This is a genomic window from Arthrobacter rhamnosi, from assembly GCF_054510855.1.
In genome coordinates this window covers 57,672-113,799 of the sequence record NZ_JBTNDT010000009.1, presented here as the reverse complement: position 1 = coordinate 113,799, position 56,128 = coordinate 57,672, and the positions used below count along the sequence as shown (strand labels likewise).

The window sequence follows — 56,128 nt, the reverse complement described above, 5'->3', positions numbered from 1 at the left end:
GGACGAGCGTGAAGGCACACTTCTCACCCGTGCCCTAGCCGTCGTCGGACTGGTGTCCCTTCCACTGACCGGCACCGCCACTCTTGCCATCGGATTCGGCGCGGAAGCACCAATGGTCATGACCCTCCTGATGGGGACCCTGTTCGTTATCGGGGTTTCCTCATTCGCGGTGTTCAACCACCGAAGCTGAAACTAAACCTCATCACACATCCCCGGGGAGCACCGAAAGAACACGGGTCCCCGTCCGGTACCTGTCGGCCGGGGTCGACCCCGCGGCGTCGACAGGGCCACTCATGCTCACGATGCTCGCCAGTCTTGCCGGATACGAGCGGGAACTGATCTCACTCCGCATCAACGCCGACATCGTGGCTTTAAACCGGAACGGAGCCCGCTTCGACCGGCCCGCAATAAGGTCTCAGGTCCTCGCCGACAAGCTCGTCGTCGCTTCCGATGCCCAGGCGAAGGAGCGCGCCGCTGAAGAGGCAGCCCAACTTATTGGGTGAAGCCGTGCAACGCTCTACCGCCGCCAGCAAACCCTGACAACCAATGCGCAGGCCATTACGCCCATCATGCGTCCCTTTGAAGAGGCTGTCCTTGTCGGACCGAACCTCAGGTAATCCACAGGGTTCCCGCAAGATCGGTTTGTGCCTTGCTCCTTCCGTCGACTGGTTTCTATCGTGCCCGTGGGGGTTCTATTTTGTCTCGGTCTCACTTTCGCTGGTTTTCAACGCCTTCTCCCGCGTGCCCAGAATCGTTGTCGTGCTGGCCGGCATGTCCCGCCACGTCACCGGAAGGCGCGCTGCCCAGTTGAATCGTTTGAACGGCCCCAGGCCCGTCGTTGCCCAATCGCGGGCGCGGCGCGGTGTCCGCGTTGTTGCGGCTGCGGTCGCCCTCGTGGTCGGGTTGTGCGGGTTTGGGCCTGCTGTCGCCGCGCTACCTGCTGAGGCGAGTTCGATTCCTATTCCGGCGGAATCTTCGTCGCCCCCCGAGGCCACCGAGGGTGTGGACGAGCCCTCCACGCCCTCCACATCCGTTCCGATGCCGACACCGGCTGCCGAGCAGCCGTCGGCCCAGCCAACTGTTGCCCAAGAGCCGGTTCCGGACGAACCGGAGCCCCTCATCTCCGCGCCCTCCCCCGTAGTGGAACCTATTTCGCCTTCTGAGCCGGCCACCGCCACGGATCACGACGTGCAGGGCGATGAACCTCCGACTGAATCCGATCGCGCACCACCGGCGGAGGCCGGTACGGCGGACGAATTCCGAACCTTCGCGGAGGTCGGTATCGCGGCCGCAGGGATCCCTGAGGGGCCCCGCCAGGTATGGGCCGAGTCCTTCGAGCAGGGACTGACGAACACTGCCAGCGGGCTTCCCTCCTACTCCGGCGGCAGGTACACGGCGTCCACGGGGTGGGTGAGCGGAACAAGCTGCACGGGAGTGCTGCTCAACTATGTAGCGCCCTACCCCAATACCGCGTTTTGTCCGACCCAGCAGAACGGTTTGGGCCAATCGTCCCTGGCGGCGCGTGATGTTCGACGCATGGCGGATGTGCTCGGCCAGGTACAGGCAGGTGTGTCCGGTTCCGCCTCCGCCACGTCCCCCGCCAATGGCTCGACCACCGGGACACAGGTCAACCACGCTCTCGTCTCACTGCCCTATGCGACGGTCCTGGGTGGTACGACGGTGCTGCAGTCCGCCGCCGGAATCGCCGTAACGGCTCCTGATGCCCGGTACTACGCCCTCGGGTTCAATGCCGTGGGCGCCCGTTGTGGCACGAACAACGCGTCCCTTTCCTTGAACCTCGTCTCGGATACCACGACCCTCCTGACAGGATTCCCAGCCGCCGTGGTGCCGTGCGCCAGCACGGGCAACGTCTACTACACCTCCCCGCCGCTTCGGACCCTTGGCACCATTTCCGGCATCGTCGACCCCGCCTGGTCGACATCTGTCCGTGCAGCAACCTACAACGGGTTGAACACCGCGCTCCTCACCCCCGCGCAGATCTCCGCTGCCAAGGTGCAGCTCACGAACACCGTGACAGGTACGGGCAGTGGGTTCGGCGTCGACGACATCCGCGTCCTCGACGTCACGCCCGCCCTCGACGTCGCCGTACCGGCCCAAGCCACAGCGACGGTTCCGACCACCCTGACCTACACGATCACCAACACCGCGGATCAGCTGCTGAAAGCCGACTGGCGGTTTTCCACGACGCTGCCGCAGGGCCTGAGGGTCGCCTCGAACTCGCCGGTCGCCGGGACGTGCACGAACGTCACGGGTGTTCCCTTCAGCGTCACTGCCGCAGCAGGTTCGGGCTCCATTACCGCTGTCGGCGGGGACCTCGCCGCGGGTGCGACCTCGTGCACCATCCTCGTCGACGTGATCGCCGCCGATCCCGGAACCTACTCCAGCGGCACCGTGACCCCTACGGGACTCATCGCCTCGCCCGCCATCGACCTGACCATCGAGCCCGCGACGACGATCACGGTGCGCAAGAACCTGCCGTCCCGCGCGACGCCGGCCGATCAGTTCACCCTGTCACTGCGAACGGGGGCCACCATCCTGGCATCGGCCACGACCACCGGTACAGCCACCGGCATCCAGACCGCGCAGATCTCCCGCTCGGTGGTCCAGCCCGGCTCCACCTACACGATCTCCGAAGCATCGACCAACAATGCCGGTATCGGCTACTCGAACAGCTACGAGTGCACTCGGTCCGGTACCGTCATCGCGTCCGGATCCGGCGGGTCGGCTGCAATCACCATGCCCAGTGACGTGGGAGCCGAGGTCACCTGCACCTTCACGAACACCGCGCAGCCTGTGCGCCTGTTCTGCGACACCAACCACTTCTACTCGATCCAGGCCACCGGTGCACTGGAGCAAGCGGACATCACCGCAGGAGGTTCTCCTGCCGCCGTCGGAACCTGGACGAGCGTTTCATCAGCGAACGCCCTGGGCGTCGGCGCAGGTGGGAGCGTCGCCTACGCGCTCGACCGGTCAACTGACGGAAGCGACGTGCTGTCCGTCCTCAAGTGGACGTCCAGCGGCGGTTTCGAGAAACTGACCGGCACGGCCTACGCGACAAGGACCACCAACGGCACGGAGGTACCGGGCACCATCGTTGCCGGCGCCGTCGACCTCACCAGTGGGCGCTATCTCTTCGGTAAGTTCAACAATGGGCAGTTCCACATCTGGAGCTTCACCGAGATGAACCCCACCGCCTCCCGCTTCGCCTACGTGGGCTCGTTCACCGCCGCCACTGCATCGGCGAACGGAGACATGGCTTTCGACGCCGTCGGTAACCTGTACGTGGTAGGCGCGCCCCCGACCGACACGACGTCCACCACGACCACCGCGACGATCTACACGATCGCGAAGGCCACGCTCGCTGCCGCGAACGGTGGCACGCTGGCGGTGGGCACGACGACGCCGAAGACGTTGACCGGCACGGACGCACCCTTCGCCGCCGCCAACGGCGTGGCGTTCTCGCCACGCGGTACCCTCTACCTCGGCAACGCCGGAAGCGCCTACGAGTTCGACGCCAACACGGGACGCCGTGTACCGGGCACGCCCCGCGTCGCCGTCAACTCCACCGACCTCGCAGGCTGCACGACGCCCTCGACCATCACCGTGCAGAAGAACGTGGTGGCACGCCAGGCCCCCAGCGACCAGTTCACCCTGACGGCCGCCACAGGATCGCCACTGACGACAATCGCCACGGCAACCACCTCCGGTGCTACGACCGGGCGCCAGACCGAGCAGCTGGGCCCCTTCCCCGCTTCGGCCGGGAGCACGATCACCATCTCCGAGACCATGGCTGCCAACTCCGGCTCCGCGCTCAGCAGCTACAGAAGCTCCTACGACTGCTGGGCGAACGGAGTGCGATTGAGCGCAGGTAACACCTCGACAGGCACCGTCACCATGCCAAGTGGTCTAGGCGTGAATGTGAACTGCACGTTCGTCAACTCCCCAGGTCCTGTTGCGGCCTCGAGTGTGCGGATCACGAAGACCATCCGAGAAGCCTCGGGCCTCACTCGTCCCGGCGTCGACTGGACCGTGGGCACGACGGCGACGGCGACGGCGGGCTCCGCGACGGCCCTCCCGAGTGAGGTGCCCAGACAGCAGACAGATGCTGCCGGCCAAGCTAGCTGGCAGGTGCTCTACGGGTCGACGGCGTCACGGGCAACGGTCGTGGTCTCGGAGGTCCAGCAGGAAGGTTTCGCCTTCGTCAGCGGATCCTGCACCGTGAACGGTGCTGCCGTCCCGACCACCTTCGCTCCAACCAACGCCCCGGCCGGGCAGGCCATCAGCGCCAGCCTCACCGGCATAGCTCCCGGTGCGACGATCGAATGCGCACTTGTGAATCGGCCCACCGCATTCCTGACGCTCGTGAAGGATGTGGCGTTCGGCTCCGCACTGCCGACGGACTGGACCCTCAGCGCCACAGGCCCCAGCAGCGCGCTGCCCGGCCCTTCCGGACGCTCCGGATCGGGTCCGGCCTCGAACGTGCCCGTGACCCCCGGCGTCGCCTACCGCCTGGCCGAGAGCGGTGGTCCCCTCACCTACGTGCAGACCGGCGCGTGGCAATGCCGCACCGCAACGGGTGCCACCATCACCGTCACCGCGGCGGGAGACATCACTCCGACATCCGGCGTCTCGATCACCTGCACCGTGACGAATGCAACGGCGGCCCTCACCCTGCTCAAGCAGGTCATCGACCCGCGACCGGGTTTCCAGGCCGCGGACTGGAAGGTCACAGCAACACCGGCCGTACAGGCCGGCGCTGTCCTGCCGACGGAGACCCGACCCGGCGCCGAATACGTTGCGTCGGGAAACCCCGCAAACACCTTCGACGTGCGCCCGAGCCATGGGTACACGCTCTCGGAAGCGGCCACTGACCCCACCCGGAAGCTCGCATACCAGGAACTTCGTCTCGAGCGCCTGTCCGGCTCGACGTGGGTCCCGGTGGCCTCGCGAACCATCACCGCTCCACCAGCGGGTCAGACGGCGGTCTACCGCTTCGTCAATGCCCCGGTGGAGCCGACCACCCTGCCGCTCACCGGCGGCACCAGCGCCGACGCGTTCTACATCGGAGGTGGAGTGCTGCTCATCGCGGCCCTCGTCCTCATGGTGTGGAACAGGCGTCGACGAATGCGAGGCGCCTTCCGCTGATGCGCCTACTCCCCCTCGATCGCCCCGTTCCTGCTCTTTCATGTTCGTCAACCGGTCTCACTTTCGTACCACTTCCATAGGAGATAACACGTGTCCATTCCCATCCTCCGGCGGCTGTCTGCCGCTGTCGGCGTGCTGGCGCTGAGCGCAGCGGCAGCATTCGTCGCCGTCTCACCAGCAACTGCCGTCACCCAACCGGGCAACATCGATCCGAATCAGGCCCGCACCCTGACCATCCACAAGTTCGCCCTCGGCCCGGAGAACGGCCAGAACATCGGCACCGGCCAGGAGGTCACCGTCCCGGGCACGCCCTTGGCCGGCGCCACCTTCACCGCTGCGCTGGTCCAGGGTGTCGACCTCACCACGCCGGATGGCTGGAACCAGGTGTCCGCGCTGACCCCGGCGACAGCAGCGTCCCGCGTGACCGTCGCTGACACCTTCACGGGGACGACGGGCTCCGACGGCGTCGCGGTCTTCAACACCCTGCCCATCGGGCTGTACCTCGTGACCGAGACGGTACTGCCTGCCGGAGCCACCAACCCGGCGGCGCCGTTCCTCGTCACGCTGCCCTTCCCGACCGGCCCCGGTGGAGCGCCGTCGAACCAGTGGATCTACGACGTCCACGCCTACCCGAAGAACGCGGTGACCGACCTGACGAAGACCCGCGTGCCGGCTCCGGCCAATTCGGTCGAGGCCCGGAACCCGGACCTCATCCGCTGGGCGATCAGCTCCGATGTGCCGACCCTCGCCGCGGGCGACGCCCTCGACACGTTCGTTCTGTCCGACACCCTGCCCGAGCAGCTCGAATACCTTGCGACCGGTCCCACAGGCGTCGCCCCGACCAGTGTGCGGGTCGCCAACGCTGCTGGCATCACCCAGAACTTCGTCGAGGGGACGGAGTACACGCTCGTGTACGACGGAGCGTCACGCACCCTCACGGCCACCTTCACCCCGGCAGGCCTCACCCGCCTCAGGTCGCTGCCCGCGGGGGATGTCACGCTCACCGTCCTGAGCCGCGCGGAGGCGATCCCCTCCAACGGCATTATCACGAACACCGCCTCGAGCATCGTGAACGGTGCCACCGAGACCGTGACCGGCAGCACCCCCATCGGCCAGCTCACGGTCTTCGCCTTCCAGGGCGAGAACGGGGTGCGGACACCCCTCGCGGGTGCCGTGTACCAGGTGTTCCTCAACCAAAACGACGCCAACCTGGGCCAGAATGCCGTATTCATCGACGGCCTCCAGAACTGGACGACCGGGGCGAACGGTTTCGTGGCGATTCCCATCATCACGCCGGGTAACTACTACGTCCGCGAAATCACGCCTCCGGGTGGCTTCCAGATCCCCGCGCCCAACCAGATCCAGACGCAGGTCGTCGCCGGTCCGAGCTCGATCACCGCTCCGGTTCAGAACTACGTCGAGTTCGAGCACGACCAGGTTCCGGCCTTCGCGCTCCCTCTCACGGGTGGCGACGGTGCCCTGTGGTTCACCGTGGGCGGAACCGGTCTGATCGCCATCGCCGTCGGCACGGCAATCGTCGCCGCGCGGCGTCGTGCTTCCATGGCACCAGTCACCGCGTAATCCGGCATCATGAACTCGAAGGCGGGGCGTCAGGACGGCGCCCCGCCTTCGCGTATCCCCGAGAAAGCACTCATGCACTCCTCCACCGAGCGGACGTCGACCCCCCTGCGCCACCACCGGGCAGGACGGTCGGGTTGGCGGTTATCTACGCTCCCTCTGCTGGTCGCGATGGCGATCATCACCGGTGCAGCCCTCCTCCTATATCCCGCTGCGGCCGCCTGGTTCAGCTCCGTGGAGCAGTCGCGCGAGATCGACAAGCTCACCCAGGACATCAACGATCTGGGTGCGGACACGCTGCGCGAAAGACTCGCCGAAGCGCGTGCCTACAACCAGGACCTGGGTGGGGGCGGCGCCGACGTCGCTGCGAATGAGCGACTTCCCTTGGCGAAGGATCCCGGCGCCCACGGCACCCCGACGTACGACACCATGCTCCGGGGCGATTCGGAAGGCCTGATGGCGCGCATCAGGATCCCCGCGATCACCCTCGACCTGCCCGTCTACCACGGCACCAGCAATACCGTGCTCGAGCGCGGGATCGGCCACCTCGAGGGTACGGCGCTTCCCGTCGGGGGACCGTCGACCCACTCGGTCCTCACCGGACATCGCGGCCTCGCGACGTCCGAGCTTTTTTCCAAACTGAACGAGGTCGAGGTCGACGACACGTTCACCATCGAGGTCTTCGGTGAGACCCTCGCGTACCGCGTCGTCGAGACCCTCGTCGTCGAGCCCGAGGACACCGAGAGCCTGCTCATCCAGCCGGGCAGGGATCTGATGACCCTCGTCACCTGCACCCCGCTCGGTATCAACAGCCACCGCATCCTGGTCACCGGTGAGCGGATCACCCCCACACCCCAGGCCGACATCGACGTAGCGGGCGACGCCCCCGATGTTCCCGGATTCCCCTGGTGGATGTACATCGCCGGCGGCGTCGTCGTCGCCACCGGCACCTACGTCTGGGCATCAGGACGACCACCAAGGCCAATCCGATCGAACCTCCCACAGGAGCACCAACCGCAACCGATTGAGAAGAAGGGTTCATGCACGCGATGAAAGGCCGCAGAAGACTGCTTGGCCGCCTACATGACTCAGACACCTGACCGCCGCGGCCGCCCTGTCTTCACTCCAGCAAGCACTTGGACCCGAAGGAAGATGCACAATCGGCGACAATGCAATTTGGCGCACACTCGCTGGCTTTCGAAACGATTCCATCGTGGCAAAAGCGGGCAACCAATAGGAACGCTGCCGTCATGATGCAGTCGAGGCTGTCGCCATCCCTGACCGAGTCAGGGATTCCATCGGTTCAGGCCCGCTCTGCCAGCTGTTTGATGGCGACGATCGCTTCCGACCACATCGTGCGCATGTCATCGGCCCACTCGTCGGGTACCTCGAGCTCGACGATGAGAGTCGTCACCCCACCGGCCTGGCTGAACGAGTAGCTCTCATGCAGCCCGACCGCGGGCCCTTCACGGTTCTCGACGTCATTCTCGATAGTGCCGAGGTAGCGGATCGATACGAACTCGTGGGGCCGATTTTCGGTGATGGTGCCGAAGAGGCCGCTGGCCGTGCCGTCGTCGTTTGGGCCGAGGAAGCGGATTTCGTCGCCCTCGTTCCAGCCGCCTTCGTAGGTGGATCCCTCCTGGAAGGCGCCTGTCCATTCGCGGTAGGTGTCGAGGTCAAGCATGACGTTCCAGACGTGCTGCGCGGGAGCGTCGATATCGACGCTGAATCGGAGGTCCTCCATGCGCGATTGTAGAGCCGAGGTCCTCTGGCGGCGCAAGACCACCGACAGGGCCGATTCGTGAATGGCCTTCGCAACCAGGTGATGTGAAGTACTGGAACCGCAGGACGTCCAGCGGTGAACCGCAATCAGCCCAGGTAGGCTTCGCGATCGAGGCATCCTGATGAGGTTCCTCTCCGACGGGATCGACCATGCGGCGTCGACAGGCCGGCTGATGGTGCACATGCTTGCGACTTTCGCCGAGTACGAAACCACATCACGGCTTACACAGTGGGTGAGATCTTTGCGGTCATCCCAGTTACATCCGTCGAGTCTTCGGGTAGCCGCTTGAGCAACCACCACCCGTAGGCGATAAAGCCCAGCAGGTACGCGACGCGGACGCCGAACGGCAGGTTACCCGGGCTGAGGATCTGAAGGAAGTCGCCCAGGGCGTGCACACCGACCAGAGGCCAGATCGTCTTCAAATGCCAGCGCAACGCGGCGCAGGCGAAGCCGAAGGCCGCTGCATTGATGGTGAGAAATACTATGTCGACCACAGGCCGAGAGAACCAGATACCGCTGAGCGTATGGCCTGCCCCGAACAGCAGGGCCACCCCGACTGCCGCCCGAACGGGGCCGAGCACAGCCAGGACCCGTTGCACCAGACCGCGGCTGAGCGTTTCCTCCGAGATCCCGAGCACGATGTAGAGGACGGCTGCGCTGAGCAATTCGCGGGCAGTGCCCACCACTCCGTCGAGCGAGTAACTCACCGCTACCAGCACCAGCGGCGTCAGAAGCCACCAGGACCGATCAGGACGCCGCCAAACCAGCCCTGCCGAACGGGTCCAGCCGAGCCAGATAATGAGCCCAACCGGAACCACCGCAGCACCAAGGTTGACCAGCGTGGTCCCGAGGTCGGGAAACCAGTGCGGGCGCAAAGAAGCCGTCGCTTCGGCCAGTGCGAACAGCACCACATGCCAGGCCAGGGTTAGCAGGACCGCGCTGAGGATCGGCCGCCGGGCGAGCACGACGCGCCCACGATCGGCTGCTACCGCCACATCACACCAAGTGTCTGCTCTGCCTTCATCTCAGTGGCCTCCACCAACCCGTTCATCACCAGCTGCGACCCACTATGGCACGGTGCTCCCGGATGTAGTCATGAACCGTCGAATACGACAGGCCACCGCCGGAGGCCGGCTTCAGTTGGACTACAGCAATCGGGTTGCGACGGCGACCTGAACGGCACTGAAGACCGTCAGGAGTGGAAGGAGGTATCGGCCTGACCGGCAACGACCCGAACGGCGTCCGCCTCGGTCATAGCGTCTGATTCGTCGTGCTTGGACTGTGTCATTGTTCGACGATCAGGAGGTCTCCGACTTCGCAGTCCAGCGCGCGGCAGATCGCGGTGAGCGTGGAGAAGCGGATCGCTTTCGCTCGGTCGTTCTTCAGGACAGAAAGGTTCACCAGGCTCACTCCGACCCGCTTACTGAGCTCGGTCAGGGTCATATTCCGTGCTTCCAGGAGCTCGTCGAGCCGACAGTGGATGCCTGTCACATCGTCAGCCGGCATCAGATAAGGCCCTCGGTGTCTTTCTGCAGGCGGCGGCCGAACTGGAAGACCCCGGCGACCAGGATGAGGACGATCCCGGCCACTGCGGGTGCGAAGGGAAGATCGCCCGCGAAAATGATTGTTTCTCCCGGTATGCGCTTGTTCGCCCCGATCGCTTCAGCCAGACGGCTTCGGGCGATCTGATCGAGGATCTGCCCGGTAGTGCCGGCCACGGCCAGGACAGCCCCGCAGACCCCGATGATCCACACCGATTCCGTGGTGAAGAGGTTCTCCCTGCGTAGCCGGAACGCGAGCAGAAAGAGCAGAGCAAGCACCGCCAGGACACCGATCTGGTTCAGCGCCCCTGCCCATGCCAGAAGGGCAGCTTCTGTGGAAGGAAGGCTAGGTATGGTCGCTTCAATCGATGTGAAGTGCGCCTCCACACCGTCAGGAAGACCCGTTGGAGTCTGGTTCGCGGTCGCCAGCGAAAGAGTGAGGGTGGCAGGACCCGTGGACACGGTGACGATGTGAGAGACAGTTGCCATCGTCGTGATGACAGCTGTAATGGCTGTCAGGATCATCAGGGCCCGAGCATCCCCTGTGGAAAGGATTTTCTTGCCCTCTGGTGCTGTGCGAGCCGTTCTCGTGGTGCGACGCATGATTCCTCCACTGGGTTATCGACTACCGATATTACCGATAGTCGATAAGCTAGTGGTGAAGCAATCGAAAATCAAGAGGTGATCCACGTTGGGATCCCTCCGACGTCGCGGTGTTCCTGCACGTCGTTCGACAGGGCGGCGGGCCGCCGGAACTCCAGGTCAGCTGACTCACGACGTCTCGTCCCGTTATCTACATGCGGACGTCTCCGGCGCTATGTGGCATCTGATCGCAAGCGATGCCGCGTCTACATCCCGAGCGTCGGCCATTCCCACAGCAGCGGGATTGGCTTTGCCGGCGGCAATCCATTCCTCAGCCGTGGTGCACGCGTCAACGGCGGTACTTCCAGAGCGTTTTGTTCCTCACTCGTGTAATTGCCTCGTGCGTACAGTCTGTCGTACTCCACGCGCATCACCTCGAACGCTTCAGCGCAATCCGGGGAGACGGTCGTCGTCGTGGTCCTGGTCGTATTCTTCCCCACGGCGAACCCGATGATCACAAGTGCGATCACCACCAGGACCGCAGGACCACCATATCTCCGACCCCAGGTCCTGCCTGGGAGCCTTGAACGGGCTGAGGTAAGTGCCCCCGGCTTGGTCGAGCGTGTCCCCATAATGGTCCTACTTTCAGTGATTTTGAAGTTCGCGCGTGTAAAGCCTTACACGGGCGCCCGCTCCCACTGGGATGGCACCCCTAGGACAGGACCGCATCTTGGTAATGACGCGAAGACCGGTGTTCAAATTTCCCGGACCCTACCGCATGGCGCAGCGCTCACCACTCCTCCCGACCAATGTGTAGATGCCCTTGAGCCCTCACACCGGAGTCACCACGCCTCGGATATGGATCCGCATACGGCACAGTGGGCTGAAGCTATTCAACGGATACTCAAAGGGCTTTGGTTAACTGGTCCTGACTGCCTGTCGAGTCAGAAGAGGGTTGGCGCCTCAGAGTCGATGCCGGTGAGGAGCGGCCGGATGATTGGCTCGTTCCATCCGTGCTTGAGGAGGGCTGCGCGCAGCTCGACGGAATGGGCGCGGAATTGGGTTCGGCCGACTCTGCGCCACCGGAAGGTCGAGGCGTTGGCGTGCCGGCCCTTCCGGGACCGGTCGAGCATATTCAAGGCCTGGGTGCCTGGAAGCAGGTGGGTATCTGTCCCGGTGCTGGCGTGGACGCACAGTGGAACGTCGCAGACATGCATTAGCGTGATGCCGCGGTGGAGGATTTCGCCGGTGAGTTGTTCGTAGGCGTAGCGTTGTGGCCGCAGGGCGCGTTGCCCGCCGTCGCGGGTGACCCAGAATCGTCCATAACCGTCGTCGGCTACGGCGCCGGTCCAGATCCAGCAGTCATGCGGTCGCTGGCCCTTGACGACTTTCTCCCAGAACCGGTCGGCCTCTCCCCTGCGTTGCCTCATCACCAGCTACCTCCGCCGGTACGTCATCGGACCCGGACGGGCTGGCGGACGGCCGGCCGGCGGCCCTCCATCCGCACAACACCCGCGATGATGAGCGCGGCTGCGGCGACGACCATCAGCTGACCCCACCACGGTGCTGCGGTCTCGACGACCAGAACATACAGGCCGAGAAACCAGAGTGCGATTGCCAGCCCGCCGGCCGCCTGGTGACGAATGCGTGGTGGGATGGGCAGCAGGAGCAGCGGCAGCCGGAGGATCGCGCGGACGAACAGGTAGCTGTAGCGGATGCTCGAGGTGAGCAACCAGCGGATGAGTCTGATCATCAGGTTCTCCTGATCATCGAGAATCCTCTGGTGCGAGTCTGGTCGCGATTGCTTCGCCCGTGCCGGCCTGGCTCGCCGGTGGCTTCACTCTCGGCTTTCGTCCCTTTGTGGGAGTCGCCTGATCCCGTTTGAGTGTGCGGTAGATGGTGGTCCTGCTGACACCGAGGACCTGGCCAATCTGTTCGACGGTCATGTCCTGCTGCTCATACATTCGCCTTGCGGCAGTGACTTGGTGAGCACTGAGCCGTGGTGGTCGGCCTCCTGTGCGGCCTCGAGCTCGGGCGGCCGCGAGGCCAGCGTTCGTGCGTTCCCTGATGAGGTCCCGTTCGAACTCGGCAAGAGCAGCGAAGACATGAAAGACCAAGCGCCCACCGGGCGAGGTTGTGTCGATCGTTTCCTGGAGGGACTTGAACCCAATGCCCTTGTCCTGGAACGCGGTGAGCTGGTCGATGAGGTGCCGGATGGAGCGGCCAAGCCGGTCAAGCCGCCAGACCACGAGCGTGTCCCCGGGCCGCAACTGATCCAGAAGCTTGGTGAGCTCCGGCCTTTGGTCGAGCGATCCTGAGATGGTGTCCACGAACACCCGGTAACACCCAGCAGCCTTCAAAGCGTCGACCTGCAGCGAAGCGTCCTGATCGGTCGTAGACACCCGTGCGTACCCGAGGAGGTGTCCCATGCCCTCCAATGTAGCGGAACTCATCCGTGGGCAGTAGAAGTGGCACATAGATTGTGGCACTGAGTATTGCTACGAAAACAGAACCCTCCAGGGTCCGCATCGAGGGTTGGCAGCACGTGTAGCGAAAACGTTCGTTACTGGCGCTCGTGCTCATCGAGCACTGTTCTGCCTTCGGGCCACAATGCTCCGCATGTCGGACACTCGATGCTCCACTCGTCAGAGCCCCAGATCACCCTCATCTTGCCGACGTTCTTCCTGCTGGAGCAGCACCGCTGCTCAGCGTCCTGGCTTGGCTCTGCTTTCAGGTGGACAGCCCTTCAATCGTTGGTCACGACGCTCGACGCTGTCCACCTCAAGGCCTGACGCCACTCCGCATTGCCCCGACACACCTCCATTTGCTTCTTATACCCCCTTGGGGTATACAAGAAGACGGATACCCCCCTAGGGTATTTAGATCGATGTCATCTCACAAGGAGTCCCCATGTACGCCACTTCAGCTGACCCTTCGGGCGCGCCCGTATCTACGGCAAGTAGGCGTCTTGGTCTGGCTCTGCTGGTGGTGGCCAGCGCTCAGCTGATGCTGGTATTGGACGACTCGATCGCGAACATCGCCCTGCCTTCGATTCAGAACGAGCTCGGTATCTCCTCAGCGAGCCTGCCATGGGTGATCAACGCCTACATCCTGGCGTTCGGCGGTCTGCTTTTGTTCGGGGGAAGGCTCGGTGACCTCTTCGGTCGGCGGCGGATCCTGCAGATCGGTATCGGCCTGTTCACTCTGTCCTCGCTTGTGGCCGGGCTCGCACCAGCCGGCCCGGTGCTCGTCGCAGCCCGTGCTGTCCAGGGACTGGGGGCGGCGCTGACCGCGCCGAACGCACTTGCTCTGATCGCAACGACCTTCCCCGCCGGGCAGGCTCGGAACAAGGCACTGGCCCTGTACGGGGCAATGTCCGGTCTGGGTGTGACCGTGGGACTGCTGCTAGGAGGCGTACTGACAGGGACGCTCGGCTGGCGGTGGGTGTTCTTCATCAACATCCCCATCGGACTCGCCCTGCTCGCCGGAACCCGGATCCTCATCGACGCACCCCGGCACCCCGGCCGACTCGATCTTCCCGGAGCAGTCACCGGCACCGGCGGGATCGCCGCTATCGTCTTCGCCATCATCCACGGAGGTGAACAGGGTTGGGCTGATCCGGTAACACTGATCGCGTTCGCCCTGGCCGCCATCCTGCTACCGGTCTTCGTCATCATCGAATTCCGCAGCACGGCCCCGATGCTCCCCTTGCGCCTGTTCGCCGACCGCAACCGGACCGGTTCCTACCTCGGCATGCTGTTCGTCAGTTTTGGGCCCATGGGCACCTTCTACCTGCTGACCCTCTACATGCAGCACATCCTCCAGTACGATCCCGTCCGCACCGGGCTGGCCTGGCTGCCCTTCGGCGCCGGCATCATCCTCTCCGCCGGCATCGCCTCGAAACTCGTCGCCAGGTTCGCTCCCCGCGTCGTCGCCGTCGCCGGGATCATCATCTCCACCGCCGCGATCCTGTGGCTGTCCACCATCACCCCGGATTCCGGGTACGTTCAGCACCTCATGGCCGGGATTTTCGCCGTCGCCGTAGGTTTCGGGTTGAGTTTCGTGCCCCTGACCCTCACCGCTATCACCGGCGTTCGACCGGAGGACTCCGGCATAGCCTCGGCGCTGCTCAATGCCGCCCAGCAAATCGGTGTCGCCCTTGGCATCGCCGCTCTGTCCACGATCAGCGTCACCACCACAGAAGGCCGGGTACCCAACGCCCTCACAGCCCTTCACGACGCCCGCACAGTAGGCGATACCGACGCTGTGGCGACCGCGAGCCAGGCCGTCGTCGACGGGTACACAACCGCCCTGAGCGGCGGAGCGCTCATCCTCGCTGCCGCCGCAATCATCGTCATCTTCATGGTGACTGCTCGCCCACACCAGGACCAGCACGCAACGAAAGGGACAACCCATGCATGATCACCAGGCAGATGCCCAGTACATGAAGGACCTGAAGAGAACGCGCCAGATATGGTTTCCGCGTTCTTCGCCTTCGACAAGGCGGTCTTCAGCAAGAAGACAGGCGGACTTGACCTGCTCGTTCGGGAGCTCATCGCGGTCGGTGTCGCAGTCACCACCCAGTGCCCCTTCTGCATCGAGGATCACTCTAAGCGTGCCGTTGCCGCGGGCGCTTCCACGGCCGACGTTGCGGAAGCTGTCATGGTTGCTGCCGCATTGCGTGCCGGAGGTGGAGTGACTCACGGATGGAAAGCCATGAGAAGCATCGCTGATGAAGTCTGAGTGACGCCGAATCAGGGTGCGTGAATCATCCTGAGTACGGGATTAGTTGATGAACGCGCCGAGGAAGCGGAACAGGACGCTTGCGGCGGCGGCGATGAGGACGAGAGCAGTAAGTGGCCCCGTCCATTCAGCGAGAAAACGTCGCACAGGAGCAGGCGCGGGAAATCAAAACAGCCCAACAGACAGCCCCGATAGCAGCTCGATCAAGCAGCAGTCAGGTATCCGCATCTACCCCTAAGCGTCACCGCTACCTGGAGAACGCTCAGGCGGTGGCGCGATATGAAGCGTCAGTGTTCTAGGCGTCTAAGGAGCCCGGCGGTCGATTCTCTGGGTACGAGGTGTACTGGCATCTTGTGCACGCCTGGTTTGCTGTTGCCGGCGATGGCTGATTGCAGTTCTGCTGCTACTGCTCGTCCCATCTCCTCGAGATCCATGTCGATGGTCGTCAGAGGTGGTTGTGAGGTTGTGCTGAACAGTTCCCAGTTATCGAAGCCTACGACTCCCACGTCGTGAGGAACAGAGATCTGCTCTGCCCTGAGTGCGTCCACGACCCCTCGGGCGATCTGGTCGCTTCCGCAGAAAATGCCGTCGAAGGGGACCTTGGAGTTCAGGAGCGCCCGGACGCCTTGGCGCCCCCATTGTTCGCTCCAGTCGCCGTAGAGCACCTCACCGGTGACCAATTCCAAGCCCAACGTCGCCAACGTGCCGATAGCAGCGTTTCCGCGTTCGATAGCCGCGTCGTAGCGTGGCTCTCCGTTGAGCATGGCGATGCGTGTGCGTCCCCGTGCTGCGAGATGCTCGATGGCGAGCCGGGCGCCCATCGCATTGTCGGGGGTGTAGGAGCGGTCGGTGTCGAGAACAGAGGGTGTGTAGGCGTACACCACGGGAACAGGGACATCAGCGGAAATCGATTGACGCGGGTTGGCGTCCGCGCCGAGGACGATGATGCCGTCAACTCTCTTGGCGATGAGAGTTTGAAGAATGAACTGCTCCCGCACGCGATCGTTCCGGGCGTCGCTGATGATGACCGAGGTAGAACCGGCACCGAAAGCTTCTTCCACGCCCATGAGGATCGGCAGCACGAAACGGCTGGACAGATCAGCGGTCAGTACTCCGATAGTGCCAGTGACAGAAAAGTTCAGAGCCTGCGCGAAGGGATTTGGCGTGAATTGGAGGCGCCGTGCTGCTTCCTGGACCCGTTGCCTGGTCTCAGCATTGACGTGCTGGCGACCGTTCAAAGCTTTCGATGCTGTCGCTACTGACACGCCGGCCTCGGCGGCGACGTCGGTCAGTACCGGCCGTTTACCCGCTGTGGTCATGGACTCCCCCGTTCTCGCTATGGCTCTGCCCACACCCTACACGCTGTTTTCCGAAACGTTTCTGCTCATGCGAAAACTTTCTATGAACCTGTGAAATGCCAGTCTCAAACCGTTGACCCTGAGGGGAACCGCTGATAGCTTTGCCGCCAGAAACCAGTTTCATATGTTTTCGTCTCCAGCTTATTCGTCTGCCGCTTACGGCTTAGACGTCCGTCCTGCAGTACAAGCAGTCGTGTTTCAACGAAGAAAAGGACCGTACTTCATGTCTACGAACCTGCCCAAGGTCACCCTCGCCGCGTTCGGCGCCCTCACTCTCACCTTTACTCTCGCGGCATGCTCCGCAGGGTCGGACCAGCCCGCGACGAGTGCCTCCGGTGGGAGCGGGAACGGTGGGACCTACACCGTTTGGGATCCCTACCCCCAGCACGAAGCGGACTCCGCCTGGGCCCAGCGCATCGACGCCTGCGGCGAGGAAGCGGGTGTCACCATCGAACGCACGGCCTACGACACGCAGGCCCTCACCAATCAGGCCCTGCTCGCAGCCCAGGAGGGTAGCTCCGCGGACGTCATCCTCCTCGACAACCCCGCGGTGTCCACCCTCGCCGAAACGGGTGCCCTCGTCGACATGGAAACCGTCGGACTCGACACCTCCGCCATCGAGGAGAACCTCCTGGCCGCAGGTGAACTCGACGGCGCGACCTACGGCATCCCGGTCGGAGCGAACACTTTGGCCCTCTACTACAACGCGGACATACTCACCGAAGCGGGTATCGACCCCGCGTCCATCACCGACTGGGACTCGCTCACCTCCGCACTGCAGGGCATCACCGACGCCGGGCACAAGGGCATCACCTTCGCCGGCATCGGCACCGAGGAAGGATCCTTCCAGTTCCTGCCGTTCTTCTGGGGGTCCGGCGCGGAACTTACCGCGCTGGACTCCGAGGACGCCGTCAGCGCGCTGGACCTCTGGACCGGATGGGTGAACGACGGTCTCGCCCCGAACTCGGTCATCAACAACTCGCAGAACACGGTGTGGGAGGAATTCCTCACCGGGGACTTCGGGTTCGCCGTCAACGGCACCTGGCAGGTCAACAGCGCCGCCGAAGCCGGCTTCGAGACCGGCTACATCCCCATTCCCGCGAAGGACGGCGGGGTCGCACCCGCGCCGACAGGCGGCGAGTTCATGCTCATGCCAGTCCAGGAGGACGAGGGGCGCTATGACACCTCGAAGAAGATCATCGAGTGCATGAGCACCACCGAAGGCCAGGTCGAAACTGCGACCACGTTCGCCTACTACATTCCCGCCACCACCGATGGGCAGGAGCTCCTGCTCGAGGAAACCCCTGACCTGCAGGTCTGGGTCGACGCCGTGAATGAAGCCAAGGGCCGCACCAGCGACAACCTCGGAACCGACTACCCGGTCATCTCCGAGCAGCTCTGGACCGCGGTGCAGAACGCACTCAGCGGATCGGCCTCCCCCGAAGAGGCTCTGAAGACAGCCCAGCAGGACGCTACCGCCGGACTAGGCCAGTAGACGGTCAACGGACGAGGGAAGGCGTGATGACGATGATCGACACCGAGGTGCACCGTCACCCTGGAATCGGCGACCGCCCCGAGGGCCAGGCCGATCGGCCTGTCCGACGACGCGGAAGGGAGAACTCGCGGCTGGCGGCATTCCTGTTCGCCGCGCCACTCGTGGCCTACCTGCTCGTCTTCTACGCCTTCCCTCTCATCCGCAACATCGACCTGAGCCTGCACGACTACACCCTCAGGGCGTTCGTCCGGGGCGACGCCGAGTTCGTCGGACTGGACAACTACCTCGCCGTCATCCGCAGCAGTACCTTCGGCACGGCCCTGGCGAACACAGCCACCTTCACCGCAGTATCACTGGTCTTCCAGTACGCGCTGGGACTGGCCCTCGCAGTGTTCTTCCGCTCCTCGTTCCGACTCTCTACTGTTCTCCGCGGACTGTTCCTGATCCCGTGGCTGCTCCCACTGATCGTCTCGGCGTCGGCCTGGTCATGGATGCTCAACAGCGACAACGGCATCGTCAACGCAGCCCTCGTCTCCCTCGGGCTGGAACCGCTGAACTGGCTCACCAGTCCGGGGCTCGCCCTGACGTCGGTGATCATCGCGAACATCTGGCTCGGCATTCCGTTCAACCTGGTCATCCTGTACTCGGGGCTGCAGAACATCCCGAAGGACTACTACGAGGCAGCGTCCCTCGACGGCGCTTCCGCCTGGCAGCAGTTCTGGCGCATCACCTTCCCGCTCCTCCGCCCGGTGACCGCCATCACCCTGCTGCTGGGACTGGTGTACACGCTGAAGGTCGTGGACATCATCTGGATCATGACCTCCGGCGGACCGGGCGACACCTCCACCACCTTCGCCACGTGGTCCTACCGCGAGGCCTTCGGCACAGGCACACCGGACTTCAGTCCCGCCGCGACCGTGGGGAACCTGCTGATCCTCATCGCCCTGGCCTTCGGCCTGCTGTACCTGCGACTCCAGAAGAACCAGGAGGAATCATGACCACCACACGCACCTGGTGGAAGACCGCACTGGGGCTCGTCTTCACCGCCCTGATGCTCTTCCCTGTCTACTGGATCGTCAACGTGTCCCTCACCAGGACCTCGGACCTGCGGAAGTCGCCGCCGAACCTGATACCCCTGAACCCGACACTCGACGGGTACACGGCTGCACTATCCCAGCAACTACCGAACCTCGCCACGAGCCTGGTCCTCGGGCTTGCCACCGTGGCACTGACCCTGCTCATCGCCGCTCCCGCCGGGTACGCCCTGTCACTCCTTCGGATGCCGGGACGCAATGCCCTCGGTTTCATCCTCCTCGTCGCCCAGATGATTCCCGCGGTCGTGATGGCCATGGGCTTCTACGCCATCTACCTCCGCCTGGATCTGCTCAACACCCTGTCCGGACTGATCCTCGCCAACTCCACCATCGCCATCCCCTTCGCCGTCCTGCTCTTCCGGGCCTTCATGTCCGGCATCCCCCGGGAACTGATCCAGGCCGCGCGTCTGGACGGGGCCGGTGTGTGGCGGACCTTCACTCTGATCGTCCTACCGCTGAGCCGGAACTCCATCCTCACCGTCTCCCTCTTCGCCTTCCTCTGGGCATGGTCGGACTTCATCTTCGCCTCGACCCTGAACCGCAGCGGTGACCTGATCCCCATCACCCTCGGCATCTACCAATACATCGGCAACAACACCACCCAATGGAACGCCATCATGGCAACCGCGGTCATCGCCTCGATACCCGCCGCCGTGCTCCTGGTCATCGCCCAGCGGTACGTCGCAGCCGGCGTCACCGCCGGCGCCGTCAAAGACTAGACAGTCCGCCCAGCACCAACCCACCAGCGCCTTCACCCCGGCACCGCGGGCCTGAACCTGCAACCCCACTCTTTGATCCGGAGAACCCTGTGACTATCACCAACCTGTCCTTCCTCGGCGGCCCCGTCCAGCCCACGTCCTCGGCCCTACGCCCACTGGGCTTCCACGAGGTGTCCATCACCGGGGGTTTCTGGGGCCACTACAAAACCCTGAACGCCCAGGTCATCCTCGCCCACTGCGAGGACTGGATGGAACGGATCGGGTGGACCGCGAACTTCGACAGAGCAGCCGACGAGACGGTCGCCGACAAGCACGCAGGCATCGAATTCGTCGACTCGGAGGTCTACAAGCTCCTGGAAGCAATGGCCTGGGAACTCGGCCGGAACTTCGACGGCGCACTGGCGGAGCGATACGACGCACTCGTAGCACGAGTAGCCTCGGCACAGGAAGCGGACGGCTACCTCCACACCAGCTTCGGCCGGGCCGGCCAGCGCGCCCGGTACTCGGACCTCGAATGGGGCCACGAGCTCTACTGCTTCGGGCATCTGCTGCAGGCCGCCGTCGCCCGCCTGCGCACGGGACATGTAGACCAGCTGCCTGCTGTGGCCCGGCGGCTGGTCGACCACCTCTACCGGGAGTTCGGTCCGAACGGCAGAAATGCTGTTTGCGGCCACCCCGAGGTCGAAGTCGCCCTCCTGGAATACGGGCGCGCGGTCGGTAACGCCGAAGCGATAGAGCTCGCCCGCCTCTTCATCAAGCGGCGCGGCACGGGAACCCTCAAAGACATCGAATGGGGCCAGGAGTACTTCCAGGACGACCTCCCGGTACGCGAAGCGACCGTGCTCCGCGGGCACGCAGTTCGGGCACTCTACCTTGCGGCCGGGGCCCTGGACGTAGCCACGGAGACGCACGACGAGGAACTCGCGCGCGCCGTGGAGCAGCAGTGGGCCAACACAGTTGCGCGCCGCACCTACATCACCGGCGGTATGGGATCCCACCACCAGGACGAAGCTTTCGGTTCCGACTACGAGCTGCCCCCGGACCGCGCCTACTCCGAAACCTGCGCCGGCATCGCCTCCGTGATGCTCAGCTGGCGCCTACTCCTGCGTTCCGGCGACACGAAGTACGCCGACCTGATGGAACGCACCCTTTTCAACAACATCCTCGCCTCGCCGCGGGAGGACGGCCACGGGTTCTTCTACACCAACACCCTCCACCAGCGCACCAAGGGTGAGAATCCTGACGAGACCGAAGTCAACGCACGCGCCCTCTCCACCCTTCGGGCTCCCTGGTTCGAGGTGTCCTGCTGCCCCACCAATGTCGCCCGCACGCTGGCGAGCCTGGAGCTGTACTTCGCAACGACGACCCAGGACGCGTTGCAGATCCATCAGTTCGGGGACGTCGATATCCGCACCACTCTTCCCGCTGCGGGGGACCTCGTAGTCAGCATGCGATCGGGCTACCCGTTCGATGGCCGCGTCATTGTCGAGATCGTCCAGGCACCCACGCAGGAAATCGGCATCGAGCTTCGCCTGCCCGCTTGGTCCCGGAACGCGTCCCTGACCCTGAATGGAGAGTCCCGCCTGGTAGGAGAAGAACTCAGGGCTGCGTTTGTGGCTGGAGACCGCATCGTCCTGGACCTGGACCTGGAGCCCCGCGTCACGTTCCCCCACCCTCACATCGACGCGGTCCGTGGCACCGCCGCAATCGAACAGGGCCCCCTGGTGCTCTGCGCGGAAGACGTCTGTCTGCCGGACGGGTACACGGTCAACGATTTGAGCCTTGACCTCGCCGTTCCTCCCTCCACAACCAGCGAGGGAACTGTTGCCAGCGTCATCCTCCGCCGCCTCACATCGCCGCTGTGGCCCTACTCTGACCAACGGCTCGCCCCGGATGAGGAACGGCTCGCACTGACTCTGACCCCCTACTTTGCCTGGGGTAACAACGGACCAACCACCATGCGTGTCTGGCTGCCGCTGGCGACCTGACCGCCCCACCCACCCCCTTGAACCAGCACGGGCCGGAGCCCACCGCCTCAGGTTGCGGCCCGTGCTTTCTATCCATGCCCGACGCCTGCTGGGGACGTCCGCGCAGGAAGGAGTCACCCCCAGTCCTTCCTTGGCCACCCCACCGGCCGATAACGATTCACACGCAAAGGAGCACCTGTGAAAAAGCATCCCTTCATCAAGGCGGCGTCAGCAGCCCTGCTAATCGCCGCGATGACCGCACCAGCCACCCCCGCAACGGCCGCGGGCGACACGCTCGTCGTCGACGCGGCGCAAAGCATCCGCCCCGTCACCCACGTTGGCGCCGGCGGACTCTACGCCCTCGCCACAGCCACCGACCCGGCACCGGGCCTGCTCACACCCTTGCGGATGAAGCAGCACACCCAACCGGCGCCCGGCGTCCAGCAATTAGGCAACGGCGCCACCACCCCCACCGGTGACATCCTCAAGACCGCCCCGCAGTTCACCAGGGACGGAGCCCAGTCCTACGCCCGCATGCCGGACGTATACCCCAACTTCCCCTACCGCTGGATCAGCTGGGAGGACTGGGAATCCAAAATCGACACCATGGTCAAGGCGCGCCTGGACGCCACGACCACGACCAACATCAACGGCTGGGAGCTCTGGAACGAACCCGACGGAACCTGGGATACCGCCAAAGCCGGCCCCTTCCTCGACGGCTGGACCCGCACCTTTAACCGGGTCAAACTCCAGGACACCGCCACACCGATCGTCGGCCCCAGCTACAGCCGCTACTACCCCGATCTGATGCGTGACTTCATGGCACGAGCTAAGGCCGACGGCACCCTGCCCGACGTCGTCGTCTGGCACGAACTCGAGGACGAAACCTACAACTCGGTCGATGAGCACGTCGCGGACTACCGCGCCATCGAACGCGAGCTCGGAATTTCCCCCCGACCCATCTCCATCAACGAATACGGCTCCCCCAGCCAAGTCGATACCCCGAGCGTTGCAGCCCACTACATCGCCCAGTTCGAACGCACCGGCATCAAGGACGCCGAGCGCGCCTACTGGTACGAATCCGGCACCGTCGGCGGCCTCGTCTGGAACAACAAGCCCACCGGGTCCTACTGGCTCTACAAGTGGTACGGCGAGATGGCCGGCAACATGCTCAACGTCACCCCGTCCGGAGACCTCGACGGCTTTGCCTCCTACGACTCCACCCGAAAAATCGTCAACGTCGCCTTCGGCGGGACCTTCGGCAACAACTCCGTCCAGGTCAAGGGACTGTCCCAGTTCGGCACCTCCGCGAAAGTCACCCTGAACTACACCCCGCGCTCGGGCCGCCAGACCAACGTCGACGCCCCCACCACCCTGTCCACCACCACCGTACCGATCGTCAACGGCAGCATCACCGTGCCCGTCAACAACCAGGACTACCTCGGCGCCTACCAGCTCGTCGTCACCCCAGCTGCAGGACCCACGACCTCCTACCAGCAAACCTACGAGGCCGAGAACGCCACCATCGTCAACGCCCGGACCCTGCCCTCAGGTACCGCGTCCAACGGCAGCTACGTAGGCCGCATCGACGGAAACGCCGACGCACGCCGACACAGCTTCGTCGACTTCATCGTCGAAGTACCCACTGCCGGCGCCTACTCACTCTCCGTGCGCTACGCCAACGGAGGCACCACTCCCTCCACCCAGGGACTTGCCTACAACGGCGGACCGTTCAGCACCATCAGCTATCCCTCCACCGGAGCCTGGGGCAACTTCGCCCAGAGCGCCGTCCATAGTGTGAACCTGAAGGCCGGGTTCAACACCATTCGCCTGGCCAAGGGATCGCCGAACTTTGCAGGAGGAAGTGGTTTCGCGGAAATCGATTCAGTGACACTGACCCGCTAACAGGCTCTCCAAATTTGCGGCCACCCACGCATGGCCGCAACGGCGGGCAACCGCTGACCAACGCGAAATGGTCAGCATCCGCCCGTCAGTGTAGCCCGGTCCTCTGAGTGGAGGGGACCGGGCTACACGCTTTACAGACCTGAAGGACAGCTGCACAGCCTTCCCCTACTACGAAGCAGGAACGTGCTTGCAGCTAACCCGCGCCGGGCTACTTGTCCGCACCAAGGACAGCACTCAGTAACCCGTCACTACGCTGTGATCTCACCGTGGTCTTGGTGGTCGCCTCCACTGGCTAACTGGGCGCGGTAACCTCGGCGGCAGCACCGGCGAGCATCGTATCTACCGTTCATGGACCAGACCGGAGTTGACCGGTTTTTGATCGTCTCTAAGAACTCGCAGGCGCATCCCCTGACCGTCCACCAGGCCCGCCCAGGGATCGGCTTGCGGGCTATCGACTCGAGGCTGGTACTGGGTTTAGTTCTACCCGTTTTCACGTCCAGGAAGCGGCGCTCCGTTCAGGAACGCTTCGTATGCTTCACGGGCATCCTCGACCACTGTGGGTTGTTGTGAGCTGTAACGACCGTCAGTTCGATCACGCTTCGGTCCTGAGAGCCAGTACTCATCACCCGAGTCGACATCGTAGAAGTTCGAGTCGAAGTTTGCACGAGAGGTGCCCGTCACCCGATGTAGTGTGCGTCCCTGAAAGTACGCTGTGCGCCAGGTCTTACTGAACCGCACGCGCGAGATCCAGGAAGGCCCTTTGTCCGTTCCATGACCTGTTTTCAGCTGGACGTACATGACGCGTTCATTCATCTCGCCAGAGTAGTAACACAGAGCATCGAGAGTGAAGATGGAACGCTCTCCGTACCTTCTATGAACTCTTCCAACGGTCAACGCGGCCGGGTCGGCGAAGGGACGTTTACCCGGGACGATGAAAACGGGCGCATAGGCACCACAACTGCAACAGCTGATCCGGGCGACCGGACACCGAAACGCGTCTCGTAAACCTAATGCTTTTGGGACACCCGAATAAGTCGGGTACCGCGCGATCGCTGCAAATCAGGGTCTGCGACGCGGTGTCGCGGCTGCGTGTAGCGGATACGTTCCAGTAGGAGACGCTGATAACCCCTGCTGCCAGCTGTGCCTTTTCGCGAGAGTAGTGGTCCTTTTGTGCAGTGATGGGCGGGGTCGCAGGGTGCCGCGACGTTCTACTAGAGGATTGAGGTGAGTACCCCTCCATCGGCTCGCACCGCGGCCCCATTCGTTGCCGACGACAGGGGGCTTGCAAGGTACACGGCCAGGGTGGCGATTTCGTCGGGCTCGATGAACCGCTGGAGAAGCGAGGTCTGGTTCCCACTAATGATTATTGCCTTGAGATCGTCTGTCGCGAGCTGTTGTACCTCGGCTATCTGCTCCACCGTCTGAGCTACCCCGTCGGAGTAGGTAGGTCCGCCGAGGATCGTGTTGACCGTGACCCCGGTACCACGGGTGAGTTTGGCGAGTCCGTTCCCCAGGGCGAGCATTCCGGCTTTGGTGACGCCGTAATGGATCATGTCTGAGGGGATGTTCACGCCCGATTCGCTGCTGATGAAGATGATCCGGCCCCATCCTGCGCGGATCATCTGTGGAAGTAGGGCACGTGAGAGCCGCACACCACTCATGAGGTTCACGTCGAAGTAACGTGCCCAGTCATTATCAGAGGTGTCCTCGAAGGACTTCACGTCGAAGAGCCCAACATTGTTGACGAGAATGTCGATGCCATCGAGCGACGCCACGAGGCGCTGTACCTCGGCGGGGTCACGGAAGTCGGCGGCGATGCCTGAGACGGTGCCGCCGGGTACTTCTGATTCCAGTTTCCGTACCGCATTCTCGACCCGATCCTCGGTGCGCCCGTTGATAACGACCGAGACTCCCTCATCGAGAAGGGCCTTCGCGGTTGAGTAGCCAATGCCCTGGGTGGAGCCGCTGATAAACGCTCGCTTCGTCGCCAACTGCATGTCCATGCTTCGTCGTACCTCATCTATTACTTGACTGGGAAACTAAACTCTAGGGTTCGATAGTTGCTTGGTCAAGTAAACAAGCGGCGGGTCCGGGCTGGTTCTCGTACTGTGGTCATATGACTGATACCCGCCGGCCGGAAGATCTTGCGGGGGATGACCTCGAAACGTGGGTGGGACTGGCAACAGTTCTGGAGTGGTTGCCGCCAGCGCTCGATGCGCCGTTGATGCACGACTTCGGTCTGACGCACTTCGAGCACGGCATCCTCTTCGCTCTGTCCAACGCACCCGAGCAGACCCTTCGTATGAGTGAGCTGGCCGGCTTCGCCAACAGTTCACTGTCACGACTGTCCCGCGCAGTCGCACGACTCCAGGGCCGGGGCCTGGTGCAACGCGCCCAAGACCCGAAGGACGGCAGATCAACCCGGGCAACCCTGACCGATGTCGGACATGAACTACTTGAACAGGCAACGCCGGCTCACGTCGCCACAGTGAGGAGGCTGGTCCTGGACCCGTTGACAGCCACTCAAAGACGCCAGCTCCACAACATCACTACGCGCATCCAGCGAGCCATCCGAACGGACGAGGGATGGCGGCCACCACAAACCGGCCAGGCTCCCGCTACCCCTGAGTAGAGCGGACGGCCCTGAGCTTCACCCTGAGGACTCCACCTACCTACACCCGGCTGATCCGCTAAAGGTGTTGCGCCATGTGCACCGCGCACAACAAGCTGCACAACAGGCCGCACGTAGGGCAATCAACTTCTGTCCCTTTATCGTTTCGATTACGGCGCTTCGATCAACAATCCAGGACTGCACTTGACGTGTTCGCTCTGCTTTTTTCAACACGTTCCGAGCATGGGCTCAAGCTTGTGCTGATGGAAGCTCTGGGCGGGTCAGGGGTGGTTCCAACCCAGTGCGTCTCCGACGGCTTTGATTCCTTGGAGCAGGGTGGTGTTGATGTCCACGCCGAGCTGGTTTGGGATGGTGATCATCACCATGTCCGCGGCATCGAGGGCCGCGTCGTGGCGTAGCCGTTCGACGAGCTCTTCCGGTTCACCGTAGAAGCTCGGCCCAAAGCGGCTGCTGATACCTTCCAGTTGCCCGACCCCTTCGCCTCCGGACCGTTTGCCGGCGAAGTAAGCGCGCGTGACGTCATCGACAACCGGCATAATGCTTCGGGCAACCGATACTCGTGGGGCCCAGTCCCAGCCGGTCTCGTGCCAGGCCTTCCTGAACCTGTCGATCTGCTCGAGTTGCAGGCGGTCGAACGGGATGCCCTTCTCATCCTGGATGAGGGTGGAACTCATCAGCTGCATCCCCTGCTTCGCGGTCCAGAGCGCTGAGTGGAGGTTCCCGGCGCCCCACCACACACGTTCGCGCAGGGTGTCCGATCGCGGGGTGATTGGCAGCTTCCGGCCTCCTGGGTAGAGCTGGGGATTCGGGTCGGCGATGGGTGCGCCTTCGAGGGCTGATAGCAGTTCAGCGGTCCGCTCACGAGCCATGTCGGCGTCCGAGGAACCCGGTGCCGGGACATGTCCGAAGGAGCGGTAACCGCGGTCCGCGTGTTCGGGTGAACCCCGGCTCACCCCGAGCTGCAGACGCTCCCCTGAGAGCAAATCAGTGGCTGCGGCCTGCTCCGCGAGGGAGAGCGGGTTCTCATACCTCATGTCGATCACCCCGGTGCCGACCTCCAATGTCGCGGTCCTCGCCGCGATGGAGGAAAGCAGAGGGAACGGATTCGCCTGCTGCTCGGCGAAGTGATGGACCCGGAAATACGCGCCGTTAATGCCGATCTCCTCCGCCGCCACGGCCAGATCGACCGCCTGGAACAAAGATTCCCTGGCGGAACGCACACGCGAACCCCGCTGGTCACTCCAGTAGTTGAAGGACAGGAACCCGATCTTCTTCATCATGCTCACTCCTCATCCGCTACAGGTTGTTCCGCAGCCCAGATCGCTGCAGCGTACAGAACATATAGTTGATACGTCAACTATATTCAAGAGCCTGCCGTGACCCTTCATGCAGCGCGTCGTCGGATGTGCCCGACGTCACGAACTCCTGGTCAGTCCAGGTAATTGACACATCAATTACCTGGACGTAGTGTTTGAGCATCGGCCGGAGGAAAGCTCCGACCAGAAACCTTCAGCAACAGTCATTGAGAAAGTAGGACCCCATGTCCAAGGTCATCGTCTTCGGCGCCACCGGGTACGCCGGAAGCAACATCACCATCGAGCTGGTCTCCCGCGGCCACGACGTCCAGGGCGTTGCCCGCCGTTCACCGGACACCGCCCCTGAGGGTGTCTCCTTCAGCACCGGTTCCCTGCACGACGCCGAAACGGTCCGTACCGCTGTCACCGGAGCCGACGTCGTCGTCGTGTCGCTGCCGGCCAGTGCCACCGAGGACGGCGCACCGCGTCTTGTGGATTCCATTCCTGCGGTCATCGATGCCGCCATCGCCGCCGGAGCGCGGCTCGGCGTGGTCGGTGGAGCCGGGTCCTTGAACGCCTATGACGGTGGGCCCAAGGTCATGGACCTCGAGGTCTTCCCGGCGGACTTCCGCCCCGAAGCCCAGAACCACGCGGACGTGCTCGAAGCGCTCCGCGAAGCACCGGCCGACCTCGACTGGTTCTACCTCAGCCCCGCCGGCGGTTTCGGTGCCTGGGCGCCGGGTGAGCGCACCGGCACCTTCCGCCTGGGCGGTGACGTCCTGCTCAGCGACGAGAATCACCAGTCGAATATTTCCGGTGCCGACTACGCGATCGCGTTCGTCGATGAGATCGAGCAGCCCAAGCACTCCCGTCAGCGCTTCTCCGTCGCCTACTGACGCCGGCGCAGCAGGGCGGCTCCGCTCCCCGGGGCCACCACGAACACGCACTCGGGTCATGACGTCGATCGTCTGGGATGATCGAACCTTCCCAGGAGCTGCCCATCCGGCAGCTCCTGGGCCCACCCTCGGGTCGGAAAATCGGTCCGGCGGTGTCGGGACGAGGTAGCAACAAGGAGGACAGGCATGGACGAGACAATGACCCCGGTCAGGACCAAGCGTTCACCCACTCGGGATGAACTCGCTGTCTGGCGGGACTACATCGAGACCTCCGAAGCGGTCAAACGTGCCCTCACCGCTGACTTCCAGGCAACCTCAGGCATGTCCCCGGGCGATTACGGAGTGATGCTCGCACTCAGCGAAGCGCCCGACCGGGCACTGCGCTCCTCGGACCTGGCAGAGACCATCGGATGGGAACGCAGCAGACTCTCCCACCACCTCCGCCGTATGGAGGACCGGCAGCTGATCACCCGTCACAAGGTCGATGGTGACAGCCGCGGAGCGACCATCACCCTCACCGACGCCGGGGCCGACCTGTTCCGCAGATCATCTCCCTCACACCTGCGCGTGGTCCGCGAGGTGTTCATCGACGCCTTCACCCCCGATCAACTCGACGCCATGAGGACAGCCGTTCAGGCCCTCCGCACCCACCTCCAGAACCGGCCCACCACCGGCTGCTGACCGTTCCCCTACCAACCCGAAAAACGCCCGGTCGCAAGAAAACACCCCGGGCTCACCGAGCGCTCCCGGTTCTACGAACTCCAACCTCTGGCCGTACCGGCCCGGCACGTGGCCCCTCGCCGAGTCCCTCACCCTCAGCCGAGGACGCCCCCGCCCGCCCCGAACGGCCTCTCACTACCCGACACACCCACCTGGCAGCCGCATGCCCTCATGTCTTGCGGCCCTTTTTCCTACCCTTCACCTCCACCTCGTACGTCACCTTGTACTTCTTCAGAACAGGACTGTCATGCTCATCGCTCTTTGGATCCTCGTCGCCTTGCTCACCATCGCCTTTCTCGGCGCCGGCTTCATGAAGCTCGTCAAGCCCCGCACCGCGCTGATTAACGGCGGCATGCCCTGGGCGGAGGACTTCTCCCCCACCACGATTAAACTCATCGGGCTGCTCGAGATTGTCGGCGCGCTCGGCCTGATCTTGCCTCTGGCCACCGGCATTGCCCCCGTCCTCACCCCGATCGCCGCCACCGGGCTTGCCATCGTGATGATCGGAGCTGTCGTCGTCCACCAGCGCCGACACGAGCCCGTCATCCCTCCGGCCGTCCTCGCCGTCCTATCGATCGCCACCGCCGTCCTGGGCTTCACAACCCTCAGCTAGTCCCGCCCGCTCCACCGCTCACGGCTCACAGGCCGGACCATGATCAGGAGAACACTATGCAGTACCCCATCGAGCTCGGCCTGGACACTTTCGGTGACGTCACCGAAACCACCGATGGCGTCCTTGTCAGCTACGCACAAGCCATCCGCGACGTGGTCGACCAGGCGGTCCTCGCCGACCAGCTCGGCCTGGACTTCTTCGGCCTTGGTGAGCACCATCGCATCGAATTCGCCGTCAGCGCCCCCGAAGTGGTCCTCGCCGCGATCGCCGCCCGCACCAAGAACATCCGCCTCGGATCCGCCGTCACCGTACTCAGCAGCGACGACCCCGTCCGCGTCTACCAGCGCTTCGCGTCCCTCGACGCCCTCAGCCAGGGACGCGCCGAGGTGGTCCTCGGCCGAGGATCCTTCACCGAGTCCTTTCCCCTGTTCGGCTATGACCTCGCCGACTACGAGATCCTGTTCGAGGAGAAGATCGAACTGTTCGCCGAACTGCTCAAAAATGCACCCGTGACCTGGTCGGGCACCAAGCGCGGCAGCCTCGCAAACCAGTGGGTTTATCCCCGCCCTGAATCAGGGACCATGGCCACTTGGGTAGGCGTCGGCGGCTCCCCCCAGTCCGTGGTCAGGGCAGCCCACTACGGACTGCCCCTGATGCTCGCGATCATCGGAGGCGAACCGGCACGCTTCGAACCCTACGCCGATCTCTACCGACGGGCCCTGGCAGAACTCGGCAAGCCCGAACAGCCCATCGCCATTCACTCCTCCGGCTACGTGGCCGAGACGGACGAGGAAGCACTTGAGACCATCTACCCGCACCACATGGCGTTCATGGAGAAAGCCGGCCGTGAACGGGGATGGCCGCCCTTCTCCCGGGCCCAGTACCTCCAGGGCGCTGGACCTGACGGCGTCCTCTACATCGGCTCTCCCGAAACCGTGGCTCAGAAAATCGCCAAGAACCTCCGGCTCCTCGGCGCTTCCCGCTTCGACATGCGCTACAGCATGGGCCTACTCGGACACACCCACCTCATGAACAGCATCGAGCTCTACGGAACCCAAGTAGCACCCCGCGTCCGCGAACTCATGCACGAACAGACCCTGCCCTAACCCTGATCCTTGTCCTTGTCCTTCTGATAGCCGAACCTCCCGCAAGCCGAGCAGGGAACACGTCTCACAAACCTAAAGCTTTCTAAGACAGTCCGAACGGTCCCGCATCGGAGGACTACTCCCCCGTGATTCCGGCGCCCTCGTCGTCTCGTAAAGTCGTCTCGCTGTATTTCGTCTCAGAAGTCCTCGCGGTTGGGCTTTATGAGTCAGAATGGCGGGATGAGGTATCTCGGGTATACCAGGGTCAGCACGTCGAGTCAGGACGCGCAGCTGCAGCTCGATGCGCTGATTGCTGCTGGCGTGCACAAGCGAGACGTTTTTGCTGACGTGACCTCGGGAACCAGAGCTGCGATCGAGCGCCCTGGCATGAAGAGACTGCTCGAGTACGCCGACGAAGGAGATACCGTCGTAGTGTGGCGCGTCGATCGACTCGGCCGATCACTCATTGACGTCCTCAACACCGTGAACATGCTCCGCGACCGCGGGATCCTCGTCCGGTCCCTCTCGGACGGCATTGACCCTGCTACGTCGACTGGACGCCTCATGCTAAATATGCTCGCCACCCTGGCCGAGTACGAACGCGAGCTCATCGTCGAACGCATCAACGCCGGCATCGCCGCCTCCAAGCAGAACGGCACCCGCTTCGGCCGACCCGCAGTAAACCAGAAAGTCATCGCGGACAAGCTCGCCATCGCCACCGACGCACGAGCCAAAGGACGAACTGCAGAGGAAGCTTCCCGCCTAGTTGGGTGGAGCCGAGCCACTCTCTACCGACACCAGCAGGCTCAGGCAATCAGCGACATTCCACCCGTTTGACGAGGCACCAACGCGCGCCAAGCGGTTGTGTAGCAAACCATAGGTGCACAAACGGTCGGAGCTGACCACTGGCGTGGAACGGTTGGTGCGCCTCCTGACCACATGTGCACGGCCCAAGCTCTCTACGCTCCGCTGCTTGTCCCGCACACACCTGGACAGCAGAAACCAAGGGGGCCGCCTGCGTACACCCACCACCTCTCCGACACGGAATAACTCACCTCGAGCGACCGTGACAGTAGCAGTGTCCGTCTTGCTGGCCTCCGCCCTTCTATCGGAGCACCTTACGCATGCTCGGATATCTGGAAGTCACCAGAGCCAGCGAGAACTTCTTCGATCGTCCTCCTCAAATGGTTAGCTAACGGCCCTGGTTTTGTGTGCACGATAACTTGATGTCCCTCGTCAATCAACTCCTTGACATACCGCGCTGTAACCCAGTTATCGCTCGCGTGGTCATATAGGTGACCATGGACATGCACTTGAGCGCACCCCTCGCAAGAGGCTTTGAAAATTTTTAGTTGAGTTTCATCCTTGTCGTGCAGATTAATGGCACACGGGTCGTTGGCATAGCCCAGTTTAACTGCTGAACATATCCAACGACTTAATTGATCAACAGCTTGGTGGTTGAGTGTAACCCGCCCCTGTGTCTCGCCCTCAAGCATTTTCACCGAGTCATAACCACCCCTTCCACTACTCTCAGTTAGGAGATCAGCGAGCCCATACTGTGTCGTGGATTGATATTCACAAGTGATCGTATTTGCTCGGCTGTTGATTGTAAAAAATCGAACACCCTCATGCCGATGTGCATTGAGAATGACCTCAAAAATCACATTTTCTGCGATGACCAGATCCTCCTCGGTGAATACGTGCCCTGCTCCAATGTCATCGAAGAAGTCGGATAGAATCTGCGCAATCAGGTTCTTAGTGGCTCTTTCATCCGCAAAAGTGGCAATGCTTTTTCGGTGAGAGAATAACAGGGTGGTGGTGGAATTTCCCACGCCTCCTTGCTTCTGGCGAGCTATGTCCTCCGCACGATTCTTCCATTCGTGGAGCAATCCGACGGAGTACCTTGAGTGGTTGGAGTCAACAAGAGACGCATGTTTCTTGCACAGCCAGATTCCGTTGGACGCATCAGCTCGTTGTGCAGGACTCATCTGGGGGTCATATCGGGGCCCGCCGGGTGATGCAGCGGTAATGTGTGCGGCCTCGCCCGTCCGTGCAATTCCCGTTACTCGGTCCTCAGATGGCCCAACCGTAGCTACCTGACAAGCAGGATTCGAGCAAGCATTTCCGACTCGGCTAGCAAGGGTTAGCCGAGTCTTTTCCGTGAAATCATCACGCATTTGGTTCGTGCTCCGTCCATGAAGTCCTGCTAGTAATTTAACCAGAGCGGGGAAGAGTCCCCAGCAGGCTACCTCGAGGCAGCGTACCAACTCACCCTCGCTCAGCTACTCGGACGCGATCGTGATCCCTACATGGCGACCTTGTTGCCAGCGGTCACGAGACGTCCACGTATTCCCGTCCTTACGCCGTAGCACTACTGCCTGACCCGCACCCGTTCGCCACCGCCGGCCTCTCCGACCGAACGGGCTTCGATGAGCAGTTCGTCGGTCAGGATGTCCCGATGCCGGCACTTAACGGGGTCCAGACCGTGCTTCTGCCCAACACTCATGCGTCCGGACAAGCGCCTCGCTGCGGTCACCGCGCTCGGGATCGACGGCGAGAAGCTCATGGACCTCGACCGATCAGGCATCGACTGGCGACTCGATCCGCACATACATCAAGGGAGTAATGCTCCAACTGGATTGTAACTATTCATCGGTGAAGCGCCTTGGTTGCTACTTGTGTGAAAAAGTGACGCTATTTCCACCGAGTCCATCAATGCGGACTTCGAAGGTAGGTTCAGAAGCGTCGTTGAAATTCCAGCCACTTCTCAAAGTTGAGCTTTGTCCTGGTTCAAGTTCTGCATCCCAGTAGGCTTCCACCACGTCATCCTGAACGGAGCGGACATCATAGTCTCCATCCATAGCACTGTTGGCGACTAACTGGACGTCGCTAGGTCCCAAGATGACCTCTTCGGACAAATTCTTGATAGTGATATCGAAGTAAAGGTTGTCAGCACCTTTCTCTTGTGTGCCCCCAAGGGTCACGCTAGCAATGTATGCGTCTTTCCCAGGCTTGAATTCTTGAGGTTCTTGCACCGTGATCTCCAGCAAAACCTGATCCCCACCACGTCGAGAATCTTTATATATCGCAGTTTGCCCATAAAAGCATTTGCCGAAGTTCTCATCGATGTTGCAAGTCGTGTCTTCAACATTGGCTCGTGGTTCAATAGCTGTGACCACAGGAGCAGGAGTCGGGGGCACGGCTGACGGTGTCGTTGCTTCAGCCGGCACGGTTGCTTCAGGCGGAGCGGTCTGGGCTTCGGTTCCTACAACTAAGGACGAGGCCGGCGACGGAAGCGCCTCAGCACTGCTGTGTGAACCATCCTCTCCCCCGAATGCACTGGTAATGAGCGATCCGACGACGAGGAGTGCGAGCAGACCGCCACCCGCCCCGATCAATTTCCACGGAGGCTCTGGCTTCGGGCGCCGGAAGGTCAGCTCCGACCGCATTGTCCCCTGTTCCTGAGAGACAAACTCCCAGCCCTCTTTCTCTAATTTGGCTTTAGTCCTGGCCTCCAAGCCGCGAACCGTCTTGACGGACCTCGTCTCGTACTTCACACCTGTTGCTGTCGTCATGTTGCTCCCTATTGGCCTGCACATCAAGCACTCTTCGAGAGCTTAGAGTGGCGCGACGGCGTCTCAAAAACGCCGCCATCTATCTGCATCTCACAGCGAAACTACTCCCCCGGTCAGGGCCGGTCAGGCCTCACGTAGCAAGTTGCCGCTGTAACTTGAACCCAGTCTCTACGGGGTGGCTTGTACTCCGATGACGCTGGAACGTGCCCGATAACAGCGCACATGTTCGCGGTTCCGATTTCTGCTGAATGACCCGCAACACCGGTCCAATTTGCGCCTGCGGCCGCGGTCCCTCAGCTGGGTGTCCGTCAAAGGATTCCTTTGCGGGCTGCCCCTGCGCCAAATAACGCTGCAAAAACGCCGCCACTTATCGCCGATAGTCACAGTCTCCGACGAGGCCTGGCAGCACGTGTAGCGAAACGTTCGTATACGCCACAGGCATCGACACTCATGTCGGCTCCGGCACATGCCAACTTCTCTGGGTTGGGCGAGTATTTGGACACACGCACGCGGATTGGACCAAAACTGCTCACACGAGCCGATCAGCAGTAGGTTGCACCTTAGGCGACAACACCCCAGTTCCCGTTAGCCTCCAGATACCACCGCCAGCACGGCGTCTCGCAAACGGTCATCATCCTGAGACAACCCGTTGATGACCTCACCGAGGTTGACGTCTGTCTGCACGATCCGCCCGAGGTTCTGCTGACGCGCGGCTCCAAGCGTCACGAAAACTCGCGAGTAGTCAGGGTTAGACACTAACTCGGGCGCCCGCTCGTTCTCCACGACGGCAGTGGGCCCGAACACGAGGAGGATCGTCGGCTGCGCATCAACGCGGTGGAGGGCGACGCTCCACTCCCATTTTCCGGAGAGCCTGGCCTCGACCTTCGTCACCCGTCCGCTCGCGACCGTCTCGTTCACCTGCTCTGTCAGCGTCGTCTGCGCGAAGCTCCGCAGCCCGGCCTTCACCGCGGCAAGGGTCTTGCGGCTGTCCTCCAGCTGCCGCCGCGCGTGCTCGGCGACGAGGTCGGCAAACTCCTGAGTCGCACGATCCTGCGGCCGGTACCCGTAACGTGCTGACTCCCCGGTCTCGCACATGGCCTGGATAAAGGAGATTTGGTCGTCGGGGTTCACTGCCGCTGGGCCTTTCACAAAGTGGTCAATCATCTGCTGGATGAAGAAGAGCTGATCAGGATGCCGCCGGCGCCACGATGCATCACGAGCGATGTGTGCTTGAAGATCCCCTAGAACCTCGGCGTAGGTCACGACAACAGCTTGTTCCCATCCATCTCGCTGGCGGTGAGCTACCCGCCGGCGGCAGAGCAGAACGACTGCGGCCGCTCTCCCTGTCGCAGCAGCATGGGCGAGGTACCGGCGGTAGTCGTGACCGTGTCCATCGGAGGTCCCGTAGTTCTCCACGACGACAGCGGCATCTTGTCGCAGGAGGAGGATGTCGGCGATGTCCATGCCGACCTCGCCGCCAGCGACTTCCTCGTCCCCCCTGGTGTCGACTTCCTGGACCACGCGATAGCCGGTGGAAGGCAGTTGCTTGTCGATCGGCAGCTCAGCGTTGATCCGCTCGAGGAAGACGCGCTGGAAGGCATCGCCGAGTGCGTGAGTCGCATCGGCGGCCAGCAGCCAAGAGAAGACGTTGGAAAGTTGCTTCTCGTGGGTGCCGTGGTGCATCACCCGGAAGACATTGAACCTCTCGGCCAAGCTCCGCGAGAGCATGGGCACGAGCGCAGTAACGAAGCCGCTCATGTCTGTCGGTCGGAGGGTCATAGCGTGACGCTACATGAGCGGTGGCCGAATGGAGCGGCCGACGCGGTGGGCGCCAGACCCGGTCGATCCCACATCGCCATCAACGCCTCAGATTTGATTTCAGACTTTGAACCGGACTGTGAGACACGCCGTGAGGACGCGCGGCATAGTACCAACTACCGCAGCACCAGCTTCGCTTGGGTCCGGGCCATGCCGGCGCACTGGGCGGGTCGGCGGTCGTGCAACTCAGCATTCTGCTCCAAGGTGCCGATCCTGGCGTACCCGATGCGCCTCACCCCGACGCTCCTCTCACTCATCAAAGGCCCTTTTCTAGTTTGATGCGAATAGCCGACGTAAGACACGTTGCTGAGACAAACACGAAGGCGGGAATTGCCGTAGACGCTGGACTTCCCCGCCCCCGCACCCGAGCCCTCGCCGCGTCCAGTCAAGGAATCCTTTGCTGAGATGGCCGCATCCTGCTCCGCCGCGCTCGTACCGACACCTATCGCCACTGCTGGGCGGCAGGCGAAGCAGTGCAGGTGCGCTGACCGGGTAAGACCACCATCGTTTTTTTGCCCCGGCACCGTGGAACGATGACCAAGCTGGAGTACCTTGGCGCTTTGTGAGAGCTTGGCCTCCCTCCCCCATACAATCGCAAGATAAGCACGTGCGCGAACAGTGAAGCTGCACGGCAACGGGGACCTGAGTCTGGGTGTAACAGCCACAACCGCATGACGCCCCTTTTGCCTGCAGCAAGGGAAGTGGGAACAGTGTCTGGCAACAACAACGCCAACTTGGTGTGGAGCATCGCGAACATCCTGCGGGGCACTTACAAGCCAGCCCAGTACGGCTCGGTCGTTCTCCCTTTCACCATCCTCCGCCGCCTCGACTGCGTGCTTGAAGGAACCAAGGACGCCGTCCTGGCCGAACAGGAGGCTAGAACGGACCTCAACATCCCGCTGGACACCTTCCTGCAGAAGGCCTCGGGCCACAGCTTTTTCAATACCTCGAAGTTCAATCTCGCCAAGATCCTGGATGACCCCACGAACATCAAGGCGAATATTCTCCACTACGTCCAGGGTTTTTCGGAGAACACTCGGGACATTTTCGAACGCTTCGAGTTCTACAAGACCCTCGAGAAACTGGACAGCTCGGACCTGCTCTACCACGTCACCAAAGACTTCGCCGCGATCGATCTCCATCCCGAGGCCATCAGTAACATCGAGATGGGCCTCATGTTCGAAGAGCTTATTCGCCGCTTCGCTGAAGCCTCCAACGAGACCGCTGGCGAGCACTTCACCCCCCGCGAGGTCATTCAACTCATGGTCCAGCTGCTGCTCAATTACGACGACGACATCCTCACCAAAGAGGGCATCGTGCGCAGCATCTACGACCCCACAGCCGGAACCGGCGGCATGCTCACAGTCGCCCAGGAACACCTCCACGCACTCAACCCCAGCGCCTCCCTTGTCGCCTACGGCCAGGAGATCAACGACGAGTCCTACGCCATCTGCAAATCCGACCTGCTAATCAAGGGCCAGGACATCTCCAAGATCTCCGTCGGAGACACCCTCGCCAACGATCAGAACATCGGTCAGCAGTTTGATTTCATGCTCTCGAACCCGCCATTCGGCGTGGAGTGGAAGAAGATCCAGCCACAGATCCAGAAGGAACACGAACTCCGAGGCTTCGACGGCCGCTTCGGGCCGGGCCTGCCCCGCGTCAGTGACGGCTCGCTGCTGTTCCTGCTGCATCTGATCCGTAAGATGCGCCCTGCACGCGACGGCGGCTCCCGCATTGGCATCGTCCTGAACGGTTCACCGCTGTTCACCGGTAGTGCTGGCTCGGGGGAATCCGAAATCCGCAAGTACCTGATCGAGAACGACTTCGTGGAGGCCATCATCGCGCTGCCCACGGACATGTTCTACAACACCGGCATCGCTACCTACATCTGGATCCTCTCCAACAGCAAGAAGCAAAAGCACCCCGAGCGGGTCGGCAAGATCCAGCTCATCAACGGAGCCGACTTCTTTCAGAGGATGCGCAAGAGCCTCGGCTCCAAGCGCAAGGAACTCGGACCCAAAGACATTGCCACGATCGTTAGCCTCTACGGAACCTTCGAGGAAGACGGCGAGACCTCCAAGATCTTCAACAATCAAGACTTCGGCTACTCCACCATCACGGTCGAGCGCCCGCTCAAGCTCAACTTCGCCTTCACTCCCGAGCGCATCGACGCAGTCCTGGCGCAGAATCCGGTCGAAAGGCTGTCCGACGACGCGCGGCAGCTTTTGGAAAAGGCCCTTCGCTCGCTGGCGGTTGTGCCGCCGGAGATCTATAAGAACCGCGAAGCCTTCCTTCGCGTGCTGAAGCCAGCCCTCACCCAAGTTGGTCTCAAATTGACTGCACCGGTCCTCAGGGTCGTTCTCGCCAGCCTCTCCGAGCACGATGAATCCGCCGACGTATGTAAGGGGCCGAAAGGAACACCCGAACCAGACGCTGACCTACGTGACACCGAAAATGTGCCCCTTGGCGAGAACATCGAAGCCTACTTCACACGAGAAATCCTTCCCCACGTCCCCGACGCTTGGCTTGATAATTCCAAGACCAAGGTCGGCTACGAAATCCCGTTCACACGACACTTCTACAAGTATGCTGCGCCAAGGTCCCTAGATGAGATCGACGCCGACCTCAACAACCTAATCTCCGAAATCTCGACGTTACTGGCTCAGGTTGAAAAGTGAAGGTACTGACTGAGATTGCCCCAATCGCCCTACCAACGGGCTGGCGTTTGCGGAGGGTCCGCGACGTTGCAACTCTCATAAACGGCTTCCCGTTCAAGTCCGAGGATTTTGACAGCTCAGGCGATGTTCCCCTCGTGAGAATTCGGGACTTAACTGCTTCTGATTTCGCGCTTTACGTTCCCAAATCTGTTGTTCCGCCTCAAGCGTTGCTAAGGAACGGCGACCTCGCAATCGGAATGGACGGCGACTTCAACACTGTACTCTGGAGCCGCGGGCCCGCCGCGCTCAATCAGCGCGTGTGCATACTTAGACCACGAGACGGCACAGACATACGTTTTCTAAGCTACGTCCTACCTTCTGTTCTCCAGATCATCAACGACCTAACTTATTCGACAACCGTCAAGCATCTGTCTGGCTCGGACGTACTCCAGCAGCTCGTTCCATTCCCGGACTTCAAGCAGCAACAACGCATCAGTCAGTTCCTCGACCGCGAGACCACCCAAATCGACGACTTGATCCGCAAGCAGGAACGGCTAATTCAACTCCTCGCCGAGAAGCGACAAGCCGTCATTGCCGATGCCGTCACCAAGGGCATCGACCCCACCGTCCCCACCAAGCCCTCCGGAATCCCATGGCTCGGCGATGTGCCGAAACACTGGGCACTGCCTAAGTTGAAGAACTGTTGCCAGGTAAAACGGGGCCGCTTCATGCATCGCCCCAGAAATGCCCCGCACCTATACGACGGGGAGTACCCCTTCATCCAGACGGGGTCAATCGCTCGGGCCCAAGGCAAGTACGTCACAGAGTACTCCCAAACATTGTCCGAAGCCGGCTTGGAGACCAGCGTGATAATGCCTAAAGGAACGCTTGTGATGGCGATCGCCGCCAACATCGGAGATGTAGCAATACTCTCCTTTGATAGCTGTGCCCCTGATTCGGTTCTGGGGTTTCAGCCCACGAGTCAAACTACTACCGACTTCCTTTATTATGCTTTGACGGCGAAGCGCGAGGAACTCACTAGCGAAGCTCCCGTTACTTCACAGGGCAACCTCAACGTGGAACGAGTCGGAAGTGTGACGGTGCCCCTCCCTCCCGTGCAAGAGCAGCTAGAGATCGTGAAGAAACTGGACGACAAACTCGTACAAATGTCTTACACCGCAATGAAAGCATCAGCGATGAAGCGCCTCCTTCTCGAACGGCGTTCGGCCCTCATCTCTGCTGCAGCAACCGGAGAAATCGAAGTTCAGGAAGAGGTTGCTTAAGGTGGCTTTACCTCAGTGGCATGGATTTGTCGACCCCGTCTTGAGGATTATGTCGGACGGGGAGATTCGCCGGAACGCGGAAATTCGGAATGCTGTGGCAGAACGGACTCATCTGTCGGAAGAGGACATGGCTGAGATTATGTCGTCAGGTGAGGCGCGCTGGGCCAACAGGATCAACTGGGCTGTCTTTGACTCAATGAAGGCAGGCTTGCTCGTTCGCGAAGCCCGGGGGCAGTACAAGATCAGCGAAGAAGGTCTGCGCCGAACTTTGAGCGGGCCGGTAATCACCTATCAGACCCTCATGGAGTACGAGCCCTACCGCCAGTACCAGGCTAGGTCCAAGCCCGCGAAGGCTGCACCAGCGCTAAGACCGATAGTTGCACAACCTGAGTTGCCGTCGGGTGCCGAGTCCGATCCTTCGGAGTCACTCGAACGATCAGCATCTCAGTTGAACGAAGTGGTCATCGACGAGATTTACCGAAACCTCATGGAACTGACACCCGATGCCTTTGAACGTCTCATTCCTTTTGTTGTGAAAGCGCTTGGGTACGGCACCGATCGGGAGGACAATCTAAAGCCAACGCAGCGGTCCGGTGATAAAGGCATCGACGGCATTGTTTGGCAGGACGCGCTCGGATTCGACCGTGTCTATCTCCAGGCGAAACGCTACTCTGAGGGAAACAGCGTAGGAGCACCTGAAGTTCAAGCCTTCAGTGGAGCATTAGGACAATTCCGCGCGACTAAGGGTATCTTCATCACAACGTCCACGTTTACCTCGGGAGCACGTGCTGTCGCCCGGGACACTGCTCATTACACGTTGATCCTCATTGACGGTCAGCGCCTAGCCTCGCTCATGTTCGAATACGGCGTCGGTGTTCAAGTTGATCGGACTGTGGTGGTCAAGAAGCTGGATCAGGACTTTTTCGACAGTTTCTAAGGGGAAACAGCATGGCGCAGCACAACGAGGTGGTCTTCGAGGAGGAGATTTGCGAGGCCCTCCAGGCGGAGGGCTGGATATACGAGCCGCATCGGAAAGCGAACGAGCTGTATGACGCTGGCCGCGCACTCGTTCCCGAGGATGTCTTCGCATGGCTCGCCGATACCCAGCCGGAACAACTCGGCAAGGTCTTGAAATTAACGGACTCACCAAGTCAGCAGGAGACCGCCAAGAGGCTCCTGCTTGACCGTCTCTGCAAGGTCCTGGACAAGCCTGCGACCAAGGAAGCCGGCATGCTCTCGGTTCTGCGTACCGGGTTCAAGGACGTCGCGGCCAGGTTCGACATGTGCCAGTTTAAGCCCGCGATGGGACTCAACCCAGACACTCTTGAGCGGTACAGCAAGGTGCGCCTGCGTGTCCTGCGCCAGGTGCACTACTCCACCGTCGACACCCTGAAGAGCATCGACCTGGTCCTGTTCGTCAACGGCCTTCCGGTGGCGACCATTGAGCTGAAGACGGACTTTACGCAGAACATCAATGACGCCGTCGAGCAGTACCGCAAGGACCGGCTGCCCCGGAACGGTAAGAACAAGGACGAACCATTACTGTCATTCGGCCGCCGCGCCCTGGTGCACTTCGCCGTCAGCAACGACGAGATCCAGATGACCACCGAGCTCAAAGGCAAGGACACCTACTTCCTGCCCTTCAACCTCGGTGACAACGGCCGCGCCGGCAATCCGCCCAACCCCAAGGGCTCGGCAACTAGCTACCTCTGGGACCAGGTTCTGCAACGCGACTCGTGGCTCAACATTCTCGGCAAGTTCCTGCACCTGCAGATCAGCGACAAGACCGACCCCGTCACCGGCGAACGCGAACTCCGCAAGTCCCTACTCTTCCCGCGCTACCACCAGTGGGACGTCGTCAATCAGCTCATCGACACGGCCCGCACCGAGGGGCCAGGGAACCGCTACCTCGTACAGCACTCCGCCGGGTCCGGCAAGACCAACTCCATTGCCTGGACCGCGCACCAGCTCAGTGCCCTCCACAACGCTCAGGACCAAAAACTATTCGACTCAGTGATTGTCGTGACGGACCGGACCGTGCTGGATGCCCAGCTACAGGACGCGATCTACCAGATCGAGCACAAGTCCGGCGTCGTTGTCCCCATCCGTGGCAACGCCGGCTCCAAGTCAGCCGAACTCACCGCGGCGCTAGTGGCTCGGACGCCGATCATCATTGTCACCATCCAGACCTTCCCATTCGCGCTGAAGGCCATCGCCGAATCCCAGGCGCTGAAGGGCCGGAACTTCGCGATCATCGCTGACGAGGCGCACTCCTCGCAGGCCGGTTCCACCGCCAACAAGCTCAAGAAAGTGCTCTCCGCCGAGGAGCTGGCTGACGTCAATGACGGCGGCGAGTTCGACGTCGAATCCTATCTTGCCGCCGAAATGGCGGAGCGGGCGGACGCAAAAAACATCAGCTACTTCGCGTTCACTGCCACGCCGAAGGCAAAGACCCTAGAGCTCTTTGGTCGTAAGGGACCGGACAGGCTGCCTCAGCCCTTCCACCTGTACTCCATGCAGCAGGCTATCGAGGAACGCTTCATCCTGGACGTGCTGCAGAACTACACCAGCTACAAGGTGGCGTACCGGCTGACCCACGACGGCCGGGACTACGACTCGGATGATGCCCAGGTGGAGAAGTCCGAGGCGCTGAAGTCCCTCATGAAGTGGGTAAAGCTGCACCCGTACAACATCAGCCAGAAAGTTCAGGTGATCGTGGAGCACTTCCGCGAGAATGTTGCCTGGCGCCTTGGCGGGAAGGCCAAAGCCATGGTCGTCACCGGCTCCCGCAAGGAAGCCGTGCGGTACAAGCTCGCCATCGACAAATACATCCACGACGCCGGCTACACCGGTTTGGGCACGATGGTTGCCTTCTCCGGCGAAGTGACGGACGACGAGTCCGGACCTGATCAGTTCACCGAGCTGAATATGAACAAAGGCCTTAAAGGTCGCACCCTGCCCGAGGCGTTTTCCACCGATGAGTACAAGATCATGCTGGTAGCCAATAAGTTCCAGACCGGCTTCGACCAGCCGCTGCTCGTTGCGATGTACGTGGACAAGAAACTCTCCGGCGTTTCCGCAGTTCAGACACTGTCCCGGTTGAACCGAACCGCCGTTGGCAAGGACCAGACCTTCGTGCTGGACTTCGTCAACGACCCGGCAGAGATCCTCGCCTCGTTTCAGCCGTACTTCCGCGAGGCAGCCCTCGAGGATGTTTCCAATCCCAACGTGGTGCACGACCTGCAGGCCAAGCTCGACGCCGCCCAGATTTACCTCGAGTCTGAGGTAGACGGCTTGGTGACGTCCTACGTTCTGGAAGCCGGGAACAACGCTCTGTCCAGCTGGGTAGCCCCTGCGAAGTCCCGCTTCAATACCCAGTACAACGAAGCAGTTGCCGACGCTGACAAGGCCGCACAGGACGAGCTGGACCTGTTCCGCAAGGACCTAGGTTCCTTTGTCCGTGCCTACGACTTTCTCTCCCAGATCTACGACTACGCCGACACCGACTTGGAGAAGCGCTCGATCTACTACAGGCACCTCTTGCCGGTGCTGCGGGTGAATGATGCCAAGGTGGCACTGGACCTCTCCGGCGTTGTTCTGGCGAAGTACGCACTCAAGGACAAGGGTGAGGCGCAACTCCAGCTCTCCGGTGAAGGCGAGCTACTGAAGCCATTGACGGATCCTGGAACCGGCCAAGCCAAAGGACCAGTCCTGGCCACCTGGAAGGAGGTCATTCAGCAGGCAAACCTGCCCTTCGAAGGTGAGGAACTGGACGCCGTCGCCCACTTTGTCGAAGGCGTACGGCGCGAGCTAGTCAAGAACGAAACCCTGCAAAAACAAGCCCAGAACAACTCTCGGAACCACTTCGGTAGTAGCCCTCACCTTGAAAAAGCTGTCAATGACGCAGTCACCAACTCCATGGACAGCCACTACAACCTCAGCCTGCAAGCCCTGGGAGACAAAACAAAAATGCAGGCATTGCTCAAGATGCTAAGCGAGCTGATCTACGAAGACCTGCAGAGTTGAGCAGTTACATGCTTACCACCCGCTGGGGGACGGGCCTGTCTCACCGCGGGGCGTTGACCGGTTGAGACCACCATCGTTTTGGCACCCCTACCTAGTTAGTACTGCTTGCAGTTTGTTGAGCGGTCAAGTGCTCCACCTGTCGAGCTAACTGTTCAGTCGCATCAATGTACTCAACCGCTGACTCAAAGCTCACATCGCTCTGCCCGTGAGCAGCGGCATTGCGCAGATATGCAAGCCTCCCTACTAACTTCGCCAAGTCCTTGGGTACGTTAGGCGCTCGTCGCATTGCGACGATGGGACTACCCGACCAGCCGATTCCGTGCGCCGTCAAATAGTGCCCAACCTCCCGCTCCAGCTCAATAAACGCCGCGATCACTCCAGCTGAAGGTTGGATTCGAGCGAGTTGAATTGCAATGTCAGCTTCTACTTCCTCCGGGTCCGCCTTCGTCGAAGGCTCTCCTGCCGCGCGCTCACCAACGTCCTCTGCGACCTCTTCGACTTCTCGATCCGACCACTCTGCCTCACCCCAACCCACCTTGAGCCGTGTCAACTTGCCCAGCCGCTTAGCGACTGCCTCGAGCAGCTGCGCTACTTGGGATTTGAAGATCAGGGCTAACACCACGACCACGATCGGCCAAGCTATAGTGCCTACGAAGTCGAGAAGGGCCGGCATGTCGACCCCGCTCGAGACAACGGCTTCAGCCGGAGTTGTCGACGTCGGGGCTGGAGTCGGAGTCGGAGTCACCAATCAACAGTAGCGGTGACAACCATTCCTAGACATGCGCGAGGTGAAAAGCAGGACAATCCCACCCTGCCGAGATTACTTAACCGGATTTACTAACTGGCGCCGGCCGCGGATCCTTCGACCACAACGGCACAAGTCCCCAACGGGCAACCGCCGAGGTGGCGGATCATTTCCCCCTCGCGCAACGGCTTGGACACGAACGGGATCCCCTGCATCGGAGCCACATTCCGCGACGGCTTCAACTCATCCTGACACGCCTCATCCACACTGAACACACCACGATTAATGCCCGTCTTCCCCGCAATTACGAAGCGTCCACACATGGTCCTGATTCTGCCTTAGCTCTCCGACACGGGCAGGACAGCCTGATGGGGCGGATGCGCCTCCTGTCCTCAGGTGCACGGCACAAGCTCCCTACGCTCCGCTGCTTGTCCCGCACACAGGGGGACAGCAGGAATCAAGGGCCCGCCTGCACACACCCACCACCTCACCGACACAGGTAGCTCGCCTCGAGCGAGCGGTGGCCGTGCACAGCCTATTTCTCGTGGTGAGGACCTAAAATCGACGAAACAAATTTTAAGTCACCACAGTGGGCAGGTGACCCTGCTGCGATCGGGCGCTCGGACATCGACTGGTCTTTTGGTATTTGTAACTGGTGTTTGCATCTGGTCATCGCATTGGTGATTGCATCGGAGATGTTAATAGCATCCGCTAGAACGTCGATTCACGTTGGACAGAGCCCCGAGTCGTACTTGGTCGCAGTGCTTAGATGAGTCCATGAATCAGCAACTCACAGACTCGCAAGCGAAGACGGTCAGCGCCCTGGTGGCGGCTTCCAAACGGAAGAAGAACGTCCCGATCAGGAACAGTTTCGTACAAATCAGTCGCGGCAAGAAACCCGTGCCAGGCCCACTCAGCGCCCTAGTCACCAACACCAACTGGCGCTCACTCGATCTCTACCTTCTACATCGTCTAGCCGCGTCGGCCGCACCATGGGACACCAAGCGCGACTCGGCCGTCTGGGCGAGGGCTCTCGGGCTGGGTGATGACAAGTACGGCAAGGATGCAGTGTCCAAGTGTTGGCGCAAGCTGTCGGACCTGAAGCTTGTCCTCAGGGAGCGAGAGTCGAAGCAAGCGAAGATCACCACCCTCCTTGAAGACGGCAGCGACACCGAGTACACGGCGCCGAAGGGCAACTACTTCACCCTGCCCCTGGAGTACTGGAAGGACGGCTGGTACCACCAGCTCACTAACTCCGGTAAGGCCACTCTTCTCGTTGCAAGCTCCTTGCAACCCGGCTTTTACCTTCCTGGACGTCTGGTCAAACGATGGGTCGGCATCTCAGACGACACATTCTTCGAAGGCGCCACTGACCTGCACAACCACGGCCTACTGACCTACGACGACGTGACGAAGGAGGACTACAACCGCGGCGAGGTCACCTACCAGCAGCGGCACTACTACCTCCAGAAACCCTTCGGGCAGGAAGCCAAAGGCCAAATTGACGCAGGCGTCTTCCTCAACCTCTCCACAAACGGGGGGAGGTGATCACGTGGACCAGAGTCCTACTGAGAGGCGACGGACTGAACCAATCCGCCTGTGGGTACAGACGGTGGCGTTCTTCATAGCGGCGATGTCTCCCATCATCGTGGAACTCATCCGAACAGCCGGCAACTAGCTGGCCGTCCCGAGTTTGATTGTCGGCGCATGCTCGTACTGTCCGAGGGTGGGCCAGAACAAGCACCATGCCGCCTACTACGCGAAGCGGATGGACGAGCGGATTGAGGAGTTCGTCATGCGCGAGGAACTGATCATGCTCACCGCTGCCGAGCTCGACATCGAGAACTGCCGGCCGACGAACTTCCCCGAACCACGCAGGGTGTACGCCTGGGTCCGCTACCCATCTAAGGCGATTCGTGTCCAGGCGTATGCGATCGCGTACACGTGATCAGCGGTAAAGATCCGGTTTCTCGAACCCCTCATAAAGATCCAACGCGAGGGGTGGGTCTGGCTGAACGCGGTTACCCCGGATTAGTTGCCGAGGACGGTCGGTTCAGATTGGACACATCGTTGATGATTTGCTCGATGCTGTCGTAGCGCTGCGTGGTGTCAGGATGAACGCACTTCAGGATGATGTCTCGCACTGGTCCCGGATTGCCAGGCACCCCCTTTTTTCCAGTCAGGATGTACGCCAGCACGTATCCAACTGCATGGATCTCGTTAACCAGCGAGAAGTCCTTGAATGACGTTGCCTGCGGATCACGCAGGGAGCCCTTCATGTCCGAACCAGTGTGGGTGAACGTTGATTCCTCGGTCTTGTGAAGTCCGAAGTCTGACAACTTGACCGTCATCATGTCGAACTCGTGATCACTCACGAGGACGTTGGTGTAGCTGAGGTCGCGGTGCAGTATCCGACGGCTACTCAAGTACCTTAAGGCCCAGAGGAACTGCTGCACCATCCTCATTCTCTGTCCACGCTTGAGCTTTGAGTTGTGCTTGTTCATGAACTTCTCGAGCGTGAACTCGCAGAACTCCATGGTGTAGCTGGGGCCCGCCTCGTCGTAACCGTAGACAGTCAGGATGTAGGGAAAGTTGATCGACTTTAGGACGTCGTACTCTGCTTTGAACCTGCGGAGCTCACCTTCGTCGAGGTTCGGCTTGGCCTTCTTCAGAGCGAACGTTGTCTTGTAAAAGTCGTCCTGGAATCGGTACACGTTCGCGTAGGAGCCCCCACCGATCATCTTCAGCTGGAGCGGCACGTGCTCCTTCTGTAGGACCGTGGAGAGGGAACTCTGGAAGATCGGATCGAACTCGATCAATTCGAAGTGCTCGAAGTCATCCGGAATCGCACTGCCGCCAGAACCAACCAAGAACCTCTGACAGCGCTCTAGGGTCTGCTCGTACCGTGAGTCGAGTGTGACAGTAACCCCTACCCGCCTCAACTGCCCCTTAAGGATCCCGATGTCGCGTATCAGGTCGATCAGGTCTCGGCTGGGGTCTGCGTTGTAGTGTCCTCCGCGGAGGCGCTTCTCATTCATGAAGCCGAGGAGCGAGTCCAGTTGGGAGTGCATGTAGGCGAAAGCGTCCCTAAGACGTGGGTCCTCCGACTCATATATCTCTACGTAGCGCTCTTGAGCGGGCTGATCACCGTAACGGCGCTGTACTTCAGCAAGCACCTGCTCGGGTGTCGCCATTGTCTAATCGCCTCCCTCAGCGCGTTCTAGCGCAATCATTGTGCCCCGCTCGATCTCGGTGCGGGCTTTGGCGTAGGCGCCGGTGATGTAGTCCTCGAGCTTGGTGCGTTCAATGCGCCACTGGCCGCGGCCGCCGATCTGAATGGCTGGCAAGTCCCCTGAAGCGATGAGTGCCCGGACGGTGCTGTGCTTGGTGTTCAGCTCGTCGGATACCTGCTGCAGGGTGAGGAACCGCAGCGGTCTAGGCTGCCCGTCGTCCTGGGGTTGGTCTGTCATGTACCCAGCATTCCAGCCACCAACGCTGCCCTGCTGATCGACGCCGGATCGACGCCGAAACGCGCCTTAGATGGGTGGAGACGGAGCCACACCACATGGCTCCGTCTCCGGTTTTTCCCTCGTGACGAGGAAATCTATCGAGGCCCCAAAGCGATTTGGCCTTCTCTCAAACTGTCTGCGGCTTCGACGCTTGCACGGATCTACCGGTGCTCCCAGGTCAAACGGTCGATGATGGGCGACAGCCTGCTGTAGGGCAACTCGGGGTGCGTGGCAGCCCACGCAACCAACGCAGCAGAGTAATCGCTCAGTGGACCGCCTGGGTCGGGCACACGCCTGGCTTCGGCATCCAGTTTCTGCAGTTGAAGATCGACCATTCCCAAATGATTACATGCCAGCGGTGATCAGGGAATCAAGACGGTAGCGGCCGCTGCTGCGACATCCCGGCGGCTCCGGTCGGCGTCCTTGCCCTCAATCCAGAGAATGACGTCCAGGAGCCGGAGGACCCCTGGGTCGTATCCACGCGCGGTAATACCAGAGGCGGCTTTAACGCTCTCCAGGCGCTTTGGCAGGTCCGTGTCATCGGTCATCGCGGCGTGCCAATCGTGCCAGTAGCGACCCTTGCCGATGAGTTGCCTAATGACATTATCGACAATCGGGATTAGGTTCGGTCGCTTCCGCGCAAGGATCTTGCTTCCGATGGTCTGGCTAATCCCCCACCGCACGTCACCCTTGCGCGTCACGAGATTCCAGAGTTCGTCCGCGGGGCTGCCCGGCCCGAGATGCTCCCGATAGCGGGCCTCGGTGGTGAGGTCGGTGATGCTCAGGCTGACGGGGATGTCTCGCAGCAGACGCTCGACGATGCCGTCCTCGTCACGGATGAGCGAGATCGCTGCGGCAGGTGGCACGTTGACGCTGAGAAGGGACACCGCGACGAAGTCATCAGCGGTGAACCGGTTGGCGACGTCGGGGCGGTCACCGCCACCGACCCAGGAGTCGAACTCGACACCAGTGCGTGGCTTTCCGAAGGCGACGTTGTCACGGTAGTAAGCACGTACATGCTCAGCGCAGCGCGCTTCGTCATTTAGGACCTCGTGCAGAGTCAATTGCTTCCCCTCGTTCTGCGTCGCCAGTTCACCCTGCGTCACGATAGCGGTACTCAACCATCAGTACTATGAACCATGCCTTACCAGCCTGTTGTACCCGAGGGCCAGCACCTCGGAACTTCTCATGAAGTCGATGGTGCCGTCACCGGCCATCTTTTCGATGACGTCACCAACAAGCTGACGGGACACGCCGCCTGGCAATGGGTCGACGAGCCTGAAGACGACTACATGCCGAGTTATAGACCCGAACCTCCTCCGCGTGAACTGACGCCCGAGGAGCGGGAACTGATCGCGCAAATCATTGCCCTGGTTCTCATCCACACCAGCCGAGCTGCCGCAGCGGCAACGCCCTATGTCAAGCGTTGGTGGAACGAAAAAGCCCTTCCGCCAACTAAAGCTGCATGGAAACGCGTTACCGCCCCACGTAAAGCAGACAAGCCAGCCCCTATTACTAGCTCTTCCTCTTCAAGCCGGAGGGTTTTTGTTGTCTCATCAAACGGCGTGGAGACCGCGGTCCCGAAGACCAAGATCAGCATGAAGAGCACCGAGTGGAAGCAGCGCTTTCGGGCGATGCTTGCAGCCGGTGCTTTCAGGGACGAACAACTTCGCATCCTCTCCAATGCCTGGGTCGATGATGACAATGGCCCATTGGACGAAGGAGCCACAACGGATGAACTGACGCCGCAGCAGTTTGCCGACCGGGTTCAGCTCATGCTGGAGACTCACCCCTCGTTGCTTGAGGAAGAGACATCAGCGGAACTGATCCGAGTCCTTAGCTCGCCACCAGAGCGGCTCGACGCTCTTGATAAGGCGGAATCGAAGCACCGCAGGACTTAACCATCAGAAGGCGACAACTCACTTGCACCCACCACCACGTCATCGACACGCAAAAACTCAACTCAGGCGAACGGTGGCCGTGCAGAACCTTCACGAACGCGAAGTTGGGGCGAAATCATGAGGCGGGCCCGAACGTGATTCTCGGTGCTCATGACTCGTGAATTTGTCAGGCGTCGCTAGGCATGTACCAGCCAGTCAGGGTCTGGTTGAGTCTTTGGAGTCGGTCAACGCGTAGCCGGCCCTTCCTCCACCAGGTGCGTTGCCGTCCCAACCACACGGCCAGGACCTTTTCGTCCGGGTGGCGGTCCGGGTCGTAGTACGCGAATCGGCCAGTGTTGGCCCGGAACTGCCGCACCTCCTCGAGGCGCTGCGCCCACAGCTCCTCCGGATCCCCCTTCCTGGTACCAATCCACTCCCCCAGCCTGTCCAGGGCATCCACCCTGTCCTGGGCGAGCGTGCCGGCGTCGTGCTGCCGACGCTGGGCCTCAATCCACCGGTACAGCACCCTCGCCCCCGGACTGTCGTTCTGCGCCGGCAACGCACCGCTCCGTTCACGCATGTACGCAGCTACGTCGCCGTAGTGCACCCACCACGCCTGCTCCCGGGTCTTCACATAGCGCGACGTGTTTCTGGCGGGGGCGGGTTGGTCGTGGATCCTCCAGCACCGGTCGAACCACTCCGGATGCATGCTGATCTGCTTGTCGATCGCGCGGTGGACGCGGCGGATATCGACCCTGCACCATGCGGCGATCACCGCGGCCGGCACACCCCGGGAGTACAGGAGCAGCCATTCCTGCCTGTTCTCACACGCACCCGCCGGGTACTCCCCTACCGGCAGGATCAGGTCATCAAACCTCACAGAACCTCACCGCACCTCATGCGAAGAGAAGCCCATTGGACGAGAAGCTCACCGGACCGCAAGGAGACCTCGTAAAACCTCCGCACGCGTCACAGGTCCAGCCGGCCCAGTGGGCGTTGGGGGCCGGGGTGGGCGGCCCAGAGTGGGGCGAGCTGCCCGAGGATCGCCTGCCTGTCGTCCTGGTCCCCGGCCGGCTCGTCGTTCCCGCCGACGCCCAGCCCGTGAGCCACTGATGAGGGATCAGGTGCCGCATCGACGCGCATCCGACGGGCAGTCGCTCCCCAGCATGCAGAGCTGCCGAAGTCACAGGCTTCATCGTGTCCCCACCCGTGAGGATCACCTCGTCCTCATCGACGCGGGCCAGGACGCGGGCCGGATCACCGCGGCACGCCCATCCACCAGCCCCAGAGCACCCCGAGACTCCCACCGATTGAAGAGATCCTCGGAACCTGTAGGACCTGCAGAATCTCGAGGATCTGGTGGACCGGGAGGATTCAGGGGGTGTGTCGGGGCCATGGTGAGGAGACTAGCCACAGAACACCCGGGTTGGGGTGGTTCATCCACAGGTGGACGGCCTTGAGCTCACTCCTCACGGGCTCCACCCGACCACAGGTGGATGACCCACGCTCCCCCACAACTCCCCCACGCCGACAGCCAGCCCCGCAGTTAATCGAATACGTGTTCTATTCTGGGAGCTGAACCAAGGGACAGCACGTGGTGGGGCGGAGGCCAGGGCATCGGCCAGAACCGAAGGTACACCCAGCATTACGCGCGCCTGATGGACGCCCGGATCGAGGAGCTGGTGATGCGCGAGGAACTCATCATGCTCACCGCCGCCGAACTCGACCTCGAGAACAACCAGCCCACGGACTTCCTGGCACCACGGCGGGTGTACGCGTGGATCCGCTACCCCTCCCACGCCCTCCGCATCCAGGCACACGCGATCGCGTACACGAGGACAGCGGTGAAGATCCGGTTCTTCGAACCCCTCATCATGATCCAGAGGGAAGGCTGGGTATGGCTCAATTCCGTCACCCCCGCCCCCGACAACGACGACACCGAAAACAACGGCAACGACAAGGATCGTAAATAGGGCCCGGGATTGATATCCGCCCTATAGCAGAATGCGTACTCCTGAATTGCGCGGTACAGTCATGCCCTGGGGGTTCATCGATTCGGTTTGAATAACTCAGGAGTATGAAGAAAATGGCGCAGCGCGTACAGGTTCAGTTGGTTGATGACCTCAATGGTGAGGAAGCCCAGGAAACAGTCCGGTTCGGGCTCGATGGCACGGACTACGAAATCGACCTCACCACGGACAATGCCGAGGCGCTGCGCACGGCGCTGGCTGAATACGTCGGCAGGGGCCGTAAAGCCAAGACCGGGCGGAAGGGCCAGGGCGGACAGCAGGCTTCTTCCTCGTCGACGAGCCGGGCCAAGCGTGAGGACACCCAGCAGATCCGTCAGTGGGCGCAGGACAACGGATACAACCCCAGCTCCCGTGGCAGGATCACCCAGTCGATCATCGACGCCTACAACGAAGCCCACTAACCCCACCCATGAGGCCCACGACGGGCCTGCGCGGTTAGGTGCAGTCGCCGGCGCGAGTGGCCAGGTCACACGCCAGACGTGCTGGATCCCGCACTCCCCCATTGGCCTGAATCACGGCCGCCGTAATGCCGGCGGCCACAGCGATCACAAGTCCCCGCACAGTCCAGAACCTGCTCCGGGTCACTCTGCCCCAGCGCCGGCGTCAGTGCCAGCTTCAGTGCCGACTTCAGCGCCGGTCTCGGTGATGGATCCGATGTCGCCGTGTGCGATGTCAGATTGGGCCCTGGCATAGGCGGCGGCAATGTACTCCTCGAGCTTGGAGCGTTCAATACGCCATTGCCCCCGCCCGCCAATCTGAATGGCTGGCAACTCCCCTGAGCCAATGAGTGCTCGAATGGTGCTCTGCCTGGTGTTCAGCTCCTCGGCCACCTGCGCCAGGGTAAGGAAACGCAGCGGCCGAGGCTGCCCGTTGGAGTTGTGGTCTGTCATATACCCACCATTTCAGCTACCAAGCACCGCGACGCTCATTGACGCCTTAGAAGCTAGCAACAGATCCCACACCACACAGGTGGCGCTTCCGGCTTTTCTCGTTGCAGGGAGATCTCCGGAGCTATGTACTTAGTAGTCGCAGCAGTCAGTAGCTGACCGCGGGCAATGTCACGCGGGAGCCTTGACTGGTCAAACCCAAGCAGAGCGCGCAGTGAGCGAACTTCCACGCACCAACCCTGCTCGCCCGGGACCTGGTAAATACCGGGCGAGCGAGCATTGAGGCGGCGTTGAAGCGCAACTAGCGACCGATGTGGCGCGGTTCCAGCCCCAGGCCCTGAGCTATCGCTTCCTCACTTACTCCATGAATCTCGTTCTCTCGTTGTAGGAGTAGGTCGATGGCGACGCGGATAAGAGTGTTGTCGGTGATGCGTTCACCGGCGGTGCTTCCGTTTGGTAGACGTCGTTCGCTATTGAGGCGTCTCGTGAGCATTGTGAGCGCGTCCGCTTGTTCGACATGGATACGGGCTTCACGCCTCTGCAACTGCAAATACTTCGGGACTGACGTAGTTACGGAGTCTGTTACTTCCGGGGTCGAGAACATGGAAGATTCAGGCGGCAATGCAACGGATGCTTCCTGAGCAGCAGCGGACGACCTGAGATTCTCTTCATGCTCACCAGGCGTCGACCGATTGGCTTTGATGAGTCGGTCAACGCCAGCGGCCTTGGGGACTTTGGGCGCTAGACCACTGAGGGTGCGTCGAGCTGGTTGTGTGGTCATCTAGCTCTCCGCTCCGATTGGACCAGTTGGGATCGAGGTCGCTTCACTTTCGGTGATTCGAGCGACCACTTCTTCTCCAAGTGCTTGGAAATCCTCAGCGACTCCAACCGCACTCTTGGAGCGCGGACCATCGTGTTCCTGGCCGCTCCCCCGCCGCAATTCCCACCATTTAGGGGCGGCAAGTACTGCTTCTTCCAGTTCGAAAGCGAGCAGCCCTCGTTCTCGACTCTCCTGGGCCGCGGCTTCGGCATGGCGGATGGAAGTGTTGAAGATGGGCGCACCGGAACCCAGGTCCTGACGGATCGCCTCTCGGGCGCTCTCGGACACCCGCTTGGCCGAGCGGTTGACCCCAAATAGCACGATGCCGAGGAGGTCCAAATCAGGGTTGATGGAGACGACGGCATCCAGACGCCGCGCAACATCGCGAAGTCCCTTACGGGAAGATGCGTCTGTTTTGACTGGAATTAGTGCCCATCGTGCTGCTGCGAGGGCAGCTTGCTGGAGCGTTTCCTGCCCGGGAGGACAATCAATAAAGATAAGGTCGTAGTTCTCGGCCAAACTTTCAAGGCCTTGAGCGAGGGCAGCCTTGGCTGTTGCAGGGTCTTTCTGAGCTTTGAGGGTCAGTCCCGCGGCGGCCATGTCCAGATGAGATCCGCCCATGAGGACATCCAAGTTCTCCCTGATACCGAGTGCCGGCTTCGCGTCGGACGCGAAGACGAGGGTTTGCGCAAGAGCCAACCCGTCATCGTTGACGTCGGCATCCGTGTAACCGAGTTCCTCGGCCAGGTTTCCCTGCGGGTCCATGTCGACCAACAACACCCGGTATCCACTTGCAGCCAGCATTCCCCCGATGTTTGCGGTGATCGTGGTCTTACCAACACCACCCTTGCCGTTCACTATGGCGACGACGCGATCCAGTCCTGTTGTCATGTTTCCTCCTTCAATCAATCATCCCTGCGCGGGCAGGAATAGACGGGAGCCACGCCGTTAGTCTGTGAATCCGGTACTACCGGACTCACGGACTCCGTTAGTCCGTCCTTCGTGCCGAGTCTCTTGCGGCAGTGACGTACTAACAGACTACGGAGCCTTACCAGGAACTGACCTCGACCGAAGCACGTACTAACAGACTCCGTCACTCCGTGAGACAACCGAAGGGTACAAGTACTGCAAATCCAGTACGGATTTCTGCAGCGATACTCTCAAACGAACGTAGTCACAGACACCCGTACTAACAGACTCACGCAGACCGGAAGCCCCCCGGCAAAGAACTGGTGCACCGCCGTCCGAGCGACATAAGCACCTTTTTAGGCTGCCTCTCACCAGGAGTGAATTCCGTACTATCGGACTCACGGACTCCGTCACTCCGGCTTTCGTGCTGAGTCTCTTCCGGCAGTGACGTACTAACAGACTACGGAGCCTTACCAGGAACTGACCTCCACCGAAGCACGTACTAACAGACTCCGTCACTCCGTGAGACAACCGAAGGGTACAAGTACTGCAAATCCAGTACGGATTTCTGCAGCGATACTCTCAAACGAACGTAGTCACAGACACCCGTACTAACAGACTCACGCAGACCGGAAGCCCCCCGGCAAAGAACTGGTGCACCGCCGTCCGAGCGACATAAGCACCTTTCCAGGCTGCCTCTCACCAGGAGCGAAGCGCAGGCATGCCCGGCGAAGGGCCTCCCACATGAGCCAGAGCAATCTACCCAGGGCGGATCACTGGCAAGAATCACTTCGCCCAGTCACGTACTAACAGA

51 protein-coding genes and 1 pseudogene are annotated in these 56,128 nt (G+C 61.6%); 28 read left to right on the top strand and 24 right to left on the bottom strand.

Translation table 11 applies throughout. The features are described from left to right. From ACX80I_RS15850 to ACX80I_RS15830, 5 genes and pseudogenes are all read left to right on the top strand, one after another. A pseudogene (locus ACX80I_RS15850) lies at positions 1–190 on the top strand (hypothetical protein); the annotation flags it as partial. A 103-nt stretch (positions 191–293) separates the two neighbouring features. Next, on the top strand, positions 294–503 hold the full coding sequence (locus ACX80I_RS15845) for a hypothetical protein (protein ID WP_459346068.1): 210 nt from the start codon (positions 294–296) through the stop codon (positions 501–503). A gap of 1,033 nt (positions 504–1,536) precedes the next feature. Then, the gene (locus ACX80I_RS15840; RefSeq protein ID WP_459346067.1) at positions 1,537–5,166 is read left to right on the top strand and encodes a DUF7933 domain-containing protein; all 3,630 of its coding nucleotides are present in this window, start codon (positions 1,537–1,539) and stop codon (positions 5,164–5,166) included. 90 nt (positions 5,167–5,256) lie between these two features. Then, positions 5,257–6,747 (top strand): SpaH/EbpB family LPXTG-anchored major pilin, encoded by a 1,491-nt coding sequence (locus tag ACX80I_RS15835; protein WP_459346066.1) that lies wholly within the window; start codon positions 5,257–5,259, stop codon positions 6,745–6,747. Between the two features lie 9 nt (positions 6,748–6,756). Beyond that, positions 6,757–7,797, top strand: a complete 1,041-nt coding sequence (locus ACX80I_RS15830; RefSeq protein WP_459346065.1) for a class C sortase — start codon at positions 6,757–6,759, stop codon at positions 7,795–7,797. Between the two features lie 250 nt (positions 7,798–8,047). Here ACX80I_RS15830 and ACX80I_RS15825 read toward each other — a convergent pair whose 3' ends face one another. Continuing rightward, positions 8,048–8,488 carry an SRPBCC family protein gene (locus ACX80I_RS15825; protein ID WP_459346064.1) on the bottom strand — a complete coding sequence of 147 codons (441 nt, stop codon included), beginning with the start codon at positions 8,486–8,488 and terminating at the stop codon, positions 8,048–8,050. 124 nt (positions 8,489–8,612) lie between these two features. Here ACX80I_RS15825 and ACX80I_RS15820 point away from each other — a divergent pair, with 124 nt between their 5' ends. Further along, on the top strand, positions 8,613–8,816 hold the full coding sequence (locus ACX80I_RS15820) for a recombinase family protein (protein WP_459346072.1): 204 nt from the start codon (positions 8,613–8,615) through the stop codon (positions 8,814–8,816). Here ACX80I_RS15820 and ACX80I_RS15815 read toward each other — a convergent pair. The 6 genes from ACX80I_RS15815 to ACX80I_RS15790 all read right to left on the bottom strand — a co-directional run bounded on the left by ACX80I_RS15815 (position 8,749) and on the right by ACX80I_RS15790 (position 13,079). Further along, positions 8,749–9,522 (bottom strand): CPBP family glutamic-type intramembrane protease, encoded by a 774-nt coding sequence (locus ACX80I_RS15815; RefSeq protein WP_459346063.1) that lies wholly within the window; start codon positions 9,520–9,522, stop codon positions 8,749–8,751. The genes ACX80I_RS15820 and ACX80I_RS15815 overlap by 68 nt on opposite strands. A gap of 289 nt (positions 9,523–9,811) precedes the next feature. After that, complete coding sequence (locus ACX80I_RS15810) at positions 9,812–10,033, bottom strand: helix-turn-helix domain-containing protein (protein ID WP_459346062.1); 222 nt, start codon at positions 10,031–10,033, stop codon at positions 9,812–9,814. After that, positions 10,033–10,671 carry a hypothetical protein gene (locus ACX80I_RS15805; protein WP_459346061.1) on the bottom strand — a complete coding sequence of 213 codons (639 nt, stop codon included), beginning with the start codon at positions 10,669–10,671 and terminating at the stop codon, positions 10,033–10,035. Before ACX80I_RS15805 ends, ACX80I_RS15810 begins: the two co-directional genes overlap by 1 nt. A gap of 923 nt (positions 10,672–11,594) precedes the next feature. Continuing rightward, positions 11,595–12,080, bottom strand: a complete 486-nt coding sequence (locus tag ACX80I_RS15800) for a hypothetical protein (protein WP_459346060.1) — start codon at positions 12,078–12,080, stop codon at positions 11,595–11,597. A gap of 23 nt (positions 12,081–12,103) precedes the next feature. Next, on the bottom strand, positions 12,104–12,403 hold the full coding sequence (locus ACX80I_RS15795) for a hypothetical protein (RefSeq protein ID WP_459346059.1): 300 nt from the start codon (positions 12,401–12,403) through the stop codon (positions 12,104–12,106). 13 nt (positions 12,404–12,416) lie between these two features. After that, positions 12,417–13,079 carry a recombinase family protein gene (locus ACX80I_RS15790; protein WP_459346058.1) on the bottom strand — a complete coding sequence of 221 codons (663 nt, stop codon included), beginning with the start codon at positions 13,077–13,079 and terminating at the stop codon, positions 12,417–12,419. Positions 13,080–13,635: 556 nt separating this feature from the next. On the opposite strand from ACX80I_RS15790, the gene ACX80I_RS15785 reads away from it, so the two are divergent. Then, complete coding sequence (locus ACX80I_RS15785; protein WP_459346071.1) at positions 13,636–15,072, top strand: MFS transporter; 1,437 nt, start codon at positions 13,636–13,638, stop codon at positions 15,070–15,072. A 51-nt stretch (positions 15,073–15,123) separates the two neighbouring features. Next, a complete protein-coding gene (locus ACX80I_RS15780; protein ID WP_459346057.1) occupies positions 15,124–15,393 on the top strand; it encodes a carboxymuconolactone decarboxylase family protein in 270 nt (89 codons plus the stop codon). Positions 15,394–15,680: 287 nt separating this feature from the next. Here the strand turns inward: ACX80I_RS15780 and ACX80I_RS15775 are convergent, their stop codons facing one another. Then, the gene (locus tag ACX80I_RS15775) at positions 15,681–16,712 is read right to left on the bottom strand and encodes a LacI family DNA-binding transcriptional regulator (protein ID WP_459346056.1); all 1,032 of its coding nucleotides are present in this window, start codon (positions 16,710–16,712) and stop codon (positions 15,681–15,683) included. 262 nt (positions 16,713–16,974) lie between these two features. Between ACX80I_RS15775 and ACX80I_RS15770 the strand changes: the two genes are divergently transcribed. The 5 genes from ACX80I_RS15770 (at position 16,975) to ACX80I_RS15750 (ending at position 23,931) form a co-directional block, all read left to right on the top strand. Then, complete coding sequence (locus tag ACX80I_RS15770) at positions 16,975–18,246, top strand: sugar ABC transporter substrate-binding protein (protein WP_459346055.1); 1,272 nt, start codon at positions 16,975–16,977, stop codon at positions 18,244–18,246. 26 nt (positions 18,247–18,272) lie between these two features. Beyond that, complete coding sequence (locus tag ACX80I_RS15765; RefSeq protein WP_459346054.1) at positions 18,273–19,244, top strand: carbohydrate ABC transporter permease; 972 nt, start codon at positions 18,273–18,275, stop codon at positions 19,242–19,244. After that, positions 19,241–20,059: a carbohydrate ABC transporter permease gene (locus tag ACX80I_RS15760; RefSeq protein ID WP_459346053.1), complete on the top strand. Its 819-nt coding sequence runs from the start codon at positions 19,241–19,243 to the stop codon at positions 20,057–20,059. Before ACX80I_RS15765 ends, ACX80I_RS15760 begins: the two co-directional genes overlap by 4 nt. A gap of 89 nt (positions 20,060–20,148) precedes the next feature. Beyond that, complete coding sequence (locus ACX80I_RS15755; RefSeq protein ID WP_459346052.1) at positions 20,149–22,047, top strand: glycoside hydrolase family 127 protein; 1,899 nt, start codon at positions 20,149–20,151, stop codon at positions 22,045–22,047. Between the two features lie 177 nt (positions 22,048–22,224). Next, entirely contained in the window at positions 22,225–23,931 is a 1,707-nt protein-coding gene (locus ACX80I_RS15750; RefSeq protein ID WP_459346051.1) for a CBM35 domain-containing protein, read from the top strand. Between the two features lie 480 nt (positions 23,932–24,411). Here ACX80I_RS15750 and ACX80I_RS15745 read toward each other — a convergent pair whose 3' ends face one another. Both ACX80I_RS15745 and ACX80I_RS15740 read right to left on the bottom strand, forming a co-directional pair. Beyond that, positions 24,412–24,744 carry a hypothetical protein gene (locus ACX80I_RS15745; protein WP_459346050.1) on the bottom strand — a complete coding sequence of 111 codons (333 nt, stop codon included), beginning with the start codon at positions 24,742–24,744 and terminating at the stop codon, positions 24,412–24,414. A gap of 398 nt (positions 24,745–25,142) precedes the next feature. Further along, positions 25,143–25,934 (bottom strand): SDR family NAD(P)-dependent oxidoreductase, encoded by a 792-nt coding sequence (locus ACX80I_RS15740; protein ID WP_459346049.1) that lies wholly within the window; start codon positions 25,932–25,934, stop codon positions 25,143–25,145. Between the two features lie 113 nt (positions 25,935–26,047). Between ACX80I_RS15740 and ACX80I_RS15735 the strand changes: the two genes are divergently transcribed. Beyond that, a complete protein-coding gene (locus ACX80I_RS15735) occupies positions 26,048–26,563 on the top strand; it encodes a MarR family winged helix-turn-helix transcriptional regulator (protein ID WP_459346048.1) in 516 nt (171 codons plus the stop codon). A gap of 260 nt (positions 26,564–26,823) precedes the next feature. On the opposite strand, the gene ACX80I_RS15730 is transcribed toward ACX80I_RS15735, so the two are convergent. Beyond that, positions 26,824–27,843 carry an LLM class flavin-dependent oxidoreductase gene (locus tag ACX80I_RS15730; RefSeq protein WP_459346047.1) on the bottom strand — a complete coding sequence of 340 codons (1,020 nt, stop codon included), beginning with the start codon at positions 27,841–27,843 and terminating at the stop codon, positions 26,824–26,826. 260 nt (positions 27,844–28,103) lie between these two features. Here ACX80I_RS15730 and ACX80I_RS15725 point away from each other — a divergent pair, with 260 nt between their 5' ends. From ACX80I_RS15725 to ACX80I_RS15705, 5 genes are all read left to right on the top strand, one after another. Continuing rightward, positions 28,104–28,754, top strand: coding sequence for an NAD(P)-dependent oxidoreductase (locus tag ACX80I_RS15725; protein ID WP_459346046.1), 651 nt, complete (start codon positions 28,104–28,106; stop codon positions 28,752–28,754). 186 nt (positions 28,755–28,940) lie between these two features. Then, a complete protein-coding gene (locus ACX80I_RS15720; RefSeq protein WP_459346045.1) occupies positions 28,941–29,435 on the top strand; it encodes a MarR family winged helix-turn-helix transcriptional regulator in 495 nt (164 codons plus the stop codon). Between the two features lie 286 nt (positions 29,436–29,721). After that, positions 29,722–30,087 carry a DoxX family protein gene (locus ACX80I_RS15715; RefSeq protein WP_459346044.1) on the top strand — a complete coding sequence of 122 codons (366 nt, stop codon included), beginning with the start codon at positions 29,722–29,724 and terminating at the stop codon, positions 30,085–30,087. Positions 30,088–30,143: 56 nt separating this feature from the next. Beyond that, complete coding sequence (locus ACX80I_RS15710; protein WP_459346043.1) at positions 30,144–31,193, top strand: LLM class flavin-dependent oxidoreductase; 1,050 nt, start codon at positions 30,144–30,146, stop codon at positions 31,191–31,193. A gap of 219 nt (positions 31,194–31,412) precedes the next feature. Further along, positions 31,413–32,009, top strand: a complete 597-nt coding sequence (locus ACX80I_RS15705; RefSeq protein WP_459346042.1) for a recombinase family protein — start codon at positions 31,413–31,415, stop codon at positions 32,007–32,009. 281 nt (positions 32,010–32,290) lie between these two features. Here the strand turns inward: ACX80I_RS15705 and ACX80I_RS15700 are convergent, their stop codons facing one another. The 4 genes from ACX80I_RS15700 to ACX80I_RS15685 all read right to left on the bottom strand — a co-directional run bounded on the left by ACX80I_RS15700 (position 32,291) and on the right by ACX80I_RS15685 (position 36,822). Continuing rightward, positions 32,291–33,004 carry a hypothetical protein gene (locus tag ACX80I_RS15700; RefSeq protein ID WP_459346041.1) on the bottom strand — a complete coding sequence of 238 codons (714 nt, stop codon included), beginning with the start codon at positions 33,002–33,004 and terminating at the stop codon, positions 32,291–32,293. A gap of 840 nt (positions 33,005–33,844) precedes the next feature. Next, positions 33,845–34,747 carry a hypothetical protein gene (locus ACX80I_RS15695; RefSeq protein ID WP_459346040.1) on the bottom strand — a complete coding sequence of 301 codons (903 nt, stop codon included), beginning with the start codon at positions 34,745–34,747 and terminating at the stop codon, positions 33,845–33,847. Positions 34,748–35,332: 585 nt separating this feature from the next. After that, positions 35,333–36,526 (bottom strand): PDDEXK-like family protein, encoded by a 1,194-nt coding sequence (locus tag ACX80I_RS15690; RefSeq protein ID WP_459346039.1) that lies wholly within the window; start codon positions 36,524–36,526, stop codon positions 35,333–35,335. Positions 36,527–36,681: 155 nt separating this feature from the next. Continuing rightward, on the bottom strand, positions 36,682–36,822 hold the full coding sequence (locus tag ACX80I_RS15685) for a hypothetical protein (RefSeq protein ID WP_459346038.1): 141 nt from the start codon (positions 36,820–36,822) through the stop codon (positions 36,682–36,684). 453 nt (positions 36,823–37,275) lie between these two features. Between ACX80I_RS15685 and ACX80I_RS15680 the strand changes: the two genes are divergently transcribed. Genes ACX80I_RS15680 through ACX80I_RS15665 form a run of 4 tightly spaced genes read left to right on the top strand, consistent with a single transcriptional unit; the run spans position 37,276 to position 44,534 of the window. Beyond that, positions 37,276–39,246 (top strand): type I restriction-modification system subunit M, encoded by a 1,971-nt coding sequence (locus ACX80I_RS15680; RefSeq protein WP_459346037.1) that lies wholly within the window; start codon positions 37,276–37,278, stop codon positions 39,244–39,246. Continuing rightward, a complete protein-coding gene (locus tag ACX80I_RS15675; RefSeq protein ID WP_459346036.1) occupies positions 39,243–40,508 on the top strand; it encodes a restriction endonuclease subunit S in 1,266 nt (421 codons plus the stop codon). The genes ACX80I_RS15680 and ACX80I_RS15675 overlap by 4 nt, the downstream gene beginning before the upstream one ends. Before the next feature lies 1 nt (position 40,509). Beyond that, positions 40,510–41,445 (top strand): restriction endonuclease, encoded by a 936-nt coding sequence (locus ACX80I_RS15670; RefSeq protein ID WP_459346035.1) that lies wholly within the window; start codon positions 40,510–40,512, stop codon positions 41,443–41,445. Positions 41,446–41,456: 11 nt separating this feature from the next. Beyond that, complete coding sequence (locus ACX80I_RS15665) at positions 41,457–44,534, top strand: type I restriction endonuclease subunit R (protein WP_459346034.1); 3,078 nt, start codon at positions 41,457–41,459, stop codon at positions 44,532–44,534. Between the two features lie 91 nt (positions 44,535–44,625). Here the strand turns inward: ACX80I_RS15665 and ACX80I_RS15660 are convergent, their stop codons facing one another. After that, positions 44,626–45,207: a hypothetical protein gene (locus tag ACX80I_RS15660; RefSeq protein ID WP_459346033.1), complete on the bottom strand. Its 582-nt coding sequence runs from the start codon at positions 45,205–45,207 to the stop codon at positions 44,626–44,628. An 849-nt stretch (positions 45,208–46,056) separates the two neighbouring features. Between ACX80I_RS15660 and ACX80I_RS15655 the strand changes: the two genes are divergently transcribed. Continuing rightward, positions 46,057–46,827, top strand: a complete 771-nt coding sequence (locus ACX80I_RS15655; RefSeq protein WP_459346032.1) for a hypothetical protein — start codon at positions 46,057–46,059, stop codon at positions 46,825–46,827. A 178-nt stretch (positions 46,828–47,005) separates the two neighbouring features. Continuing rightward, complete coding sequence (locus ACX80I_RS15650; protein ID WP_459346031.1) at positions 47,006–47,227, top strand: hypothetical protein; 222 nt, start codon at positions 47,006–47,008, stop codon at positions 47,225–47,227. Between the two features lie 73 nt (positions 47,228–47,300). On the opposite strand, the gene ACX80I_RS15645 is transcribed toward ACX80I_RS15650, so the two are convergent. From ACX80I_RS15645 to ACX80I_RS15635, 3 genes are all read right to left on the bottom strand, one after another. Further along, positions 47,301–48,473: a protein kinase family protein gene (locus tag ACX80I_RS15645; RefSeq protein ID WP_459346030.1), complete on the bottom strand. Its 1,173-nt coding sequence runs from the start codon at positions 48,471–48,473 to the stop codon at positions 47,301–47,303. 3 nt (positions 48,474–48,476) lie between these two features. Next, a complete protein-coding gene (locus tag ACX80I_RS15640) occupies positions 48,477–48,749 on the bottom strand; it encodes a helix-turn-helix domain-containing protein (protein ID WP_459346029.1) in 273 nt (90 codons plus the stop codon). Between the two features lie 401 nt (positions 48,750–49,150). Next, on the bottom strand, positions 49,151–49,909 hold the full coding sequence (locus ACX80I_RS15635; RefSeq protein WP_459346028.1) for a DUF6308 family protein: 759 nt from the start codon (positions 49,907–49,909) through the stop codon (positions 49,151–49,153). A gap of 18 nt (positions 49,910–49,927) precedes the next feature. Between ACX80I_RS15635 and ACX80I_RS15630 the strand changes: the two genes are divergently transcribed. Beyond that, on the top strand, positions 49,928–50,689 hold the full coding sequence (locus ACX80I_RS15630) for a hypothetical protein (protein WP_459346027.1): 762 nt from the start codon (positions 49,928–49,930) through the stop codon (positions 50,687–50,689). Between the two features lie 166 nt (positions 50,690–50,855). Here ACX80I_RS15630 and ACX80I_RS15625 read toward each other — a convergent pair whose 3' ends face one another. Continuing rightward, positions 50,856–51,548: a helicase associated domain-containing protein gene (locus ACX80I_RS15625; RefSeq protein ID WP_459346026.1), complete on the bottom strand. Its 693-nt coding sequence runs from the start codon at positions 51,546–51,548 to the stop codon at positions 50,856–50,858. 89 nt (positions 51,549–51,637) lie between these two features. Further along, positions 51,638–51,778, bottom strand: a complete 141-nt coding sequence (locus ACX80I_RS15620; RefSeq protein ID WP_459346025.1) for a hypothetical protein — start codon at positions 51,776–51,778, stop codon at positions 51,638–51,640. Positions 51,779–52,326: 548 nt separating this feature from the next. On the opposite strand from ACX80I_RS15620, the gene ACX80I_RS15615 reads away from it, so the two are divergent. After that, the gene (locus tag ACX80I_RS15615) at positions 52,327–52,641 is read left to right on the top strand and encodes a hypothetical protein (protein WP_459346024.1); all 315 of its coding nucleotides are present in this window, start codon (positions 52,327–52,329) and stop codon (positions 52,639–52,641) included. A gap of 113 nt (positions 52,642–52,754) precedes the next feature. Next, positions 52,755–53,099, top strand: coding sequence for a histone-like nucleoid-structuring protein Lsr2 (locus ACX80I_RS15610; RefSeq protein WP_459346023.1), 345 nt, complete (start codon positions 52,755–52,757; stop codon positions 53,097–53,099). 180 nt (positions 53,100–53,279) lie between these two features. Here ACX80I_RS15610 and ACX80I_RS15605 read toward each other — a convergent pair whose 3' ends face one another. From ACX80I_RS15605 to ACX80I_RS15595, 3 genes are all read right to left on the bottom strand, one after another. After that, a complete protein-coding gene (locus tag ACX80I_RS15605) occupies positions 53,280–53,588 on the bottom strand; it encodes a helix-turn-helix domain-containing protein (protein WP_459346022.1) in 309 nt (102 codons plus the stop codon). Between the two features lie 298 nt (positions 53,589–53,886). After that, positions 53,887–54,366 (bottom strand): hypothetical protein, encoded by a 480-nt coding sequence (locus tag ACX80I_RS15600; protein ID WP_459346021.1) that lies wholly within the window; start codon positions 54,364–54,366, stop codon positions 53,887–53,889. Beyond that, entirely contained in the window at positions 54,367–55,296 is a 930-nt protein-coding gene (locus ACX80I_RS15595; protein ID WP_459346020.1) for a ParA family protein, read from the bottom strand. Positions 55,297–56,128 lie beyond the last annotated feature (832 nt).

Coding starts and splice junctions, on each gene's coding strand:
- ACX80I_RS15845 (WP_459346068.1), top strand. CDS start 294: ATGCTCACGATGCTCGCCAGTCTTGCCGGATACGAGCGGGAACTGATC.
- ACX80I_RS15840 (WP_459346067.1), top strand. CDS start 1,537: ATGGCGGATGTGCTCGGCCAGGTACAGGCAGGTGTGTCCGGTTCCGCC.
- ACX80I_RS15830 (WP_459346065.1), top strand. CDS start 6,757: ATGAACTCGAAGGCGGGGCGTCAGGACGGCGCCCCGCCTTCGCGTATC.
- ACX80I_RS15825 (WP_459346064.1), bottom strand. CDS start 8,488: ATGGAGGACCTCCGATTCAGCGTCGATATCGACGCTCCCGCGCAGCAC.
- ACX80I_RS15810 (WP_459346062.1), bottom strand. CDS start 10,033: ATGCCGGCTGACGATGTGACAGGCATCCACTGTCGGCTCGACGAGCTC.
- ACX80I_RS15805 (WP_459346061.1), bottom strand. CDS start 10,671: ATGCGTCGCACCACGAGAACGGCTCGCACAGCACCAGAGGGCAAGAAA.
- ACX80I_RS15800 (WP_459346060.1), bottom strand. CDS start 12,080: ATGAGGCAACGCAGGGGAGAGGCCGACCGGTTCTGGGAGAAAGTCGTC.
- ACX80I_RS15795 (WP_459346059.1), bottom strand. CDS start 12,403: ATGATCAGACTCATCCGCTGGTTGCTCACCTCGAGCATCCGCTACAGC.
- ACX80I_RS15790 (WP_459346058.1), bottom strand. CDS start 13,079: ATGGGACACCTCCTCGGGTACGCACGGGTGTCTACGACCGATCAGGAC.
- ACX80I_RS15780 (WP_459346057.1), top strand. CDS start 15,124: ATGGTTTCCGCGTTCTTCGCCTTCGACAAGGCGGTCTTCAGCAAGAAG.
- ACX80I_RS15775 (WP_459346056.1), bottom strand. CDS start 16,712: ATGACCACAGCGGGTAAACGGCCGGTACTGACCGACGTCGCCGCCGAG.
- ACX80I_RS15770 (WP_459346055.1), top strand. CDS start 16,975: ATGTCTACGAACCTGCCCAAGGTCACCCTCGCCGCGTTCGGCGCCCTC.
- ACX80I_RS15765 (WP_459346054.1), top strand. CDS start 18,273: ATGACGATGATCGACACCGAGGTGCACCGTCACCCTGGAATCGGCGAC.
- ACX80I_RS15760 (WP_459346053.1), top strand. CDS start 19,241: ATGACCACCACACGCACCTGGTGGAAGACCGCACTGGGGCTCGTCTTC.
- ACX80I_RS15745 (WP_459346050.1), bottom strand. CDS start 24,744: ATGAATGAACGCGTCATGTACGTCCAGCTGAAAACAGGTCATGGAACG.
- ACX80I_RS15740 (WP_459346049.1), bottom strand. CDS start 25,934: ATGGACATGCAGTTGGCGACGAAGCGAGCGTTTATCAGCGGCTCCACC.
- ACX80I_RS15735 (WP_459346048.1), top strand. CDS start 26,048: ATGACTGATACCCGCCGGCCGGAAGATCTTGCGGGGGATGACCTCGAA.
- ACX80I_RS15730 (WP_459346047.1), bottom strand. CDS start 27,843: ATGATGAAGAAGATCGGGTTCCTGTCCTTCAACTACTGGAGTGACCAG.
- ACX80I_RS15725 (WP_459346046.1), top strand. CDS start 28,104: ATGTCCAAGGTCATCGTCTTCGGCGCCACCGGGTACGCCGGAAGCAAC.
- ACX80I_RS15720 (WP_459346045.1), top strand. CDS start 28,941: ATGGACGAGACAATGACCCCGGTCAGGACCAAGCGTTCACCCACTCGG.
- ACX80I_RS15715 (WP_459346044.1), top strand. CDS start 29,722: ATGCTCATCGCTCTTTGGATCCTCGTCGCCTTGCTCACCATCGCCTTT.
- ACX80I_RS15710 (WP_459346043.1), top strand. CDS start 30,144: ATGCAGTACCCCATCGAGCTCGGCCTGGACACTTTCGGTGACGTCACC.
- ACX80I_RS15705 (WP_459346042.1), top strand. CDS start 31,413: ATGAGGTATCTCGGGTATACCAGGGTCAGCACGTCGAGTCAGGACGCG.
- ACX80I_RS15695 (WP_459346040.1), bottom strand. CDS start 34,747: ATGACGACAGCAACAGGTGTGAAGTACGAGACGAGGTCCGTCAAGACG.
- ACX80I_RS15690 (WP_459346039.1), bottom strand. CDS start 36,526: ATGACCCTCCGACCGACAGACATGAGCGGCTTCGTTACTGCGCTCGTG.
- ACX80I_RS15685 (WP_459346038.1), bottom strand. CDS start 36,822: ATGAGTGAGAGGAGCGTCGGGGTGAGGCGCATCGGGTACGCCAGGATC.
- ACX80I_RS15665 (WP_459346034.1), top strand. CDS start 41,457: ATGGCGCAGCACAACGAGGTGGTCTTCGAGGAGGAGATTTGCGAGGCC.
- ACX80I_RS15660 (WP_459346033.1), bottom strand. CDS start 45,207: ATGCCGGCCCTTCTCGACTTCGTAGGCACTATAGCTTGGCCGATCGTG.
- ACX80I_RS15655 (WP_459346032.1), top strand. CDS start 46,057: ATGAATCAGCAACTCACAGACTCGCAAGCGAAGACGGTCAGCGCCCTG.
- ACX80I_RS15645 (WP_459346030.1), bottom strand. CDS start 48,473: ATGGCGACACCCGAGCAGGTGCTTGCTGAAGTACAGCGCCGTTACGGT.
- ACX80I_RS15640 (WP_459346029.1), bottom strand. CDS start 48,749: ATGACAGACCAACCCCAGGACGACGGGCAGCCTAGACCGCTGCGGTTC.
- ACX80I_RS15630 (WP_459346027.1), top strand. CDS start 49,928: ATGCCTTACCAGCCTGTTGTACCCGAGGGCCAGCACCTCGGAACTTCT.
- ACX80I_RS15615 (WP_459346024.1), top strand. CDS start 52,327: ATGGACGCCCGGATCGAGGAGCTGGTGATGCGCGAGGAACTCATCATG.
- ACX80I_RS15610 (WP_459346023.1), top strand. CDS start 52,755: ATGGCGCAGCGCGTACAGGTTCAGTTGGTTGATGACCTCAATGGTGAG.
- ACX80I_RS15605 (WP_459346022.1), bottom strand. CDS start 53,588: ATGACAGACCACAACTCCAACGGGCAGCCTCGGCCGCTGCGTTTCCTT.
- ACX80I_RS15600 (WP_459346021.1), bottom strand. CDS start 54,366: ATGACCACACAACCAGCTCGACGCACCCTCAGTGGTCTAGCGCCCAAA.
- ACX80I_RS15595 (WP_459346020.1), bottom strand. CDS start 55,296: ATGACAACAGGACTGGATCGCGTCGTCGCCATAGTGAACGGCAAGGGT.